Raw genomic sequence first — 55,860 nt, 5'->3', positions numbered from 1 at the left:
CCCTGAGCTGGCGTGTTTCCTGTCCCGCTTGGGAAACTCCACCGGTTCCAACGCGTCGTGGGCGGACGCGGCGGCACGGCTGGCCCGGCGCCCGGTGCGGCTCGAAGGGGACGCCACCCTCGTCGCGGCCGCGCGGCGGGCCCTGGACGGCACGTGCCACGTGGTCACCGAGGCGACCTCCGACGACGAGCTGACGGTGTTCTTCGAGACGGTGTCCTCAACGGCCTCGCTCGCGAGCACCGAGGAGCGGTGCAGGCTCGACAGACGTCCGCTGCTGCGCGTGCGCGCCGACGCGAAGACCGTCGTGCTCGGCCCGTACACCGATCCCGCCATCACTCCGTGCCTGGAGTGCGGCTGCCACGGCGAGGCCGAGCTGTCCGGCGAACCGCCGGAGCACGCCCGTGACCTCGTGGTGGGTCTGGCCTCGCACCACATCACCGCCTTGATCGCGCGGGCAACGACCACGCACCTGCCGATCGACGCGAGCGCGGTCGAGTTGGCGACGCTGGCCACGACCTACTTCCCGGCGACCACCCGCCCCGGTTGCCCCCGGTGCTCGGCGGTCCAGGGGCCGGTCGCCCCCCAGGCCCCCGCCGGAGCCGTGTACGAGGCCGCGGTGGCACTTCCGGTGCGCGAGTTCCTCAACCCGAAGGACCACCAGGCGCACTACTACACCTCGAACATCCGGCTCCAGACGCAGTTCAAGGACTGGCCGAGCCGCCCGCACACGGCGCTGCCCTCCCCCGACCTCGATCTGCTGCGCGGCGAGGCCTCCGGTGACAGCGCGCCGCTCACCCTCGACCGGCTCAGCCTGGTGCTGAAGATCGCCTTCGGCCTCAAGGACTCCGAGACCACGCCGGAGCGCGTGAAGCGGTGGACGGCGGCCGGCGGGAACATCGGCTGCACCACGGCGTACGTGGTGCTGCGCGACGCGAGCCTGCTGCCGCCGGGCGTCTACGCCTACGCCGACAAGGACCACACGCTGGTGGCGCTGTCCACCGCCGTCCCCGAAGGCAACTCCGCCTGCGAGATCGTCGTCACCGGCGACCTCAAGAAGATCATGCGCAAGTACGGCACGTTCGGCTTCCGGCTGACCTTCCTCGACGCCGGGTGCGCCCTGTCCAGTGCCAGGGAGGTCGCGCGGCACCTGGGCCTGGACTTCGCGCCGCGCTCGGACTGGGACGACGACGCGCTGGCCCGGGTGCTCGACGTGGCGCCCACGGAGGAACCTGTCGTCGCCGTCGCGACTCTGGGAGGCACGGCATGAGAACCGACATGGCAGCACTGACGCCCCTGCTCGACGGGCTCACCTCACGGACGAGCAGCTCCGACGGCCGCGCGGCCGACCGGTCGACGCTGCCCTTCCCCGGCGCCGTCCCCGTCGACCCCGACCCGGCCGCGGAGGACCTGCTCCCCGTCCACGACCTGCACGACACGCTCCAGCGCAGGCGCTCGTCACTGGTCTACGGGGACCAACCGGTGCGCACCGAGGTCATCCTCGCGAAGCTGCGCGAGGTGCTCGTGCGCGACCGCGACGAGTGGGGCCTCGACGAGGCAGCGGGCGCGCTGGAGGCGTTCGTGTTCGCCCTCCGCAGCGAAGGCCTCGCGCCCGGCGTCTACCACGTGACCGCCGACGGCTGCTCCCACGTCGCCGGGCTCGACGAGGTCGGACCGGTGGAGAACCTGGGCATCCAGCGCGAGTTCTCCACCGCGGCCGGGATCGCCGCCTTCTACGCCAACCTGGACAAGGCCGACAGCTGGGCCGGGTCGCACGGCTACCGCGTCAGCGCGGTCCGCGCGTCGATGGCCACCTACGACCTCAACCTCCGCTGCCAGGCGATGGGGCTGGTCGGCACGCTGTTCGGCGGTTTCATCCCCGCCTCCGTGCGCACCCTGCTCAACGCCGACGGGGTGGCCCGCCACCCGCTGCTGGCCACCACCTACGCCCACCCCCGCTAGAGCAGGAGAACGCCGTGCACGTCTCGATCGTCATGTGGGACCTGAAGAAGTCCGAGGCCACGGTGGAGAGCCTGCGCGAGTACCTGCGCGACTACGCCGTCGACGCCTACTCCACGCTGGACGGCATGCGGCTCAAGGCGTGGTTCTCCAACGCCGAGCGCCAGGTGTGGGGCGCGGTCTACCTGTGGGACAGCGTCGACCAGATGAGCAGCATCTTCCAGGTCAGCCGCGCCATCGAGCTGATCGGCTACCCACCGACCTCCGTCGGGAACTTCGACCTGGAAGCCGTTTCCGAGGGCAAGAGCGTCAACGACACCCTCGCGGGCCTCGGCCTGGCCCTCCAGCACTAGCGCCACGGCGCGCGAACGGCCCGGAAGCGGAAGGCTTCCGGGCCGTCGTTCGTGCGGTGCTACTCGCCGCGTTGCTGGCGGAGCTTGGCGAGGGCCTCCTCCAGGATGGCCTCACCGTCGGAGTCGGAACGCCGCTCCTTCACGTACGCCAGATGCGTCTTGTACGGCTCGTTCCTCGGCGGGGCGGGGGGCTCGTGCGAGTCCCGTCCCGCGGGAAGACCGCAGCGCGGGCAGTCCCACGTCTCCGGCTCCTCCGCCTCCAACGCGAAGGACGGCTTCACCTCGTGCCCGTTGGAGCAGAAGTACGAGACGCGGCGCCGCGGAGCGGACTCCCCGCGCTCGGACTCGCCCATCGGACCCGCCCCGACCCTGGTGCCGCGGATCGCGTTACCACCAGCCATCGATCCTCACACTCCCGACCCCGTTAGCCCCTCGATCCCCGACAGCGGAGATCGACGCCGTCATGCGCCCGTCTTGAGCAGCAGACCGACCCCGACGATGGAGATCAACCACACCGAACCCACGAAGATCGTGATCCGGTCGAGGTTCTTCTCCACCACGCTGGAGCCGGACAGGCTCGACTGCATGCCACCGCCGAACAGGGAGGACAGACCGCCTCCGCGCCCACGGTGCAGCAGCACGAGCAGAATGAGCACCACGCTCGAAGCGATCAACATGATCTGAAGAAAAAGCTGCATCTCACCCTCGCCGTACAGCGGTTGACATCACAGGGTACCGGGTCGCTCGCGGGCTGATGACCGCCCCCGGGCTCAAATCATTGAAGCGAAAGCCCCAATCACCGCTACGGCAGGGGCCCACCGGCGGCGAGGGCGCAGAGCTTGGCGAACTCCTCGCCGTCCAGGCTCGCCCCGCCGACGAGGGCGCCGTCGACGTCCTCGCCCTTCATCAGCTCGCTGATGTTGCCGGACTTGACCGAGCCACCGTAGAGGACCCGGACCGCCGAGGAGATCTCCGGGCCGTACTTCTCGGCCAGCGCGGCCCGCAGCGCGCCGCAGACCTCCTGGGCGTCGGCGGCCGTGGCCACCTTGCCCGTTCCGATGGCCCACACCGGCTCGTAGGCGATCACCACGTCCTTGACCTGCTCGGCCTTGAGCCCCTTGAGGCCCGCGATGAGCTGGTCGGTGCAGTGCTGGACGTGGGTGCCCGCCTCGCGGACCTCCAGCAGCTCGCCGACGCACAGGATGGGCGCCATCCCGTGCTTGAGGGTGGCGCGCACCTTGCGGTTGACCACCTCGTCGGTCTCGGCGTGGTACTCGCGGCGCTCGGAGTGCCCGACCACCACGTAGGAGCAGCCGAGCTTCGCCAGCATCGGCCCGGACACGTCGCCGGTGTAGGCGCCGGAGTCGTGCGGGGAGATGTCCTGGGCGCCGTAGCGCGAGAGCAGCTTGTCGCCGTCGGTCAGCGTCTGCACGCTGCGGATGTCGGTGAACGGCGGCAGGACGACCACGTCGACCTTGTCGAAGTACTTGGCGGGCAACGAGAACGCGATCTTCTGCGTCAGGGCGATGGCCTCGAAGTGGTTGAGGTTCATCTTCCAGTTGCCTGCGATGAGCGGCTTGCGGGCCATCGGGTCAGTCCTCCAGAACCGAGACGCCGGGCAGGTCCTTGCCCTCCAGGTACTCCAGCGACGCACCACCGCCGGTGGAGATGTGCGAGAAGCCGTCCTCGGGCAGCCCGAGCTGGCGCACGGCCGCGGCGCTGTCGCCACCGCCGACCACGCTGAAGGCCTCGGACTTCACCAGTGCCTCGGCCACCGCGCGGGTCCCGCCGGAGAACGCCTCGAACTCGAAGACGCCCATCGGGCCGTTCCAGAAGACGGTGCGCGCGTCGGCCAGCTTGGCGGCGAACAGCTCGCGGCTCTTCGGACCGATGTCCAGGCCCTGGCGCTCGGCCGGAATGGCGTCGGCCGCGACGATCTGGACCTCGGCGTCGGCGGAGAACTCGGTGGTGGTCAGCACGTCGACCGGGAGCACCAGCTCGACACCGCGCTTCTCCGCCTCGGCGAGGAAGCCGCGGACCTGGTCCAGCTGGTCCTCCTGGAGCAGGGACTTGCCGACCTCGTGGCCCTGGGCCTTGAGGAAGGTGTAGGCCATGCCACCGCCGACGAGCAGCCGGTCGACCTTGGTCAGCAGGTTCGCGATGACGCCTAGCTTGTCGGAGACCTTCGCGCCGCCGAGCACCACGACGTAGGGCCGCTCGGTGTCGGTGGTGAGCTTGCGCAGCACCTCGACCTCGGCCAGCACCAGACCACCCGCGTAGTGCGGCAGCCGCTTGGCGACCTCGTAGACCGAGGCTTGCTTGCGGTGCACCACACCGAAACCGTCGGAGACGTAGGCGCCGTCGGGACCGACCAGCGCGGCCAGCTCGTCGGCGAGCGCGCCGCGCTCGGCCTCGTCCTTGCTGGTCTCGCGCGCGTCGAAGCGGATGTTCTCCAGCAGCGCGACCTGACCGTCCGCCAGACCGTCCACAGTGGACTGGGCGGAGTCGGTGACGAGCGCGACCTCGGAGCCGAGCAGCTCGCCGAGCCGCGCCGCGACCGGGGCGAGCGAGAACTTGGGGTCCGGGGAACCCTTGGGGCGCCCCAGGTGCGCGATGACGACGACTCGCGCTCCCGCTTCGGTGAGCGTGGTCAGGGTGGGCAGCGAAGCCCTCACCCGGCCGTCGTCGGTGATCTTCGAACCGTCGAGGGGAACGTTGAGGTCGGCGCGCACGAGCACGCGCCGACCCGCAACACCCTCGGCCAGCAGGTCAGCCAGGGTCTTCAAGATGGATTCCTCAGAGCTTGGAGGCGACGAGGGAGACGAGGTCCACGAGGCGGTTGGAGTAGCCCCACTCGTTGTCGTACCAGCCGACGACCTTGACCTGGTTGCCGATGACCTTGGTCAGCGGCGCGTCGAAGATGCACGACGCCGGGTCGGTGACGATGTCGGTGGAGACGATCGGGTCGGTGTTGAAGCGCAGGATGCCCTTCAGCGCGCCCTCGGCCGCGGCCTTCACCGCGGCGTTGACCTCCTCGACCGAGGTCTCACGGCCGACGGTGACGGTGAGGTCGGTGGCCGAGCCGGTGGGCACGGGCACGCGCAGCGCGTAGCCGTCCAGCTTGCCCTTGAGCTCCGGGAGCACCAGGCCGATCGCCTTGGCCGCACCGGTGCTGGTCGGCACGATGTTCAGCGCGGCGGCGCGGGAGCGGCGCAGGTCCGCGTGCGGCGCGTCCTGGAGGTTCTGGTCCTGGGTGTAGGCGTGGATCGTGGTCATCAGACCCTTCTCGATGGTGAAGGTGTCGTGCAGGACCTTCGCCATCGGAGCCAGGCAGTTGGTGGTGCAGGAGGCGTTGGAGATCACCGTCTGCGAACCGTCGTACTTGTCCTCGTTCGCGCCGAAGACGACCGTGAGGTCCTCGTTCTTCGCGGGCGCGGAGATGATGACCTTCTTGGCGCCACCCTCGTCGACGTGCTTGCGCGCGGTGTCGGCGTTGGTGAAGAAGCCGGTGGACTCGACGACGACGTCGACGCCCAGGTCCTTCCAGGGCAGCTTGCCCGGGTCGCGCTCGGCCAGCGCGCGGATGGTCTTGCCGTCGACCGAGATGCCCTCGTCGGTGACCGCGACCTCGCCGTCGAGACGGCCCAGGATGCTGTCGTACTTGAGCAGGTGGGCCATGGTGGCGACGTCACCGAGGTCGTTGAAGGCCACGATCTCGATGTCCTGGCCGCTGGCCTGGACCGCACGCCAGAAGTTGCGCCCAATACGGCCGAAGCCGTTCACGCCCACGCGAACCGTCACGGTGCCTCTCCTTGGTATGTCGTACCTGAGGTCGTTCACCGTCACCCTAGCGGTGAGCAGAGGCGCTGGTCACAGCGCCCTTGCTCACAACTTGATCGAGTCAGCCGCACCGCGCGCCACCTGCGCGGGCGCGGCTCACCCGTTTCGCGGGGCACAGCGGTCAGGCGTCGAGCATGTCGGCGGTGACGGCGGACTCGGTGTCAGGGATGGAGAGGTCGCGGGCCTTCTTGTCGGCCATCGCCAGCAGACGCCTTATCCGGCCGGCCACCGCGTCCTTGGTCATCTGCGGTTCGGCCAGCTGGCCCAGCTCCTCCAGGGACGCTTGGCGGTGGGCCAGGCGCAGGCGCCCCGCGGCGACCAGGTGCTCCGGGGCGTCGGGGCCGAGGATGTCCAGCGCGCGCTCCACCCTGGCGGCCGCGGCGACCGCCGCGCGCGCGGAGCGGCGGAGGTTGGCGTCGTCGAAGTTGGCCAGCCGGTTCGCGGTCGCGCGCACCTCGCGCCGCATCCGCCGCTCCTCCCACGCCAGCACGCTGGAGTGCGCGCCGAGGCGGGTGAGCAGCGCGCCGATGGAGTCGCCGTCGCGGACCACGACCCGGTCGGCACCGCGAACCTCGCGGGACTTGGCCTGGATGCCCATCCGCCGCGCCGCGCCGACGAGCGCCAGCGCCGCCTCGGGGCCGGGGCAGGTGACCTCCAGCGCGGAGGAGCGGCCGGGCTCGGTCAGCGACCCGTGCGCCAGGAAAGCCCCGCGCCACGCGGCCTCGGCGTCGCAGACCCCGCCGGAGACCACGGGGGCGGGCAGGCCGCGCACCGGTCGCCCTCGCGGGTCGAGCAGGCCGGTCTGCCGCGCGAGCCCGTCGCCGTCGCGGACCACGCGCACCACGTAGCGGGTGCCCTTGCGCAGCCCGCCGGAGGTGATCACGTGCACGTCGGAGTTGTGGCCGAACAGCTCGTGGACCTCCTTGCGCAGCCTGCGCGCGGCCACGCCGGTGTCCAGCTCGGCCTCCACGACCACGCGCCCGGCCACGATGTGCAGGCCGCCCGCGAAGCGCAGCAGCGAGGAGACCTCGGCCCGCCGACAGCAGGTCTTGGTCACCGACAAGCGGCTCAGCTCGTCCTTGACCGCCGCGGTCATCGCCATGGGGTCTCCTCCTCCCGAACGGGGATCTCCGTGCTGCTGGGGAATTCTGGTCTCTGGGTGTCGCTCGCGCCTAATACGTGCCGGAAGCTGTCGGCGAGCGCGTCCGGGTCGTGCCGGTCGGGGGCTCCCGCGCGGGCTATCCGGCTGAGGCGGGCGGTGCCGCCGAGTGAGGACGCCGCGCGGCGCAGACGATCAGGCGTGGGCACCGAGTCGGTATCGGCGATCACCGCGTCCACCCGTAGGCCTGGCGCGTGTTCGGCGAGCACCTGAAGGTGTTGTTCAGGGGAGAAGCCCTCGGTTTCCCCCGGTTGTGGGACGAGGTTGAGCACCACGACGCGGCGCGCGGTGGTGCGCACGAGCGCGTCGTGCAGCTCGGGCACGAGCAGGTGCGGCAGCACGCTGGTGAACCACGAGCCCGGCCCGAGCAGCACCACGTCCGCGTCCAGCACGGCGTCGACCGCCTCCTGGCACGCGCGCGGAGGCCCGGGCCGGGGACCGGCGGAGCGCAGCCGCACACGCTGCACCCGGCCCGGTGTGCTCGCCACCGCGACCTGGCCGCGGATGCGGCGCACGGCGGCGCGGTCCTCGTCCAGACCGACCACGTCGGCCTCGATGTCCATGGGCTCACGGCACATCGGCAGCACGCGTCCGCGCACGCCGAGCAGCCGCGCGACCTCGTCGAGCACGGCGACCGGATCGCCCATGGTCTCCAGCAGCCCGGCGAGCAGCAGGTTGCCGACCGCGTGCCCGGCGAGCGCCCCGGAGCCGCCGAAGCGGTGGTGGAACGCTTCCGTCCACACCGGAGAGTCCCCGGCGAGCGCCACGAGCGCCTTGCGCAGGTCCCCCGGCGGCAGCAGCCCCAGCTCCCGGCGCAGCCGCCCGGAGGAACCGCCGTCGTCGGCGACGGTCACCACGGCGGTCACGTCCTCGGTGATCCGGCGCAGCGCGGCCAGCGTCACCTGGAGGCCGTGGCCGCCGCCGAGCGCGACCACCCTCGGCGGCCGTTCCTGAGTGTCCACAGTGGACTCTCGCGTCACTCGCGCCCCAGGTCCCGGTGCACGACCTTGACCGTCATCCCGTCCTCGGAGGCGAGCCGTCCCGCCAGCTCCTCGGACATCGCGACGCTGCGGTGCTTGCCGCCGGTGCAGCCGACGGCCAGCGTCAGGTAGCGCTTGCCCTCGCGGTGGTAGCCCGCGCCGATCAGCCGCAGCAGTTCCTGGTAGCGGTCCAGGAAGTCCTCGGCGCCCTCCTGGCTCAGCACGTAGTTGCGCACCTCGGAGTCCAGACCGGTGTTGTCGCGCAGCTCCGGGATCCAGAACGGGTTCGGCAGGAAGCGCACGTCGATCACCAGGTCGGCGTCCATCGGCAGGCCGTACTTGTAGCCGAAGGAGAGCACGGTGACCCTGGTGCGGGCGCTGGACTCGCTGCCGAAGGCGTCCTCGATCTTGCCGCGCAGCTGGTGCACGGACAGGCCGGTGGTGTCCAGCACCAGGTCGGCCTCGTCGCGCAACGGCATCAGCATCCTGCGCTCGGCGGCGATGCCGTCGGAGAGCCTGCCGTCGCCCTGGAGCGGGTGCCCCCTGCGGACCGACTCGAAGCGGCGGATCAGCACCGCGTCGGTGGCTTCGAGGAAGAGCACCTTCGGCTTGTAGCCGCGCGCGTCCAGGTCCTTGATCACCGAGGCCAGGTCGTCGGTGAACGCGCGGCTTCGCACGTCCATCACGACCGCGACCTTGGTGATCACGCCGCGCGCCTGGGCGCCCAGCTCGACCATGGTGGAGACCAGCTCGGGCGGCAGGTTGTCCACCACGAACCAGCCGAGGTCCTCAAGGCACTTGGCCGCGGTGCTGCGGCCCGCCCCGGACAGGCCGCTGACCACCGCGACCTCGACGCCGGACTTCTCGTCGTTCACTTTAAGTGTCCTCCCCGTTGCCCGCGCCCAGCGCGGCGAGTACTGCCTCTGCGGTGCGCCGTCCCACTCCGGGCACCTCGGTGATCTGGTCGACGGTCGCGGCCTTGAGCCGCTTGAGCGAGCCGAAGTGCTTGAGCAGCGCGGCCTTGCGCGCGTCGCCGAGCCCGCTGACCCCGTCCAGCAGCGAGGCGGTCATCCGCTTCGACCGCTTCTGCCGGTGGTAGGAGATGGCGAAGCGGTGAGCCTCGTCGCGGACGCGCTGCAACAGGTAGAGCGCCTCGCTGGTTCGGGGCAGGATCACCGGATCGGGATCGCCCGGCACCCACACCTCTTCGAGGCGCTTGGCCAGCCCGACCACGGCCACGTCGGTGATGCCCAGCTCCGCGAGCACGTCGGCGGCGGCGTTGGCCTGCGGTCCCGCACCGTCCACGACCAGCAGGTTCGGCGGGTACGCGAAGCGCTTGGGCCGCCCGGTCTCCGGATCGATCCCGGGAAGCTCGGGAGTTCCAGCGGATGCCGTTTCTGTGCTGACGCTCGACCCCGCAAGCGGGTCTTCGTCCTTGTAACGGGCAAATCTGCGCCGAACGACCTCGGCGATGGAAGCGACGTCGCCTTCGGTCGCGGCCTCGCGGATGGCGAAGCGCCGGTACTCCGACTTGCGCGCGAGCCCGTCCTCGAAGACCACGAGCGAGGCCACCACGTCACTGCCCTGCACGTGGCTGATGTCGATGCACTCCACGCGCAACAGCGCGGTGTCCAGGTCCAGCGCTTCCTGGAGTTCCTGGAGCGCCGCCGAGCGCGCGGTCAGGTCTCCTGCGCGACGCAGCTTGTGCTGGGTGAACGCCTCGGCGGCGTTGCGCGCCACCGTCTCCGCGAGCGCGCGCTTGTCACCGCGCTGCGGCACACGGAGATCCACCCTGGAACCGCGCAGCTTCGACAGCCAGGCCGCGACCGCGTCGGCGTTCTCCGGCAGCTCGGGCACCAGAACCTCGCGCGGCACCGGGCTCCCGCCCGCGTCGGCCTGCGCGGCGAGATCGGCCTGCTCACCGTAGAACTGCGTGATGAACTGCGAGACCAGCCCGGCGGTGTCGACCTCTTCGACCTTGTCGATCACCCAGCCGCGCTGACCGCGCACGCGCCCGCCGCGCACGTGGAAGACCTGCACGGCGGCGGCCAGCTCGTCCTCGGCGAAGGCCACCACGTCGGCGTCCGTGCCGTCGCCGAACACCACGGCCTGCTTCTCCATGGCCCTGCGCAGCGCGGCCACGTCGTCGCGCAGCCGGGCGGCGCGTTCGAACTCCAGCTCGTCGGAGGCGGCCTGCATGTCCTTCTCCAGCTTGCGCACCATGGCGTCGGTGCGGCCGGAGAGGAAGTCGCAGAAGTCCTCGACGATGTCGCGGTGCTCCTGCTCGGTGACGCGCTCGACGCACGGCGCGGAGCACTTGTCGATGTAGCCGAGCAGGCAGGGGCGCCCCATCTGCGAGTGCCGCTTGAAGACGCCGTTGGAGCAGGTGCGCGCGGGGAAGACGCGCAGCAGCAGGTCCACCGTCTCGCGGATCGCCCACGCGTGCGCGTAGGGGCCGAAGTAGCGGACGCCGCGCTTGCGGGGACCCCGGTAGACGTGCAGCCGGGGGAAGTCCTCGTGCAGCGTCACCGCGAGCACCGGGTAGGACTTGTCGTCGCGGTAGCGGACGTTGAAGCGCGGGTCGAACTCCTTGATCCAGGAGTACTCCAGCTGCAACGCCTCGACCTCGGTGCCGACGACGGTCCACTCCACCGACGTCGCGGTGGTGACCATCTGCCGCGTGCGCGCGTGCAGCGTCGCCAGGTCGGCGAAATAAGAGGAGAGGCGGCTGCGCAGGCTCTTCGCCTTGCCGACGTAGATGACGCGCCCGGTGGAGTCGCGGAACTTGTACACCCCTGGCGCCTCGGGAATCGTTCCCGGGGCGGGGCGGTAAGTCGACGGGTCGGCCACGTCATAAGCCTACGGACAGGTCTGACATCACCCGAGAACGACCCGGTCACCGGCCGCGCGGACGGGCACGGAGGTCAGTCCCCTGGTCGCGGGTCCCTTGCGCAGATCGCCCGTTTCGGCGTCGAAGGTGCTGCCGTGCGTGGGGCAGTCGACGATCCCCTTGGCGGGCGCGCTGATGATCGAGCCGGTGTGCGGGCAGCGCGGGTCGAAGGCGCGCACCTCCCCCGACTTGGTCCGCACGACCAGCAACCGCCCGCCGCCCGGCACGTCGACGAGCTTGCCGCCGCCCTGCGGGATGTCCGCGAGCCCGACGAGCGGGTCACCGGGTTTGGCCGTTCCCGTCCCCGCCGCGGGCTTCGCCGGGGTGCCGCAGCCCGCCACCGCCACTCCCGCCAGTCCACACAGGACGGTGCTCTTGATCGCCGATCGTCTCGTCAGGCCCACTCCCCCAACCTAGCTCCCACGCGGCGGCCGAGTCGCGGATGCTCTCCGGCCTGCTCGCGCCCGGGATGGGGATCACGGTCGGGGACAGCGAGAGCAACCAGGCCAGGCACACGCGCTGCGGGCTCACGCCGAGGTCCCTGGCGACGCGGTGGAACTCGGTGTCCCCGGCCAGTTCCGACGGGCCGTCGAGGGAGCTGCGCGAGATGCCGCCGAGCGGGCTCCACGGGAGGAACGCGATCCCCAGCTCCGCGCAGAGCCTCAGTTCCGGCTCCGACGTGCGAACTCGCGGCGAGAACTCGTTCTGCACGGAAACCACTGTGGGACCGAGCAGTTCGCGGGCGCGAAGGATCTGAGCCGTGTCCACATTGGACAGACCGATGGCACGGATCTTGCCTTCGGCGTGCAGCTCGGCCAGCGCGCCCAAGGAGTCCTCGAAGGGCACGGCGGGGTCCGGCTTGTGCAGTTGGTAGAGGTCGATCACGTCAACGCGGAGGCGGCGCAGCGATCCTTCGCACGCGCGTTTGAGGTGCTCCGGCGAGGCGTCGACCGTCCACGAGCCGTCGCCGGGCCTGCCGCGCCCGCCCTTGGTCGCGATCAGCACGCCCTTGAGGCCCGCGAGCAGCTCTTCGTTGTGCCCGACCTCGTCAGGGTGCCAGTGGTAGGAGTCGGCCGTGTCGATCAACGTCACGCCCGCGTCCAGTGCGGCGTGGATGGTCGCGAGAGCGCGCTCGCGATCCGGTCTGCCCTCGATCGACAACGGCATGGCGCCGAGGCCGATCGCGCTGACCTCGACCTCGCCGAGCTTGCGGGTTCTCACGCGCCGATCACCTCCGGCAGCCAGTTCTTGGTGTGGGAGAAGGAGAATCCGAGTTCGGTCGCGCGGGCGTTGTCCATGCCGTAGTAGTGGCCGAACGCGTACGGCGACACGTCCTCGCCCACTACGAACAGCGGTTCTCCAGGGATGTGCGCGCACAGGTCGTACACGGTCAGCTCGCCGTGCGAGCACGCGTTGACCGGCCCCGTGAAGTCGGCGAAGGCGGCCCAGCCCAGGAACTCCGCGATCTCCCGGTGGTGGATGAACGAGGACGGGTGGTTCTCCTGGTGGACCACGACGGGGCGACCCTCGCGCACCCGGTCGAGGTAGTGCGCGAGCCTGCCGGTGAAGTCGTCCCCGCCCAGGACATGGCCCGAGCGGACGGAGACGAAGTCGAACGGCGCCCTGGCCGCGAAGACGGCTTCGGCCTGGCGTTTTCCCTCGCCGTAACCCTCCGGCGCGGCCACGTGCGGGTCGACCGCCGTCTCAGGCAGCGGCGCCTTCGCCCGGAGGTGCTCGTAGACCTCGATCGTGGAGGTCATCACGTAGCGCCCGGTGCGGTTCGTGAACGCGTCCACAGCCGCTTCCGCGTCGGCCGGGGTGTAGCAGACCTGGTCGACCACCACGTCGAACGTCCGCGATCCCAGAACTCCCGCGAGGTCGGCGCGGTCGGTGACGAGGTGCTCGACACCTGGTGGCGGAGCGACGGAGCCGCGGTTGACGACGGTGACCCCGACGCCCGCGTCCCGCAGGTTGAGCACCAGTTCACGGCCGAAGTAACGGCTGCCCCCGATGACGCACACGGTCTTCATGCCGACCAGCCTCGCGCCGTAGAGTGCTTAGCAGAAGTGATGTCTTGCTTAACAAGCTGTTAGGAATACTGATGATCGACGTCCAGCGGCTGCGGGTGCTGACCGAGGTCGCGCGGCACGGCAGCTTCAGCAAGGCCGCCGCCGCGCTGCTGCTCACGCCGTCCGCCGTGTCGCAGCAGATCGCCGCGCTCGAACGGACCGTGGGCACCGAGGTGGTGCTGCGCGGGGCTCGCGGCGTCACGCTCACCGACGCGGGGCGGCTGCTCGTGGAGGCGGGCGAGACGATCTCGGCGGAGCTGCGGCACACCGAGGCCGCCTTGACCCGCTTGGCCAGCGGCGTCGACACGATCACCGTCGCCACGTTCAGCACCGGCGGTCGGCACCTGCTGCCCCGCGCGCTGGCGCGCCTGGCCGCCGAGCACCCGAACGTCGAGATCACCGTGGTGGAGCGGGAACCCGAGGACAGCATTCCCCTCGTGCGGTCCGGCTCGGCCGACCTGGCGCTGGTCTACGAGTTCGACAAGCCCCTGCCGTTGGAGAAAGTGACGCTCCTGCCCGTGATGAGCGACCCGATGTCGTTGGTGCTGCGCCGTGATCACCCGCTGGCCAAGCGGAAGTCTTTGTCGCTCAACGATGTCGCCGACGATCGCTGGGTCTTCGGGTGCTCGAAGACCTCGGCGTTCCTGCACGGCTACGCGGCGGACAGCGGGTTCTCGCTTCGCGTCTCGGCCAGCACCACGGACTACTTCTTCGCACAGGCGCTCGTCGAAGCCGGAGTCGGGATCGCGCTGATTCCCCTTGTGGCGCTTCGCGAATCGGCCGATCTGGTCGCGATCCCCGTGGAGCGACCCCGGCCGACGCGCAGGATCGGCGTCGTGGTCGCGCCCCGGGCTCGGCGGCGGGCTCCGGTGGTCACGCTCGTCAACGCGCTGCGTTCAGCGACATGAGTTCAGTCACGTGAATCGTTGACGGCAATAGGAAAGGCGTGCACGGTCGAGGGACCGCCCCGGATTGGGAGGCAACGCCGATGTTCCGCTTCACATCCGTGATCACCGCGACCCTGCTGCTGACCGCTCTGCCCGCGCAGGCCGAGCAGGCGTCCGTCGGCACCCCCGCCGAGCTCGTCGCCGCGCTGGCCGCCGCCAAGCCCGGCACCACGATCGAGCTGCGCCCCGGCGTCTACGACGGCGCGTTCTTCGCGACCGCCTCCGGGACCGCGAGCGCGCCCATCACGCTCACCGGGCCGCGCTCCGCCGTCCTCAAGAACACCAAGAAGGCGTGTGACCCGAACGTGCCACCGCCGCGCAAGGCCCAGGGCGTGAGCTACTGCGGCTACGGGCTGCACCTCAACCTCGTGAAGCACTGGGTGCTCAAGGGTTTCAGCGTCGCCGACGCCGCGAAGGGCATCGTGCTCGACGGCTCCGACAACAACGTCATCGACGATGTGGAGGTCAGTCGGATCGGTGACGAGGGCGTGCACTTCCGGGCGAACTCCAACGACAACGTGCTGCGGAACTCGTACGTGCACCACGTCGGCACCGCGCAGCCCGCGTACGGCGAGGGCGTGTACTTCGGCTCCGCGAAGGGCGCGAACTGGGGCAAGTACGGCGACAAGCCCGGCGACCAGAACGTGCCGGACACCAGCGACCGCAACCAGGCGCTGGACAACCGCCTCGGCCCGAACGTCGCCGCCGAGCACGTCGACGTCAAGGAGGGCACCACCGGCGGCAAGGTGCTGCGCAACTCCTTCGACGGCGTCGGCATGACCGGCGAGAACTCCTCGGAGAGCTGGGTCAACGCCAAGGGCAACGACTACGAGATCTCCGACAACAAGGGCGTTCGCAGCTTCGAGCACGGCTTCAAGGTGATCCAGCGGCTCGATGGCTGGGGTTGCGGCAACGTGTTCCGCCGCAACGTGGCCGACGTGCGGGCCGCCGGCTACGGATTCCAGTTCCCGCACAACAAGAAGTGCGCTTCGAAGCCCAACCTGGTGTACCGCGACAACACCGTCACCAACGCCGCCAAGGGTTTCTCCGACGTACCACCGGTCGGCTGACCACCGGGTTGCACAGTCTTCAAGACCCCCAAACCCCCGTCCCAGCGGTCGCCAACCACCCCGAACCCCGGGTTCACCACCGTTGACGACCGCCACAGCCGGGGTTCGGTGGTCTTGAAGACACCCCAACCCCCGTGCACCCCACCTCGGCGCGCGGTGGGGTGCACGGCATGGGTTTACCCGGGTCAGAGGCCTCGGCGGGCCAGTTCGGTGAGCAGTGCGCGGTTGCCGGAGCACTCGCGCTTCAGCTCCTCGACGTAGCGGTGGAACTTCGCGCGCCCGTCGTCGGCGGCCTTCTCCCACGCCATGCCGAGGCTCTCCAGCAGCTCGACCACGTCGGCGGGGTGCTCCGGCCCGCCGACCGCGATCCGCCTGCGCACGAGGCGGCGGTAGACCGGCAGCACCTGCTCGGGGTGCTGCATCACGCGCTCCGCCGCCAGCGCCGCCCACACCTGGTCGGAGCACCCGCGCTCGGCGGCGACAGCCCACGCGGTGTCGATCTCGGAGTCCCACAACAGGATCTGCACGAGCACGGAGTTGCGGCCGGGGTCCTCGCCCTGCGCGCGCAGCCACCGCCGGGCCCACTCGCGCTGCGCGGGCCAGCGGTCGGCCCGGTCGGCGACGGTGCGCACCCTCAGGTAGGTGTCCAGGCCGGGCCAGTCCCGGAAAGCGTTGCGCGCCAACTGCAACGCGCGCGTGGTCTTGCCCAGCCGCAGGCACGCGTCCACCGCCATGTCGACGAGCCGGACCTCCGCGCGGCTGCCCTGCGTCGCGACGAGCCCGCGCTCCACCCACGCCAGCGCCTCGGCCGTGCGCCCGGCGTCCTCCAGCACGGTGGCGATCCGCAGGTACTGCCACGGGGTGGACAGATCCGTCGCCAGCCACTGCACCTCGACGTCGACGTCGCCGGTGAAGCGGGCCAGCTCCTCCATCAGCCGCAGCACCGCCCAGCGCCTGCGGTCGTAGCGCGGCGTCCTGCCGAAGGGCACCGTCGGCAGCTCGCGGCAGGCTCGGCGCGCGGTCCTGCGGTAGGAGGTGATTCCCTCGTGCCCCAACGCGTCCGCGTACTCGCTGAGCGCGACCTCCGGGCCGTCCGGGTAGTTCAACTGGAAGCGGACCAGCCAGCTGGCGAGGCGCTGCGGATCGGGCCTGCTCCTGCGGCACGCCGTCGCGTGCCCGGCCAGCGCCTGCTGCATCAGCTCCGGCAGCTCGCCCGCGTTGCCGGTGACCTGCTGCGCCGCCGAGCACAGCACCTCGATGACCTGTTCCGCGTAGTCCACGGCGTGGTCGGCGCGGCCCGCCTCCGCCTGGTCCCTGAGCCCGCGCACCACTTCGCGCAGGCGCACCCAGTGCTCGGCCTCGCGCTCCCCGTCGAACGGGGGCAGCTCGCCACGCAGGCCCCGCAGAGCCGCCACGCCGTAAGGCTCATCGCCCCCCATGCCGCCCACCTGCTGAATCAAACCGCACGCCACCCGCATCGCGCCCGACTTGACTCCGAACGCACCAGAGCGAACATCCGAACGGCGGCACCCCGCGAGGTGCCGCCGCCCGGACGGTGATCAAGCGGTGATCAGCCGGTGACCCGGCCTCAGCCAACGGCTCCGGCGGGCACCGTGCGCGTGGTGCCCGACAGGGTCCAGATCGTGTGCGCGATCGCGTTGGTGTGCCGCTCCAGCGACTGCGCGTTGATGTTGCTCGTGGTGTCGCAGGACTGGTGGTAGCACCTGTCGAAGGCGACGCCCGCCTGGCCGCCCCACTTCTGCACCTGCGCCGCCGTCTTGCGGACCTCGGCACCGCTGAACGTGCCACCCGTGGGGATGCCAGCGTCCGCGAAGGCCGCGTGGTCGGAGCGCCCGCCGACCTTGACCGTCTCGGTCGGCACGTTGATCGACTTGAAGTAGGACTCCAGCGACGCCTGGAACTTCGCCGATCCCGAGGGCTGGCCCTGCGAGTCGTAGACGAAGTACGCCGGGTTCGGCGAGCCCGTCATGTCGAAGTTCAGATAGCCCTTGATCTTGGACTTCTCGGTCGCGGGCAACGTCCTCACGTAGTTGGTCGAGCCGACGAGCCCCAGTTCCTCAGCGCCCCACCATCCGAAGCGCAGGTGCTGCTTGGGCTTGAGCTGCTGCTTGGAGACCGTCAGCGCGACCTCCAGCAGCCCGGCCGAGCCGGAACCGTTGTCGTTGATGCCCGGCCCGGAGCCGACGCTGTCCAGGTGGCCGCCGGCCATCAGCACGTTGTTCTCGTCGCCGCCCGGCCAGTCGGCGATCAGGTTGTAGCCCTTGGTGCCCCAGTTGGTGAACTCCAGGACCTTGGTCTGGTAGCCGGCCGCGTCCAGCTTCGCCTTGACGTGGTCGACCGACGCCTTGAACCCGGGCCGTCCGTGCGCCCGGTTGCCGCCGTTGGCGGTCGCGATCCGCTGGAACTGGTTCAGGTGCTCCTGCACCGCCGAGACCGGGATGGTCGGCGCCGCCGCCACCTCCACTGTCGCGGCACCGCTCGGCGTGGTGAGCACGCCGAGGACCAGGGTCGAGGCAAGGGCGACCGAACCGACTGTCGCTCGGATCTTCACTGTGTGACCTCCCAGCAGGGTGGACGCCACTCAAGCAAGTGACGCAGAGATCACGGGCAGTGTCTGGGACGGTTCGGGCACCGCGGTAGGGACTTTCGAGGGGTGCCTTTCACATCTCGCCGAGGACCGTAGAACCCGTCCTCCGAACGGAGTCTGGCTCAGGCGGAGGACTCGCGGTGCGTCGTCGCGAAGTTGATCCGCATGCCGCACGCGAGCCTGCCGTCCAGCACCAGTGACCGTGCGGCGTCCAGGAACTCCCGCCGCAGCTCCGCGAGCTGGTCCTCGTCCAGCACAGTGACGTCGTAGAAGACGGACATGTTGGTCTCCCAGACCTTCTCGGGCGTCCCGCCCTGGTCGAGCACGATCGAATCCCAGGACACCGGCGCGAACCCCGCCGGTGTCAGGACCTCGTCCAGCCCCTCCCGCGTGCGGATCGCGCGATTGCCCAGCCTCGGCATCACCCGCTCCGCGGCACGCGCCGCTTCGAAGTACGGGCGGGCGAGCTTCAGGAACAGCTCCATCCCTTCCCCGTCAACGGCTCCGCCACCGAGGGCCACGGCCAGCACCCCGCCCGGAACGAGCACCCGCGCCGCCTCCGCGACGACCTGCTCGACATCCGTCATCAGCATGAGCGCCATGTGCGAGACCACGGCGTCGAACGCGGAGTCCTCGAACGGCAGTTCCTGCGCGCGCCCCACGCGCACGTCCGCCTTCACCAGCGCGGGCCGCTGACGAGCCAGCGCCAGCTCCGCCCCGGAGAGGTCGATTCCCGCCAGGGTCGTGGCTCCGCGCCCGGCAAACACCTCCAGCAGCGCACCGTCGGCACACCCCAGATCGAGGACTCGCTCCGGCGTTCCCACCCGATCGGCGAACTCCTCGTAGCTCGTGCGGCCCTTAGCGGTCGGGCTCGCCGCGACTCCCACTGACTGCAAGCCAGGATTGTTGTCGTGGAAGGCTTTGAGAAATTCTTCGGCGGTCTGCGGCACCGCTGAAGCTTACAAGCGCCCGCCCACGTGGAAGGACGGCGTGAAAGTGGTTGACCGTTGGCAGGAGCGGGCTGAGCGGCTGGTTCGCTTGCTCGTCGAGAAGGGCAAGGTGTCGTCCGCGGCGTGGCAGGCGGCTGTGCGGGCGATCCCGCGCCACGAATTCGTCCCGGTGTTCCACGAACGGCGCGGCGGCGCTTGGGAAGTGGTGGACGAGACGCACGAACGCTGGCTGGAGCTGGTGTACTCCAACACCGCGCTCGTCACGCTGCTGGACGAGGTGCCGATCTCCTCCTCCAGCGAGCCTGGCCTGATGACCCGCATGTTGGAGGCGCTCGACGTGCGCGACGGTGATCGTGTGCTGGAGATCGGCACTGGCACGGGCTACAACGCCGCACTGCTGGCGCATCGGCTGGGCGATGCCAACGTGTTCTCCGTCGACGTGGAGTCCGGACTGGTCGAAGCCGCAGGCCGGCGGTTGGCAGCGCTGGGCTACAACCCGGTGCTGGCCGAGCACGACGGCACCGACGGACTGCCCGAGCACGCGCCCTACGACCGGATCATCGCCACGTGCGCGGTCTCGGAGGTCCCGTGGGCGTGGGTCGAGCAGATCCGCGAGGGCGGACTGATCCTCGCGGACGTCAAACTCGGCCTCTTCGCGGGGAATCTGGCCCTTCTGCGCCGCGCGGGCGATCGAGCCGAAGGGCGGTTCGTGCCGGGGTGGGCCGACTTCATGGACCTGCGCCACCCCGGAAAGACCGAGCCCGCGAAGCATCCGGAGCGCGACCACGCCCGAGCCCGTGTGCGCACGACCGAGCTGCTGACCGAAAGACCTTGGGAGCAGACGCCGCTGTGGTTCCTCGCGCACACCCGGTTCCCGCCAGGTCTGCGCTTCGGCTACGCCATGGACGCCGCGACCGGCGGGCCAGGAGCAGTGTTCCTGTCCACTGTGGATGGATCGTGGTGCGAGATCTCGACGACGGTGGACGGCGGTGTCCGCGAGGTGCGCGAAGCGGGGCCGGTCGCACTGTGGCGAATCGTCGAAGAAGTCACGGACCTTTGGCATGCCAAGGGAAATCCGGACTGGGAGCGCTTCGGGCTCACGGTCACCGAGCATTCCTGGTGGGCGTGGTTGGACGCGCCTGAGAACAAGCTCCTATGAGCGGTGCACAACGGTCAGCGCAACGCCGTCGTCGCGGATGCGGCGTTGCTCGACGGCGGGGAGCCGGTCGTCGACCAGGACGAGGTCGAAGTCCGTCAACGGCGCCAACGTGTACAGGCCCTGGCGCGTGAACTTCGTGTGATCGACAAGCAGCACTCGGCGGGAAGCCGCGGCGAGCAGTGCGCGCTTGACCTGCACGGTCTCCTGCGACTGGTGGTAGCAGCGGCCGTGCGAGATCGCCGTGGTGGACATGAACAGCGTGTCCGCGCGGACCTTGCCGACGCCCTCCGCCGTGTACAGGCCGAGGAACGCGTCGTAGGCGGGGAAGTACTCGCCGCCGAGCGCGATGAGGTTGATGCCGGGCCGACGGGTGAGCAGCTCGATCACCGGCTGGAAGTACGTGATGACGGTGAGCGGGGCACGCTCGGCGAGCAGCTGCGCGAGGTGCAGGCACGTCGTGCTCTCGTCGAGCATGACGGAGCTGCTGGGCGGGATCAGCTCGACCGCGGCGCGCGCGAGCATGCGCTTGGTGTCGGCCATGGCGGCCATGCGCTGGCTGACATCGCCGTGGAACACCGTCGAGGGCGTGGCGGTCGCGCCTCCGCGCACCTTGCGCAACCAGCCCTGCGCTTGGAGCGCGTCGAAGTCGCGGTGCACGGTCATCACGCTGACGCCGAACTCCTCGGCGAGGTCCTGGATGCGCAGGAAACCCTCGGCGGCGACCCGCTCCCGGATGACGCGGCGCCGCTCCGACTGCGAGTCCTCGGCACCCATGGGCCTGAACATAACACCGGCGTATCGCGGCGTCCCGGTCGTTTCGCTGCCAGGCGGCGCCATCGACGGCCGCCTTCGTGTGAACGTAACGCCGACATCACACGGCTTCGGCGGATCTGCCTGGCCGGAGCAGGAGCTCTTCACGCGGCACCCGGGCGGTCCTCGCGTGGTGTTGGGCTCGCGTGTTGCGCCGGGCCCGGCGGCTGCCGTCTTCTCCTCCGCATGGCAGTGACGGGTGCAGTGGAGCGCGCGGGCATTCCCCGCCCCCTCGCGTGGGGCTTCCTCGGTGTGCTGATCTTCATGATCGGTGACGGCGTCGAGGCGGGGTACCTCTCGCCCTACCTGGTGGAGCGGGGCCTGTCGACGCCGCAGGTGGCGTTGCTGTTCACCGTCTACGGCGTCACCGCGGGCATCGCGGCCTGGCTCTCCGGCGCGCTGTCGGACCTGTGGGGGCCGCGCCGGGTGATGGCGCTGGGCCTGCTCGTCTGGGTGGTGTTCCAGGTGCTGTTCCTGGCGATCGCGGTGCCGACGATGAACTTCTCGTTGCTGCTGCTGGGATACGGGCTGCGCGGGTTCGGGTATCCGTTGTTCGCCTTCGGGTTCCTGGTGTGGGTCGCGGCGGCGACCCCGCGCGAGCGGCTGGGCACGGCGGTCGGCTGGTTCTGGTTCGCCTTCACCGGCGGCCTTCCCACGCTGGGCTCCCTGGTGGCCAGCGGGCTGATCCCGGTCATCGGGCCGCTCGCGACGATGTGGGTGGCGCTGGTGCTGATCGTCGTGGGCGGGCTGATCGCACTGCTGCTGGTGCGCGAGCGCAGCGGCTACGCGCGGCTGGCCCCGGAGGGGGAACGCCCGTTGGTGACGTTGCTGGGCAGCGTGAGCATCCTGTGGCGCAACCCCAGGATCGGTGTCGGCTGCCTGGTGCGGGTGGTGAACACCGCGCCGCAGTTCGGTTTCCTGGTGTTCCTGCCGCTGTTCTTCACCGAGACGATCGGCTTCGGCCTCGGCGAGTGGCTGCGGCTGCTGACGGTCATGTTCGCCACGAACATCGTGTTCAACCTGATCTTCGGGATCGTCGGCGACCGGCTGGGCTGGCGCCGCACCGTGGCGTGGTGCGGTGGGGTCGGCTCGGCGGTGACGATCCTGTTGCTGTACCACGTCCCGGTCGCGGCGGGTCCGCAGTACTGGCTGGCGCTGCTGGTCGCGGCGGCCTACGGCGCGACGCTCGCGGGCTACGTGCCGCTGTCGGCGCTGATGCCCTCACTGGCGCCCGAGCACAAGGGGCAGGCGATGGCCGCGCTGAACCTCGGCGCGGGCGCCAGTGCGATGGCAGGTCCGGCCATCGCGGGTCTGTTCCTCGTCCCGTTCGGCGTGCAGGGCGTGATGCTGATCTTCGCGGCCCTGTACCTGGTCAGCGCCGCGCTGACGCTGTTCCTGAAGCTGCCGGACGAGGCGTGATCACTTCTCCCCGTCGGCCGGTTCCGTCGAGCCCGAGGAGATCCGGGGAGAGCCCGTGCTCAGCTCGGGGGTGCCGGTGCCGAGCGGGCCAGGGACCTCCTTGCGCGCGACGGCCTCGGCCTCCTGGACGGCCTTGGCGACGTGCGGGTCGGGCGCGGTGTCGAACCAGCCCGCGGTCTCGTCGTCGTCGGACTCGGGCTTGCTGACGGTGTCGTCAGCGGGCGGCTGGTAGCGGAAGACGCCGTCATCGCCCTTGTCGCCGAACATCTTCGCGAAGCCCTGCAACGCGTCGCCGAACTGGCTGGGCACCATCCACACGGTGTTGGAGTCGCCCTGCGCCATCTGCGGCAGCGTCTGGAGGTACTGGTAGGCCAGCAGTTCCGGCGTCGGCTTGCCCGCCTTCACCGCGGCGAAGACCTTCTCGATCGCCTTGGCCTGCCCCTGCGCCTGGAGGTAACGCGCGGCGCGCTCGCCCTGGGCGCGCAGGATGCGGCTCTGCCGCTCACCCTCCGCGCTGAGGATGGCGGCCTGCTTCTGGCCCTCCGCCGAGAGGATCGACGCCTGCTTCTGGCCCTCAGCGGTCTTGATCGAGGCTTCCCGCTGGCCCTCGGCGGTGAGGATCATGGCGCGCTTCTCGCGGTCGGCGCGCATCTGCTTCTCCATCGAGTCCTGGATCGATGGGGGAGGGTCGATGGCTTTCAGCTCGACGCGGGAAACGCGGATGCCCCAGCGGCCGGTGGCCTCGTCGAGCACGCCGCGCAGCTGGCCGTTGATGGAGTCGCGCGAGGTCAGCGTCTCTTCGAGGCTCATCCCGCCGACCACGTTGCGCAGCGTCGTCGTGGTCAGCTGCTCCACGCCGATGATGTAGTTGGAGATCTCGTAGACCGCCGCGCGGGGGTCGGTGACCTGGAAGTAGACGACGGTGTCGATGGAGACCGTCAGGTTGTCCTGGGTGATCACCGGCTGCGGCGGGAAGGACACGACCTGCTCGCGGAGGTCGATCCGCGCGCGCACCTTGTCCAGGAACGGCAGCAGGAAGTTGAGTCCCGGCGCGGCGACCGCGCGGAAGCGGCCGAGACGTTCGATGACCGCGGCCTGCGCCTGCGGGATGACCAGCACGGCCTTGGCGACGGTGACCAGCACCAGCAACACCAGTACCGCCACCACGACGAGGGTGACGACTCCTGCATCCACCTAGATCTCCTCCGACCAGACGATCGCTGTAGCTCCGGAAATGCTCATCACCGTGACGGTGCTGCCCGCTTCGAGGACCTGGGTCTCGTCGTAGCTGCGCGCGGACCACACCTCGCCGCCGAGCTTCACCTGACCGCCGCTGCTGTCCACAGTGGACAGCACGACGGCCTTGGCTCCGACGAGCGCCTCGGTGTGCATCTTCATGCTGTCGCCCGCGATCAGCCGCCGTTTGATGGCGGGCCGGGCGAGCGCGATCAGGGCGACCGAGGCGATGCCGAACACGATCGCGTCGACGAGCAGGGCGGCCCCCAGCGCGGAGGAACCCGCGGCGGCGAGGGCGGCAAGGCCGATCATCAGCAGGACGAAGTCCCCGGAGAGCACCTCGGCTGCGATCAGCAGCACGCCGGCGATCAGCCACACAAGAGCGGCCATGCCCTCATCGTGGCAGAACAGCGGCTCCCGTGTCCCGCGCAACACCCCACGTGACCCACGCGTGATCTTCGAACTCCGCCAACGCCCCGTTCGGTGCGCTCAACGCACCAAACGACCCGTTCAGCTCCTTCAACGCACCAAACGACCCGTTCAGGGCTCCCAACGCGCTGAACGGGTCGTTCAGGTCCTTTCGAACGCGCTGAACGGGTCGTTCGGGTACTTCAGGAGGGCACGGTGACGAAGTCGATGAGCTGCTCCACCGCGCCGAGCAGCGGCGACTCCAGATCGCGAAAGCCCTTCACGGACGCGAGCACCCTGCGCCAGCCGTCGGCGGGTTCGCCCCAGCCGAGGCGCGCGCAGACGCCCTCCTTCCACGGCGTGCCCTTGGGGATCACCGGCCACTCCGGGATGCCGAGCACCGAGGGCTTCACGGCCTGCCAGACGTCGACGTACGGATGCCCGGTGACCAGCACGTTCGGGTCGGTGACCGCCGCGACGAGCCGGGATTCCTTGCTGCCCGCCACGAGGTGGTCCACCAGCACTCCGAGCCGCCGGTTCGGCGCGGGACCGAACTCCGCGACGAGGCCGGCCAGCTCGTCGACGCCGTGCAGCGGCTCCACCACGATGCCCTCGACGCGCAGGTCGTGGCCCCACACGCGCTCGACCAGCTCGGCGTCGTGGATGCCTTCGACCCAGATGCGGCTGGCCGCGGCGGTGCGGGCGCGCCGGCCCTCCACGCGCACGGAGCCGGAGGCGCTGACGCGCGGGGCGGCCGGAGCCGCGACGGGGCGCACGAGCGTGACGGGCTGGCCGTCGATCAGAAACGCCGCCGGGGTCATCGGGAACAGCCGCCGTCGACCGGCCGCGTCCTCCAGCAGCACCGAGCCGGCCTCGACGCGCACGACCGCGCCGCAGAACCCGCTGTCGGGGTCCTCGGCGACGACGCCGACGTCGGCGGCCACCTCGGGAACCTCGCGCCGCTTGCGCGGTGTGGACAGAATGTCCTTGCCGTAGTTGAAGGAACGCACAGCCAGAACCTACCCGTATCCTTGGGCACCGTGTCTGTTCCCAGCGCTTCCCTGGCCGTGTGGGCCTCCGCGTGGCTGCACGGCGCGGCCGCGGCTGACGACGTGCTCGACGCGCTGTCCGCGTGGGGCGAGCTCCAGGAGTTCGTCGCGGCCGACCAGGAGACGGCCGACCGCACGGGCCTGCCCATCGACGGCGAGCGCGCCGCAGGACCCGCGCTGTGGCTGGGCGCGTTGCGCAAGCTCGGCGCGGACAACGCGGCCCTCGTGCTCCCGATCCCCGGCGACGTCCGAGGGCTCGGCGGCCCCGGCCCGGTCACGCGCCCGGCGCTGGAGCGCGGCGAGGCGGCCGTGTTCGCCTCAGCGGCCCTCGCGGCGGTCCCCGATGACGTCGCCGACGGAGTCCTGCGCTGGACGGTGTTCTCGCTGACCGGCTCCCCCGTCGCGGACCACACGCCGATCGGCGAGGCGGAGCACGGGATGACCGTCGCCGTGCGCGAAGCCGCCGCGACGCTGGTGTCGTTGGACGTCGCACGGCACCGGCCGAACGTCCGCGCGGAGATCGCGGAGTTCATCTCCACGCGTCCCAGGCTGGCGTGGCCGACGGGGATGCCGCCGCGCTCGCTGCGCGTGCTGGAGCGCTCCGTCGAGGTCGAGGCGATCCTGCGCGCCGCAGAGGGAGATGGTGGCGCGGTGTCGGCCTCAGCGGCACGTGCGCGTGCGGATGCGTTGCGGCCCCTGGGCGACGCAGTGCGTTCAGCCCGCTGCGGCGCGATCGCGGAGGCCGTGCGGCAACTCAGCGGCCAGTACCGCAGGAGCTGACCGGGTGCCGCGCACATCGGTCTTCTACCCGTTCGAGGTCACCGACGCGCGCGCCGTGCTGCCGTTCGCAGAGCTGGTGCGGCGGGGGCCACTGGAGCGCCTGTGGCTCGGCCAGTCGACTTCGGTGGAGACGCACCACGTGTTGGCCTATCTCGCGGGCGCGGGCATGACGGTGCCCATGGGGACCGCGGTGACGTTGCTGCCACTGCGCAATCCTTATGAGGCCGCGCTGGAGGCACGGTCACTCGCCGCGCTCACAGAGCACCCGTTCGTCGCTGGGTTCGGGTCGTCCTGGGAACTGTTCGTGACGAGCGTGGAGGGCAAGCCGTACGCGAGCCCGCGCCGCGCCATGCACGAGTACCTGTCCTGCGTCCGCACGCTGATCGACGGTGAAGTCGCCGAGGTGCAGGGCGAGTACGTCAACCTGCGCAGCGTGCTCGGGCCGATGGCGCACCCCGGTGTCGAGGTCGGCGCCGGTGTGCTCAGACCGGCGATGGCGCGAACGGCAGGCGCCGTGGCCGACGTGGCGATCACGACGCTGACCCCGCCCGCGTACGTGCGCGACGTCCTCGTGCCCGCGCTGCGCACCGGTGCTGAAGGCCGCGAGCGCGTGCCCCGGGTCGTCACGCTCGTGCACGCAGCGACGGAACAACCAGGCCGCGATCCGTTGCACCTGGCCAAGACGGGCGCCATCCGGCACATGGGACTGCCGCACTACGGCGCGATGCTGCGCAGTGCCGGGCTGGAGTTCGACGTCGCGGACCAGGACGGCTGCGCGGCGGCGCTGATCGAGGCGGGCCTGTTCCTCACGGGTTCCCCGGAGCACATCGCCGCAGAGTTGCACCGCTACCGCGAAGCCGGAGCGGACGAGGTCGTGCTCAACCCCTGCGGCGTGCTCGTGGCGGAGGGCCAGGACGCCGCGCTACGCGATTTGGAGCTGATCAGCGCGGCACTGTGAGCACTTCTGCTCAGGTCGCTTCAAGGCCCGGTGAAAACGCGCACTCCCCTCACGTCTCCGTGCCACGATCCGGGAACCACCTGATCATGAAAGGTCGTGAGATGGACATCTCCCCTGCTGACCCGTTCGACATCGACGTCCGCGTCGTCACCCCGACCGAGGACGCCCCGGTGAGCGCGTTCTCGACCATGTTCACCTGGGCTCCGTGCCCGCTGCTCAGCAAGGTGGTCTGCCCGAACGGCAACGGCTGACCGGACGGGCTCCGCCGGGCGTCACGCACCGGCGGAGCCCAACTCGGCCGCGACGGCCACGGCCAGCTCGACCGGACCCCTGCCGCCGACTCCGGCGAGCCCGATCGGCGATCGGAGCCTGGCCAGGTCCGCGCGCCCCGCTCCGGCCTCGCGCAACCGCCGCACGCGGTCGCGGTGCGTCGCGGCCGACCCCATGGCCCCGACGTAGGCGCTTCCCGCACTGAACGCGGCCATGATCGCGGGGACGTCCACGGCGGGCTCGTGGCTGAGCACCGCGACCGCGCAGCGCCGGTCCAGCTCGACGCCGCTCATCCGGGGCACGACCTCCGCGCCGAGCACCTGCGCGGCGAAGACCGGCCGGTGCTCGACGACGACGGGCCGCCACCCCAGCTCGGAAGCCAAGCGCACCAACGGGTTCGTGACCGCCGTCGACGAGACGACGACCAGCCGCGGGCGGGGCAGGAACGAGGCGACGAATGCCGAACCCACCAACGAGGCGCCCTCGGCACGAGTGGACCACGACACACCGCGCTCCCCAGTCTCAAGATCAACGCGAAGCACCACCGGTCGATCCGACGCCACCTCCGCCGCGGCGGTGAGCAGCTCCGGGTAGACGGGCTCGACGAGCACCCGCAAACGGCCTCCGCACGTCAGTCCGACGCCGAACGGGGACGGAGGGCCGTACTCGCGCAGTTCCGAGCGCCCGGTGGCGAGCACGCGTTCGGCGACCGCCACCACGTCGGCGTCCACGCAACCACCGCTGATCCAGCCGCGCACGGTGCCGTCCTGCCACACCACCATCGCCGTGCCGATCGGGAGCGGGGCGCTGCCGGTCTTGTCGACGAGAGTGGCGATCGCCGCCGGTTGTCCTTGGCGTGCGAGCAGTTCCGGGAAGGCCGACCTCACAGCAGCCGCTTCGGCGTGATCGGTAGCTCGCGAACGCGCTTGCCCGTCGCGTTGAACACCGCGTTGCCGATCGCCGCCGCGACACCGATCGCGCAGACCTCGCCGAGTCCCTTGGCGCCCAACGCGTTGGAGTTGCGGTCGGCCTTGTTCACGAAGTGCACGTCGATGTCGCCGACGTCGGCGTTGACCGGCACGTGGTAGTCGGTGAACGCCGGAGCGAGCGCGCGCCCGGAGACCGGGTCCTGCCGCATCTCCTCCATCAGCGCGGCGCCCATCGCGTAGATGATGCCGCCCTGCGCCTGATTGCGAGCGGTCTTGGCGTTGAGCACGACACCGCAGTCGAAGACACCCACGTGGCGCACCACGCGGACGCGCGGAAGGTCGCGGTCGATGCGCACCTCGGTGAAGTGCACGCCGAAGGTCGCTGTCTCGTACGGAGACTCCTCGGGCGCGTACTTCCCGTTGCCGCGCAAGGGGTTGACGTTGTTGCGGGACAGCAGCACCGCGTAGGTCTCACCGCGCCGGGGCTCGGACTTGGCGAACAGCCGACCGTTGCGGACGCTCACGGCGTCCTCCGCGAGCCCGTGCAGCGGCGAGCGCTGATCTCCCACCGCGAGGCGGATCGCGGCGCGGCGCGCGTCGAGCGCTGCCAGGTGCACCGCTGTTCCGGTGCTGCCGGAGGTGAGGGAGCCGAAGGTCGGAGCGCCTTGCGGCAGGTCGGAGTCACCGGACTGAATGGTGACCGTGCCAGGAGAAACACCCAGTCCGCCGGCGGCGATCTGCACCATCGTGGTGAGCGTGCCGCCGCCGATCTCCTGCGTCGCGACGCGGACGACGGCGCGTCCGTCCGATCTGATGTCCACAAAGGATTCGGCGGCGCGGTGGTGCTCGACGCGCCGCGCGGTCGCCATGCCGTAGCCGACCAGGTCGTTGCCCTCGCGCCGGGTTCCGGGACGCCGATCCCTCCTGTGCCAACCGAAGCGCTCCGCGCCGATGCGGTAGCACTCCAGGAGGTTCTTGTCGCTCCACGGTTTCCCGCTGTCCGGGTGCACGTCGGCGTGGTTGCGGCGACGCAGCTCGACGGGGTCCATTCCCAGCGAGTGCGCCAGCTCGTCCAGTGCGCACTCCACCGCGAAGCTGCCCGAGTTGTCGCCGGGGGTGCGCATCGGGGTCGATGAGCCGAAGTTGATGCGCGCCAAGCGCACGCGGGTGCGCAGGTTCGGCACCGCGTAGGTCATGGTCGAGGAGTGCGTGGTGCCCTCCGGCCGCTCGCTCAGGAACGACGTGGAGTTGGTGCTGTCGTGGGTGATCACCCGGAGCCTGCCGTCGCGTTCGGCGCCGAGCACGACGCGCTGCACGGTGGGCGGCATGTGCCCGGTGGTGGTGAACATCTGCTTCCTGGTGATCACCGCCTGAACGGGCCTGCCCACCCGGCGGGCCGCGAGCGCGACGAGCAGGGTGTGGCCCCACACGTGCGACTTCGCACCGAACGCGCCGCCGATCAGCGGGCACAGCAACCGGACCTGGTTCTCCGGCAGGCCGAATGACGCCGCGACCGAGCTGCGGTGCAACGTGACGGCCTGGCTGGAGTCGTGGACGGTGAGCTTGTCCCCCTCCCAGCTCGCCGTGGTGACCGAGGGTTCGATCGGCGCGTGGCTGACCATCGCCGTGCGGTACTCGGTGTCCACGCGCACCGGGGACCCGGCCAGAGCGGCGTCGGGATCTCCGCGCAGGCTCTCCTGCGGGAAGTTCACGTAGCCGCCGCGCGCCGCGACGTAGGCCGACGGCAACGCTCTGTCCAAAGTGGACACCGGGTTGACGCGCTCGTACTCCGCCTTGACCAGCGAGGCGGCGTGGGCGGCCTGCTGCCGGGTGGCGGCCACCACGATCGCGATGTGCTGTCCGGCGTGGTGGATGCGGTCGTCGGAGAACGGCATCCTCGGCTCGGCGAAGTACGGGACTGTGGGTACGCGGTGCCACACCGGCCGGTCCAGGTGGCTCAGCACCGCGAGCACGCCAGGGGCCGCCTTGGCCGCCGCCACGTCGAGCGAACGCAGTCGCCCCGCCGAAACACCACTGCCGACGAGCACCGCGTACACCATGCCGGGCAGCAGCGTGTCCGCCGTGTACCGCGCCGCGCCGGTCACCTTGTCGCGCGCCTCGACCCTCGTCAGTGCGGCGCCGATCCCCTGCTCGCTCACGCGTTCCTCAACTCCGTCAACGCCCGCCGGACCACGCGGCGGACGAGCTCGACCTTGTACTCGTTGCCAGGACGGGGTTTCGCACCCTCCGTCGCGGCGTCACCGGCCTTCGCGATGGACGCCTCGGTGAACGGCCCGCCGACCAGTTCCCGCTCCGCCGCACCGCACCGCCACGGCTTGGGCGCCACGCCGCCGAGCACGATCCGCGCGGAGCGGACGACTCCGCCGCTCACCTCGACCGCGACCCCGGCCGACACCAGCGCGAACGCGAAGGACGTCCGGTCGCGGAACTTGAGGTAGTGCGACGGCGGCGCCGGGGGCAGCTCGATCGCGACGACCACCTCGTCCCGGCGCAGCACCGTCTCCCGCTGCGGAGCGTCTCCTGGAAGCACGTGGAACTCCTCGACCGGAATCCGTCGCACTCCGGACGGTCCCTCCACGCGCACGACGGCGTTGAGCGCCACCAGGGCCACCGCGCAGTCCGACGGGTGCACGGCGACGCAGGACGGGCTCGCCCCGAAGAGCGCGGTCTGCGCGCCGTCCCCGGTCAACGCGGCGCAACCGGAGCCGGGTGCGCGCTTGTTGCAGTCGAACTCCGGCAGCCTGAAGTACGCGCACCTGGTGCGCTGCAACAGGTTCCCACCAAAGCTCGCCCGGTTGCGGATCTGCGGCGACGCCCCGGAGCGCAGCGCCAGCACGAGCGCGGGGTAGGCCCGTCGCAACCGGCTGTCGTCAACGGCGTTGCGGCACAGGGCTCCGATGTGGACACCGCCGTCCTGCTGCCACGCGAGGCGGTCGAGGCCGAGGCCGTTGACGTCGACGAGCTGGTTCGGCGCGCGGACCCCGTCCCTCAGCAGCGTCACCAGATCGGTGCCCCCGGCGATCACCTCGGCGTCGGGGTTCGCGCCGAGCACCCGCACCGCCTCGGCGACCGAACCGGGCTTGGCGTAGTGGAAGGGTCGCATCAGCGCTCTCCCCTCGCCGCGTCGATCACAGCGTCAACGATGTTCGAATAGGCGGCGCAACGGCACAGGTTGCCGCTCATCAGCTCGGAGATCTCGGCCCGCGACGGCCTGGGGTTCTCCCGCAGCAGGCCGACCGCGGAAGTGACCTGACCGGAGGTGCAGAACCCGCACTGGAAACCGTCGCGCTCGGCGAACGCCCGTTGCACGGGATGCATTTCCCCCTTGACGACCAAACCTTCGACAGTGGTGATCTCCCTGCCGTCGTGCAGCACGGCGAGGCTGATGCAGGACAGGACGCGCGTGCCGTCGAGCAGCACGGTGCACGCCCCGCACGCGCCCTGGTCGCACCCCTTCTTGGGACCGGTGAGGCCCCACTGGTCGCGCAGCGTGTCCAGCAGGCTCGCACGCGGGTCCACCTGTGCGGACCGGCGGGCGCCGTTGACGGTCAGCGCCACCGGAAGCGCCTCCTGCGCGTCCGGGACCGGCGGTGCGGCGAGCGCGGAAACGGAACCGGAGAGCGCTGTCGCCGCGACCCCGGCCCCGACGGCGCCCGCCGCTCCGGCGAGCACGGTGCGCCGGTTCGGGCCGGACGCTTCCGCCCCTCCGGCAAACGTGAGAGCATTTTCCTGCATTTCTTCACGCCCATCTCACAATGGTGGACATTGATACGGCGAACACCTCGATCTCACCGCCGAAGAATGGACTTGTCCAAGACAGGAAACGAATCGAGCGATACGCGATCGCTATCATCCGAGGTATGGAACTGCGTACGCTGCGGTACTTCGTCGTTGTCGCCGAGGAACTCCACTTCGGCAGGGCCGCCCAGCGGCTGCGACTGTCCCAGCCCGCGCTGAGCCACGCGGTCAAGGCGCTGGAGCGGGGTCTCGGGGTCGCGCTGCTGACCAGGGACTCGCGCCGGGTCGAGCTGACCGAGGCCGGGCGCGAGGTGCTGGGGCGCGCGCGCACCGTGCTGGCAGCGGCCGAGGAGGTCGGCAGAGCGGCGCGGGAGCACCGCGAGGGGTTGCGCGGTCGCGTCCGAGTCGGCTTCCTGTGCAACGACGCGGGTTTCCCCGCGATCGCCGCGCTGCTGCGCCGTTTCCGCGCCGAGGAGCCGGGGATCACCGTGGAGTTCCAGCGCTTCGACTTCCACGAGCAGCCAGAGTTCGTGCTCGACGGCCGCGCCGACGTCGGCCTGCTCTGCCTGCCGGTTCCACCGCACGGGCTGCACGTCGTCCCGGTGGCAGATGAGGGGCGGCGCGCCGTGCTCGCCGCCGACCACCCGTTGGCGCACAAGGACTTCCTCACCTTCGAGGATCTCGCCGACGTGCCCGCGCCGAGCTTCCGCGCCGAGGTTCCCCGGATCTGGCAGGACTTCTGGCGCGTCGACCCGCGCCCCGACGGCCGCAGCCCCGCGCACGGCCCGGTCGCGGACAACCCCGAGACGCTGCTCGCCCACGTCGCGCAGGGCAGCTGCGTCGCCTTCGTCGCCGAGAACTCCTCAGCGCACTACGGCCGCGACGACCTCGTCACCCGCGAGGTGCGCGGGCTCACGCCGAGGACGCTCGCGCTGTGCTGGGCGCGGGACAACGCCAACCCCGCGTTGTCCGCGTTCACCGACCTGCTGCGCCAGAAGGAGATTCACGATTCGGCGAGCCCCGATTAGTCCACTGTGGACCACCGGGTGAAAAAAAGTTCCCACCACGCCCTGACGAGCCACAACGCGCGGTGGAGATCGTCCGGGATTCAACGTCTTCGAAACGTCGCGGGCGCGCCGCCGGGAAGCTCTGCACAGTGGGTGCCGTATTCGCCCCACCGTGAAAGGCAGAGCTCAATGGACCAGTTCGACCTGGACGTCAACGTCACCTCCCCCGCCGAGTTCGGCGACTCGGAGACCCTCGCGAAGACCGCGATCTTCCAGTGCCCCACCTGGCCCTGCTGACCCACCTCCCACGCACGCGGTCACTTCGGCCGAGACGCTAGGAAAGGCTCCACAGCATGAACCCCGACCTGGACCAGTTCGACCTGGACGTCCGCGTGGCCACCCCGCGCGAGCTCGCGGCCGAGCCGCAGGACCTCACCACGCTGCGCACGTGCATCACGTGCAGGAACTGCGGCATTACCACGTCCGCGCCGGTCAACTGAGGTGACGGGCGGGACCCGGGCGCGGTCCGGGTCCCGCCTTCCGCTCAGCAGGAAGCATGGTCCCAGGCTTCGGAAAGAGGATTGCACCACCACGCCTGTGGGGGAGAACGTCGCTGTCCCCCACAGGAATGAGGTGCTCGATGAATCCGGACCAGACAGCGCTGGACCAGTTCGACCTCGACATCCGCGTGAGCGGAACCGGCGAGCGCGTCGACGTCGAGGGCGCCTCGCTCTCGGTCTTCGCGTGCAGTCTCCGCTGCACCATCGTCGGCTGCTGACCCTGCCCGGGCAACAGAAAGGCGCGAGGACGTGACCCCCGACCAGAACGTGCGCGTCGCCAGCCCACACGGCATCCGCTGAGCACCACGACGGGACCGGGTGCCGCACGGCACCCGGTCCCACTCGACCCCGATTTCGTCGTTGTGGAAACACATCGCGTCGCGCGATCACTCTCCTGCACGATGAGTCCCACAGGACACGCCCAGCCACTGAGGAGTGATGCGGTGCACCCGGCCCTGGCTGAGCGCGCGCGGGACACGGCGAAGCTGATCCTGACGCGGCTGGCCGACCCCGTCGTCGTCGAGGAAGCCGTCGCGGCCTCCGAACGGCGGGCCACGCTCCCCTACGGCTGGGGCGGCCCGGGACTCTTCGTCGGGCACGCGGGCAGCGCGCTGGCCTTCCAGGCCGCCCACCGGGCGTTCCCGCACGAGGCGGCGCACTGGCGCGGCCTGGCCCACCAGCACCTGGCCACCGCCGCCAAGGCCAGCTTCGACAGCCCGCTCACCCACGCGGGCGTCTCCTCCGGCACCGCCGGGCTCGCCTTCGCCTTCGCGGACTCCCTGCGCGAGGAGCCGCGCTACGGCGGCACCCTCGACAAGCTCAACGCCCAGCTGGCCGACCAGGTGCTGGACGCGCCGAGCTGGCGGGGCCGGGACGGTGTGCGTGACAGGGACTACGACGCGATCTCCGGAGCGGCCGGAACGCTCGCCCACCTCAGCGCCGTGCGCGATCCCGATCCGCTCGTGCGGCGGGCGATCGGCTCGCTGCTCGACGACCTGAGCTGGCTGTGCCAGGGCAACTGGGTCATCCACCCACGCGACTACCCGCTGCCGGAGTACGCCGACAACTACCCGCACGGCTACGTCAACCTCGGCCTGGCGCACGGCATCCCGGGTCCCATGGCGGCGCTGTCGTTCGCACACCGGGCCGGGCACCGCCGGGACGGCGTCGTCGAGGCGATCCGGCACACCGCCGACTACCTCGCCGAGCAGAGCTGCCGCTGGCCCGTCGGCATCCCTTTGAGTGAATCCGGGACCGAAGTTCGCGATCGTGCCAAGCCCGGCAGACTCGCGTGGTGCTACGGCGCCCCCGGGGTGGCGTGCGCCCTGCTGAACGCCTCGATCACGTTGGACGACAACGATATCCGCCACGTTGCGGTGGAGGGCTTCTCGGCGGCGCTCGACGGCTTCGACGGGCTGCCGGAGGCCACGCTGTGCCACGGCGTCGCGGGCGTTCTGGTCATCAGCACGATTTTCGCGAGTCACAATCGGAGGGGTCCGAGCGACGTGGAGATGCTCACCGAGCACCTGCTTTCCCACTGCGACAAGGACTTTCCCCTTGGAGTGCGGGAGAACGGCCTGGACGACCCCGGTCTGCTCACCGGCTCAGCGGGGGTCGCTCTCGCACTGCTGACCGCGACCGGGGACATCGACCGGCACTGGCAACGCGCACTGCTGTTCACCTAGAAGGCTTGGGAGGCAAGGACATGGCAGGACCGCAACCGCTCTACCGCGCGGCGGGATTCTTCATGGTGCGCACGCCGACCCTGCCCGCGTCCGAATTCCTGTCGATCACCGGCGTCGCTCCGGACGACGCGCGGCGGCGGTTGCGCGAGCTGGCCGAACGGCCACTGGTGCGCCAGGCACTGCACGTCGCGAGCCCCAGCCTCACCTCGGGGCTGGCCCACCTCGGGGCCCACTCCCTCGGGACTCAGTCTCTCGGGACTCAGTCGAAGAAGTCGGCGCGGGCGTACTCCTCGCTGCTGCGCTACCTCACCAGGATGTCCACCCGGCCGACGCCGTACGGGCTGTTCTCCGGCATCGGCGTCGGCAGGTTCGCCGAGCGCACCACGCTCGCGCTCGCCACCGACCCGGTGCTGCGGACCCGCACGCGCGCGGACCTCGGCTGGCTGTTGACCGTGATCAAGCGGCTGGACGAGGACGAGGCCCTCCCCGACGACACCCGCGTCGCGGCGAACCCCGTGCTGTACCAGGTCGGCGGGCGCGCGGTGCTGCCCTACGCCGATGTGCACGGGCAGTCCGACAACCGCAACATCGGCTTCCGGCTGACCACGCCCGTCACGATCGCGCTGCGCATGGCGGCCACGCCCGGCACCACGATCGGCGACATCGTGCACCGCATCCGCGACGAAGTGCCAGGAGCCACCGAGGACAAGGCGCGCACCCTGGTCGGGCAGCTGTGGGGCATGCACGTGCTGACCAGCGACCTGCGCCCGGCGATGACGGTGGCACTTCCGGAGCAGGAACTGCTCAAGCGCCTCGACAACGGCGAGGTGCGCGAGGGCCTCGAACGGACCCGGGCGCTCGCGTCGGCGGTGGACGAGCACCCCGGCCGCGCCGATGTGTCCACTGTGGACGAACTCGTTCGGCACCAGCGGGCGATGGCCCCCGAGCACACCAAGGACACCTTCCAGCTCGACACCGCGCTGGCCGTCACCGGCGCCGAGCTGTCGGAGCGGGTGGCGGCCGACGCGGCGGAGGCCGCCGAACTGCTGATGCGCGTCGGCAGCTCAGCGCGCCGCCAGCCGCACGTCGTCGAGTACCACGCGGCTTTCCTGGAGCGGTACGGCATCGGCGCGGAGATCCCGGTGCTGGACCTGCTCAGCCCGGAGCACGGCCTCGACGCGCCCGCGACCTACACCATGCCGGTGCGCGCCACCCCGCTGCCGCGCGTGGCGACCGAACCCGACGGCTCCCGCGACCGCGTCCTGATGCCGGTGCTCGCCGAGGCGTTGCGGCGCGGGCAGGACGAGATCGAGCTGACCGACGAGCTGCTGGAGCGGCTGACCACGTGGCGGCCCACCGAGGAGAAGGCCCGGCCGCGCCCGTCGCTCGACCTCTACGCGCAGATCGCCGCCACCTCCCGCGAGGCGATCGACTCGGGCGACTACCGGCTGGTGGTGTCCCCCGGAACGATGTCCGACGGCGGGCGCACGTTCGGCCGGTTCTTCGACCTGGTCGAGGAGACCGATCTGGCCGAGCTGCGCGAGTTCGCCCGCGCGGAGGAGGCGCTCTGCCCCGACCTGGTCTTCGCCGACATCAGCTACGCCTCCGCGCGGGGCCGCAACGGGAACGTGGCCGTGCACCCGCAGGTGCGCCGCCACGAGATCTGCGTGAACACCGCGCCCTCGGTGCCCGAGGACCACCGGATTCCCCTGTCCGACATCGTCGTCGGCGCGACCGTCGACCGCTTCTACCTGCGTTCGCGGCGGCTGGACAAGGAACTGCGGGTCACCCAGGGGCACATGCTCAACCCGATGACCGCGCCCAACGTGTGCCGCTTCCTCCTGGAGCTGTCGGAGGACGGGTTCGCACCACTGGCCGCCTTCAACTGGGGCGCGGCGGCCCACTCCCCGCACCTGCCCCGCCTGCGGCGCGGGCGGATCGTCCTCTCCCCCGCGCTCTGGCGACTGCCCGCACACCAGTTCCCCGAGGACGGCGCGGAGTTCGCCGAGGCGCTGACCCGGTGGCGCGAGCAGTGGCGGGTGCCGAGGCACGTCTTCCTCGCGGTGTTCGACAACCGGCTCGCCCTCGACCTGGAGCACCCGCTGTGCGTTGCCGAGCTGCACGCCGAACTGGCACGGGCCGCGCGCGCGAAGGAGGAGCAGCCGGTCGTGCTGCACGAGCTGCTGCCCGACTTCTCCGAGTCGTGGCTGTCCGATGTGGACGGTCGAGGCTACTTCTCCGAGATCGTCGTGCCGATGCTCGCCAGCACCGAGGAGGCCGTGCGACGCAAGCCCGTCACGCTGGCCCCGCTCGCGCACGAGCCGGAGTCCCGGCGGCGCCTGCCCGGGGACGAGTGGATCTACCTGAAGCTCTACTCCGCGCTGTCCCAGCACGACGACATCGTGAGCGGACCGCTTTCGGAGTTCGCCACGGCGCTGCGCACGGAGGGCGTGGTCGACCGGTGGTTCTTCATCCGCTACAGCGACCCCTACCCGCACCTCCGGTTCCGGCTGCACGTACCCGATCCGGCCGCGGTCCCCGGCGTGCTCGCACGCGTGCTGGCCTGGGGCGGGCAGGTCGTGGAGGCCGGGCTGGCCAACGACATCGCGCTGTCGAGCTACGACGTCGAGCTGGAGCGCTACGGCGGCCCCGACGCCTACGACGCGGTGGAGGCCACCTTCGAGGCCAACAGCGCGGTCTGCGCGGCGCTGGTGCGGTACCTGAAGGCCAACCCCGGGCTCTCCCCCGACGTGGTGTGCACGCTGGCCCAGCACTCGCTCTACCGCGACTGGGGCACCACTCCGTCCACTGTGGACAAGGTCTCCGACGCGATGCGCACGCGGTTCAAGGAAGTCCGGACGCTGCTGTGCGACCTGCTCGAACCGTGGGACGCCCACCCCGACCCGCAGGCGCGCGAGCACCTGGACGCGCTGACCGCGATCCTCGCCGGGCAACGGGACAGCGTCCGCGCGGCGGGGGAACGGGTCCGCGAGGTGGCCGCGAGCGGTCGCCTGGTCGGCACGGAGGGCCGGGTGCTCGGCAGCCTCGCGCACATGCAGGCCAACCGGTTGCTGGGCATCGACAACGCGCGGGAGAACGAGTGCTACCAGCTGTGGGCGCTCGCGCTGCGGCTGATCAAGGGACGGCCGTCGTGAAGGAGCGCGGCAACTGGTCGCGCGCGCTGCGGCTGCTGTGGGAGGTCAGCCCCTGGCACGTCGGCAGCGTGATCGCCGTGGCCACGCTCACCTCCCTGGTGCCCGCCGCCACCGTGCAGCTGACCACCCTCGCCGTGCAGGGCATCGCCGACGCCGTGGCCAGCAGGGGCGCTCCGGCGGCGGTGGACGGCGCGTTCACCGCGGTGGTGGCGCTGTGCGGGCTGATGGTGCTCACGCACGTGCTCTCCACCTGCCGGGCCTACCTGGAAACCCTGCTCCAGCTGCGGATGTCCAACACCGTCAACGAGCGGATCATGGCCAAGGCGACGCGGCTGCGGCTGGAGAACTTCGAGGACTCCACCACCTACGACCGCCTCCAGCGCGCCAGCCGCGAGGCCGCCTACCGGCCGTACCAGATCTTCGCGCACCTGATCACCACCGTCTCCAGCGCGGTGTCGCTGATCGCCGTCAGCGTGGTCCTGCTGTCCTGGAACGTCGGCGTCGCGGTGGCGATCCTGCTGGCACCACTGCCCTCCATGGCCAGCAGGGTGTTCTACAGCCGCGTCGGGTGGAAGATCGAGAACGAGCGTTCCGCCGACCGCCGCCGCGCCACCTACCTGCAGTACCTGGTGACCAACGACCGCTCCTTCAAGGAAACGCACCTCTTCGGGCTCGGACCGCTGTTCCTCGGCCGCTACCGAGACCTGATCTCGCGCTTCTACCGGGTGGACCGCGACCTGGAGCGCAAGCAGGCACTGGTGTCCGGAGCGCTGGGGCTGCTCAGCGTCTGCGCTGCGGTGGGCGCGGTGCTCTACGCGCTGAACGTGACCATGGCCTCCGGGCAGGTCGGGCAATTCGCCGGATACCTGGCCGCGATCACGCTCGTGCAGTCCACCGTGCAGGCGCTGTTCGGCGGGATGGCCATGCTCTACGAGCACAACCTGTTCCTGGGCAACCTCTTCGGCTTCCTCGACATCGAGGAGGGCGGCCCGGTCAGCGGCACCCGGCCGTTCCCACCGGTGCTCAGGACGGGCATCGAGTTCCGCGACGTCAGCTTCACCTACCCCGGCACCGGCACTCCGGTGCTCTCCGGACTCGACCTCGTGCTGCCCGCCGGGAAGTGCGTCGCGCTCGTCGGGCAGAACGGCGCGGGCAAGACCACCCTGGTGAAGCTGCTGGCCCGCTTCTACGAGCCGACCGGCGGGCAGATCCTGATCGACGGCGTCGCACTGGCCGAGTACGACCTGGACGACCTGCGCGCCAACATCGGCGTGATCTTCCAGGACTTCGTGCAGTACGAGGCCAGTGCGCGGGAGAACATCGGCTTCGGACGCGCCTGCGCACTGGAGGACACCGCGGCGATCAGGGGCGCCGCGGGGCGCGCCGACGCACTGTCCTTCGTGGAGTGCCTGCCGAAGGGGCTGGACACCCAGCTCGGCCGGTGGTTCGCCGGGGGCAGCCAGCTCTCCGGCGGCCAGTGGCAGAAGGTCGCGCTGTCCAGGGCCTTCCTGAGGGACGCGCCGATCATGGTGCTGGACGAGCCGACCGCGGCGATCGACGCCGCCGCCGAGGCCGAGATCTTCACACGGATGACCGAGATCGCCGGGCGCGCGACGACCCTGCTGATCGCCCACCGCTTCTCCACCGTCCGCACCGCCGACCACATCGTCGTCATCGACAACGGCCGCGTCCTCGAAGAGGGCGCGCACAGCGACCTGATGGCGGCCGATGGCGTCTACGCCAAGCTCTTCCGCCTCCAGGCCGCCGGCTACACCTGAGCGCTACCGCGTGTCCACGCAGACCTTGTCCCTGCTCCACACAGAGCCCTTGGGAAAGGAGCACACCTGGAAGTACGCGCCCTGCAAGTCCACGTAGCTGCCGCGGAAGTCGCCCTTCGGCGTCGGGGTGATGGGTCCGTTGTGGTGACCGGTCTCGGCCAGGAGATAGACCGCGACGTCACGAGTCTTCGACACCTTGTTGGTGATCGTGCCATCGAAGGATCCGTTGTAGCGCTGCACGCCGTACATCACCCTGCCCACGTTGTACGTCCACTCGACGTGCACCTTCGCGAGCAGCTTGCCCTTGCCGTCCTTCAGGTCGAAGTCGCGCTTCGACTTGCCGGCCCAGGCCGGCGTGGCCATCAGGCCGACCGCCGTCACCGCCGCAAGCGCACCGACCGCAGCACGTCTGATCCCTTGCTTCACGAACCACTCCTTTCCGCTGAATCGTTCAACGGCAGTATCGAGAGGAGTCCAGTCAGGCTGCTGGCACGCGGCCCTCAAGGAAACGCGTGCACCGGACGAGCGACTACGGGCGAACTACGGTTTCGCGAGACGCCCCTGTTGATCGCACACGCCCTAGCGCGTGCTCTTGCAGATTCTCTTGTGCGGAGCGGACTTGTCGCGCATGCACGCTTCGAAGTACGCACCGAAGAGGCGGTAGTACGAACCGCTGAAGGAGCCGTTCTTCGGCTTCAAGAAGCCGTAGTTGCCACCCTTGCTGGCTCTGAACTCCACGGTGACGTTGTGGGTATTCGGCACCTTGTTGACGATCGTGCCCTCGTAATCACCGTCGTAGCGGGGGACGCCACCTTCATCTGTGTAGACGTAGTTGTACGTCCACTTGACCTTCACCGTGGCGTAGAGCTTGCCGCTGGCGTTCCTGAGTTCGAGCGTCTGCTTCGACTCATCCGCCGAGGCCGGGGTCGCCACCAGGCCAACCGCCACCACCGCCGCGAGCACGCTGGCCACGGCACGTCTGATCCCTTGCTTCACGAACCACTCCTCTCCGCCGCATCGTTCAACGGCAGTATTGAGAGGAGTCCGGTCACACAACTGACACGCGAAACGCGTGCGCCAAGCGAACAACTACGGGCGAACTACGGTTTCGCGGGACCTGAGCCCTACCGCGTGTCACTGCACACCGCGTCCCAGCCGGTGCCCTTCGGGCTGGAGCACACCCAGAAGTACGCGCCCTGCAGGTCCACGTACTCACCGCTGAAGGAGCCCTTCTTCGTCAGGGTGATGCGTCCGAACTCACCGGTCTCGGCCTCGAGGTTGATCCAGACGTCATGGCTCTTCGGCAGCGTGTTGACGACCGTGCCTTTGAAGGATCCGTTGTAGCGCTGGACGCCGTGCAGCACCCTGCCCTTGTTGTAGGTCCACTCGACGTGCACCTTCGCGTGCACCTTCCTGGTGACGACGCTCTTCACCTCGAAGTCGCGCACCGACTTGCCCGCCCACGCCGGGGTCGCCATCAGGCCGACCGCCATCACCGCCGCGAGCACACTCGCCGCAGCACGTCTCATGACTCGCTTCACGAACCACTCCTCTCCGCCGAATCGATCAACGGCAGTATCGAGAGGAGTCCGGTCAAACAACTGACACGCGACGCCCAGCGAAACGCGAGCACCGGGCGAACAACTACGGGCGAACTACGGTTTCGCGGGACGGCGCTGGGGCTCGCAGCACAGCGGCGCGCACGGAGCGCCGTTCACGGTGCAACCGCCGTGCGGCAGCGCGGACAGCTTGCGCGGCGCAACGCCTTCGACGTGCTCGCGCACGAGTTCCACCACCAGCTCGGCGAAGCGCGGGTCCGGCCCAGCGGTCCCGGCGCGCGCCCACGACATGCCGAGCTTCTCCGCGTGTTCGCGCGCCTCGGTGTCCAGGTCCCAGATGACTTCGAGGTGGTCGCTGACGAAGCCGATCGGGCAGGCCACCACGGCGCTGACGTTCTCCGCGTTGAGCGCGTCGAGGTGGTCGACGATGTCCGGCTCCAGCCACGGCACCTGCGGCGGACCGGAACGCGACTGCCACACCACGTCGTGCTGCGGCATGCCCGCGGCCAGCGACACCAGGCGCGAGGCCTCGGCGATCTGCCGCGAGTAGCGGTGCCCGCCCTCCTCCGGCGGCCCGGACGCACGGTCCGCGCTCGTCGGCACGGAGTGCGCGGTGAAGACGAGCCGCGCGGTGGCGCGCTGAGCCTCCGGCAGCTGCTCGCGCGCGGCGAGGACGGCGTCCGTGCACGCGTCGACGAACAGCGGGTGGTCGTAGAAGTGGCGCAGCTTCACCAGTTCCGGCGCGGACTCCCCGACAGCGGCACGGGCGCGCTCGATGTCCTCGTCGTACTGGCGGCAGGCGGAGTAACCGCCGTAGGCACTGGTGGCGAACACGAGCGCGCGCTTCACGCCGTCCTCGGCCATCTTCGCGACGGTGTCCTCCACCATCGGGTGCCAGTTGCGGTTGCCGAAGTAGACCGGCAGATCGAGGCCCCGGCGCTCCAGCTCGGCGCGCAGGGCGTCGATGATCTCCAGGTTCAGCCGGTTGATCGGCGAGACGCCGCCGAAGTGCTGGTAGTGCTCCTCGACCGCGTCGAGGCGCTCCGGTGGGACTCCACGGCCCCGCACCACGTTCTCCAGGAACGGGCGGACCTCCTCCGGCCCTTCCGGTCCGCCGAAGGACAGCACCAGCACCGCGTCGAAGCCACTCACACCAACCATCCTGCCTCTCCGCGAAGCCCTCCGCTCGCGCGGGGTGCCCAACGCCGACCGCCCCCGACCGGGAGGCTGGGGGCGGCGGCGAACAGCTGGTGCGGGGTCAGTCCTTCGGCGTCGGCTCGAACGGGTCGACGCGGTCACCGATGGCCGAGAATCCGCCGTCGGCCCAGACCATCGTGCCGGTGGTGACCGGCATCCAGTCGGAGAGCATCACGCAGCAGGTCTTCGCGGCACCCGTGCGGTCGGCCGGGTTCCAGCCGAGCGGGGAGCGCGCGTTCCACTGGCTCTCCATCTCGCTGAAGTTCGGGATGGAGCGCGCGGCCGTGGTGCGCAGCGGGCCCGCCGAGACCAGGTTCACCCGGATCCCGTGCAGCCTGCCCATCTCGCGGGCGAGGTAGCGGTTGATCGACTCCAGCGCCGCCTTGGCCGCGCCCATCCAGTTGTAGTTCTGCCACGCGTAGCGCGCGTCGAAGTCGAGGCCGACGATCGAGGCGCCCTCGCCCATCAGCGGCAGGCACGCCTTGGTCAGCGACGCGAAGGAGTACGCCGAGACGTGCATCGCGGTGGCGACGTCCTCCCACGGCGTGTCCAGGTAGTCGCCGAGCATGCAGGACTGCGGCGCGAAACCGATGGAGTGCAGCACCCCGTCGAGCCCGTCCACGTGCTCGCCGACGCGCGCGGCGAGGCTGTCCAGGTGCTCCTGGTTGGTCACGTCCAGTTCGAGCACGACCGGCGGCTCCGGCAGGCGCTTGGCGATGCGCTCCACCAGGCTCATCCGGCCGAAGCCGGTCAGCACGACCGTGGCGCCCTGCTGCTGCGCGATCTTCGCGACGTCGAACGCGATCGAGGACTCCGTGATCACGCCCGTGATCAGCAGTCGTTTACCGGCAAGCAGACCCGACACCTAGCACCCTCCGAAGTGGACAGTCAGAACGAGGAAGAACTTAGTGGCCCATGCCCATGCCGCCGTCGACCGGGAGCACCGCGCCGGTGACGTAGGAGGCTGCGTCCGAGCCGAGGAACACCGCGGCGGCCGCGATCTCCTCGGGCTGGCCCGCGCGCCCGGCGGGCACCCGCGCCATCTCGGCGTCGAGCTTGTCCTTGAGGTGCGCGGTCATGTCGGTCTCGATGAAGCCGGGCGCGATCACGTTCGCGGTGATGTTGCGCGAGCCCAGTTCCCTGGCGACCGAGCGCGCCATGCCGACCAGACCGGCCTTGCTGGCCGCGTAGTTGACCTGGCCGGGGCCACCGGAGAGGCCGACCACCGAGGAGATGAAGATCATCCGCCCCCAGCGCTTGCGCAGCATGCCCATGGACGCGCGCTTGGCCACCCGGTAGGCGGCGGTCAGGTTGGCGTCGATGACGCGGGTGAACTGCTCCTCGGACATCCGCAGCAGCAGCGTGTCGTCGGTGATGCCCGCGTTGGAGACGAGGATCTCGACGGGACCGTGCTGCCGCTCGATCTCGGAGAACGCCTCGTCCACCTGGGCCGCGTCGGTGACGTCGCAGCGGACCCCGAACAGCCCGTCCGGCGCGCCCGAGCCGCGGTGGGTCACCGCGACCTTGTCACCCTGCTCGGCGAAGGCCCTGGCGATCGCCAGTCCGATCCCACGGTTGCCACCAGTGACCAGTACGGACCGAGACACAGAGCACTCCCTCAACAGCCGTGGCGCGAACGCCGGTCAGGCTATCTGGTCAGCGACAAACCCGAATACCCCGCCCCGGCGGCCACGCGCCGCCCTCACACGCGACAGTCAATTTCGCCGCCGATAATCGATTATCCGGGGGACTGGCACGCTGCTGGCCGGGCCGCGTCCGGGATCGGGCTGCGACCACGAGCAGTGGCGCGGCGTCGGCGTCGGCGGCATCCCCCGGCACCCCGGCGGGCTGGCTCCAGGTCAGCTGGCTGCGGACGCAGAGACGCGAGGCCAGGGATCCTGACCCGTTCCGCCAGCTCGTCGGTCAGCCCGGCGACGGCCGCTTGCTCGGACCGCCCCCAGCGCCAAGGGCCCCTGCTCACGCCGCACGTGAGCCTGCCGTCATGAGCTATCGCAGGAGCTTCGTCGAGAAGCACAGCGATGCCATCACCGTGCTGGAAAGAGGTTGGGGCGAACGCCACCCGCTCGCGGTCGACTACCCGAACATGCCCCTGCCCTACGTGTTCTTCTACTCGACGCCTCCGCCGACTACGCCACCAGCGCGCCTCAGCTCTCCGTCTGACAGCCGTCCGTCAGGCCCGCCGCCGTGAGGGTCAGGTGCGCCGCGAGGGCGAGGCTCGCGGCGTCCGCGTCGCGGGCCAGCGCCGCTTCCTCAAGGCCGCGGTGCTCCGCCACCAGGTCCCGCGATGGGTTGCGGTTCAGCGACCAGCGCCTGGCCAACTCGCTCGCCACCCACATGCGGTCGAAGCCGTCCAGCAGCACCGCGTTGCCGCAGCCCTCCAGCAGCGCCCGGTGGAAGTCCCTGTGCGCCACCGACCAGGCTTCGCTGAAGTACTCGCCCTCCTCCGGCACGTGCATCGGCGTCTTCGACAGCCTGTGGTGCGCCGCCCGCACCCGCGCCTCCCAGTCGAGGTCGCCGCGCTCGATCGCCATCCGCAGCACCACCGGCTCCACCGTCCTGCGGGCTTCGGCGATCTCCTGCCACCGCTGGTCGGAGAACGCCGGAACCGCGAACCCCCGGTTCGGCAGGCGGTCCGCCATGCCCTCGCCCACTGCCCGCACCAGCGCCTCGCGCACCACCACCAGGCTCACCCCGTGGCGCGTCGCCAGCTCCTGCGGCTTCAACGCCTGCCCAGGAACGAACTCGCCGCGCATGACCGCGTCCCGGAGCTCGGTGTACACCTGCTCCGTCAGCATCCGCTTCGGCGAACTGTCCCCCCGCTGAGCCATCTCGCGACTCTAAGCGAGCACCCGTCGCCGCCCACGCCGTCGTGCCGAGGTTGAGGTGTCTTCAAGACCACCAAACCCCTCCGTTGATCATCGTCAACCACTCCGACATCACCAGGCATGAGCACATCAGCGCATCGGTCTCCAGGACCGCGAGCGCGACCTCTCGAACGTCACTCCAGCCGACTCGCCGCTCCTGGAACACGCGCGGCAATCACGGCGGAAACATCGATGCAGAGCGTCATCGCATTTCGACGATCATCGCCGTAGCCACAACCTTGGGGCCTTCCATCACGGGCAACTCGCCCCCCACCTTCAGATACGCAGCCGCAAGCTCTCGCACGAGGAAGTCAACCGCGTACAGCCCGTCCCCCATCTCCTGAAGCAGAATGCTCAGGTGCACCGCATCGGCCGATGGCTGCACCCCGCGCTCGACGAACGTCGTCGTCGCCGCGTAGACACTCGCAGTGGGAGGACCGGACTCACGGCCCCCCTCCTCGGCCGACTTCCACCGGACAACCGCCATCGCGACAGGCTCCGAAATCCCTCTCATCGATCACCTCGTGCAGCATTGAGCCATTTCTTCAGGACACGACGAGCGCGATGCCTGACCCGCTGACTCGCCCACCTGGACCTCACGATCGCCACAAACAGTTCTCGCTCTTCATGGCGACAGCCACTCTAATTGTCGCCAACGGATCGACCACGAGAACAAGCGATGCGCTTGACGTTGCCCCGCCGGGTCGTACTGGTAGGTGCGGTCGGTGACCGTGCGGAGACAGCGGGGATGCCGCACGATCTCCCGGTGGACACCGAGGCGGTCATCACGGAGCTGTACGGCTTGGAGCCGGGCGAGTTCACGGCGGCGCGCAACGCGAGGGTCGCGGAGGCGAAACGAGACGGAGACGGCGAAGCGGCGAAGGCGATTTCGTTGCTGCGCAAGCCTTCTACGGCGGCGTGGTTGGTGAACCGGCTCGTCCGCGAGCACTCCGGCGAGATCGACGGACTCCTGGAGCTCGGGGTGGACCTGCGGGCCGCGCACACCACGCTCGACGGGGCGAAGCTGCGCGAGCTGGGGCAGCGACGGCACAGGGCGGTGCGCGAGCTGATCCGCTTGGCGGCCGGGTCGCGCTCGCTCAGCGTGGCGGTGGAACGGGAGTTGGAGCAGACGCTGACGACCGCGCTGAGTGACCCGGACGCGGCGGCGGTGTTGGAGGCGGGGCGGCTGACGACGACGTTGCGGCTTGACGACCGCGCGAGCTGGCCGGAGGTCACCGCGGCCCTGCCGGTGAAGCGCGCCAAGGAAAAGCCCAAGATCGACAGGAAGAAGCTGGCTGAGGCGGAGGCGGAGTTCCGGGCCGCGGAGACCGAGCGGGCACAGGCGCGGCAAGAGCTGGACGCGGCGCGGGAACGCTTGGCAGCAGCGGAGAAACTCCTCGACCAGGCACGCGACAAGGTGGAGCGCCTGAAGCCGCGCGCGTCGTGACCGGTGCCAGTCACGACGCGCGCGGTTTCAGCAGTTCCGTGTCAGCAGGTGCGTCCCATGTAGGACGGCTCGCGCAGGACGTTGGGCCGCTTGGCGATGTAGAACTCCTCGTTGGGCGCGACGCACTTCTGGACGGTCAACGCCATCCCGGCCCAGATGTCAGCGGACACCAGCACGCTCTTGCCGTCGTGCGAACAGTGGCGGTACCAGCTCTCGTCGTCGTTGAGGTCAGAAGTGCCCTTGTCCTTCCAGAACGCCCCTCCGGCACAGGGCACGGGAGCGGCGGCGTTGGCGGCGGGCACCGCGACCAGACCGGTCGCCAGAGCGGCGCCGACGAGGACCGGGAGTGTGCGCGAGCGCAATGACATGCAGTTCTCCTAGCGGCGGGAAATGATCATGAATCATGGCCGGACGCCAGGAGCATCACGCAAACGTTTTCACCACGCGTGAAGCCGGTGATGCTTCACTGGACGGGTGATCACTCCGGAGCACCTGGCCCACCAGTTGACAGAACTCGGCGTGGCCGAGGGTGGTGTGCTGGTCGTCCACTCCTCGTTCCGAGCGCTCCGGCCCGTCGAGGGCGGTCCGCTCGGCGTGATCTCCGCACTGCGCACGGCGCTCGGCGAGTCCGGAACGCTCGTCATGCCGTCGATGAGCGGCAGCGACGTCCGCGCGCCGTACGACGCGCGGACGACCTCGACCAGGCACATGGGCGTCGTCGCCGAGACGTTCTGGCGGTTGCCGGAGGTGCTCCGCGGCGACCACCCGACGTCGACCTTCGCCGCGGTCGGGCCGCACGCGGAGCGGATCGTCGCGCCGCAGCCGCTCTCGCCACCGCACGGCCTCGACAGCCCGGTGGGCAGGGCGTACGAGCTGGGCGGCTCAGTGCTGCTCCTCGGTGTCGGCCACGACGCGAACACCACGATGCACCTCGCCGAGGACGTCGCCGGAGTCCCCTACCGCTCCGAGGACAGGGCTCTCGTGCGCGACGGCACCGGCGTTCGCGAGGTGGCGATCTTCGAGCCCAACCACTGCTGCCAGGGTTTCGCCGTGGCCGATGACTGGCTGCGCGAGCAGGGAGCTCTGCGTGAAGGCCGCGTCGGCAACGCCGAGTCCCGTCTGTTCGCCGCCCAGGACCTCGTGCGGGTCGTCGTCCCTCGGCTTTCCGCCGATCCGACGCGACTGTTGTGCGCGGAGGGCTCCGGGTGCGAGGACTGCGCGGAGGCCTGGCTCTCCGTCCTAAGCGACTGTTAAGTCTGGCTCGGTCGTCTTGCCGAGCCCCGGTCTCCGCCCTGACTGTGATCGCAGTCATGAGGAGGCCAGATGTCAGTTGACTCCCGCCCGTCGGCGCAGCCGGGCGAGCCGCAGCACAACGAACGCCGCGTCGTCGCCAACGTGATGAAGGGGTCGATCGGCAACCTGGTCGAGTGGTACGACTGGTACGCCTACACGGCGTTCGCCATCTACTTCTCGGGCGCGTTCTTCCCCAAGGGCAACACCACCGCTGAGCTGCTGAACACCGCCGCCGTCTTCGCGGTCGGCTTCCTGATGCGCCCGCTCGGCGGGTGGATGCTGGGACGCTACGCCGACCGCTACGGCAGGCGCGCCGCGCTGACGCTGTCCGTCACGCTGATGGCCGCCGGGTCGCTGATGATCGCGCTGACCCCGTCCTACGCCACGATCGGCGTGTTCGCCCCGATCCTGCTGGTCGCGGCCCGCCTGCTGCAGGGCCTGTCCGTCGGCGGCGAGTACGCCACGTCGGCCACCTACCTCTCCGAGGTCGCCTCACCCGGCAAGCGCGGGTTCTACTCCAGCTTCCAGTACGTGACGCTGACCGCCGGTCAGCTGCTCGCGCTCGGCGTGCAGATCGTGCTGCAGCAGGTGTTGACCGAGCAGCAGATGTCCTCGTGGGGCTGGCGGATCGCCTTCGTCATCGGCGCGACCGGCGCCATCGTCGTGATGTGGTTGCGGCGCAGCATGGAGGAGTCCGAGAGCTTCACCAAGGTGGCGGAGGCGGAGGAGGAGGGCGAGCCCAGCTCGCGCGGCACCCTGCGCGCGTTGTTGGCCCACCCCAAGGAGGTCGCCCTCGTCATCGGCCTCACCCTCGGCGGCACCGTGGCGTTCTACACCTACACCACCTACCTCCAGAAGTTCATGATCAACACCGGTGGCATCTCCAAGCCCGACGCCGCGTGGATCAACTTCTTCGCCCTGCTGGTGTTCGTGGTCCTGCAGCCGCTGGCCGGTCGCCTGTCCGACCGCGTCGGCCGCCGTCCGCTGCTGCTGTTCTTCGGCGTGTGCGGCACCCTGTTCACCGTGCCGCTGATGACCGTGCTCGGCGGCACCAGCTCCCCCGTCGCCGCGTTCTTCCTGATGCTCGGCGGCCTGGTGATCGTCACCGGCTACACCTCGATCAACGCCATCGTGAAGGCGGAGCTGTTCCCCACCAACATCCGCGCGCTCGGCGTCGGCCTGCCCTACGCGCTGACGGTGGCGATCTTCGGCGGCACCGCCGAGCTGATCGCGTTCTGGCTCAAGGACATCGGGTACGAGTCTGCGTACTTCTACTACGTCTCGGCCTGCGTCCTCGTGTCGCTGATCGTCTACAGCACCATGCGGGAGACGTCGAAGGACTCCCCGCTCGAGAAGTAGCGATCCGCTGACCGCCCCGGCACCCCCGGTGAGCCGGGGCGGTCAGCGCCCTGCCAGCTCCGCTTCGAAGCACTCCTCGCGCTCCGGCGGGCAGGTCGCGCGCAGCCGCGTGATCACCTCGTCCGCCTTGCTCTTCGGGAAGCCGGAGGGGACCGTGCCCCGGGACAGCAGGACGTTCACCAGGACGCGCAGCCCGGTGTCGCTCAGGCTCCACGCCCCCTCGGTCGCGGCCTCCACCAGGTCCGGATCGGCGAGGTGGTGGGCGACGTCCTCCGCGTGCACCCAGGACAGCTCACCGGAGCGCAGGCACTGCGCCACGACGTCCCGGTCCGGGTGGTGCAGCAGGGCCAGCAGCCAGAACACGGCCATGCCCTCGTCGTCACCGTCGAACGCGGCGGTGAACTCGTCGTTGTCCGGCAGGATCGACGGCACCGGCCGCCGCGCCAGCAACGACTTCACGTCGACCACGGCCGGAACGGTGATCGGCTCTCGGCTCCAGATCTCGGCGGTCCACTCCCCCGTGAGCACCACGGTGTCCGCCGCGCGCCTTCTTCCGAACCATGCCAACGGAACCACTGTCCTCTCGCATCACCGCGCTGGACGGCGAGCGTAGGGCGACAGCGTCGGGACCGGTCCCGCTCGTGTGGCGGCGGAGACGTCGGGGCACCCTGTGGGCATGCGGCTTCTGATGATCTCCGACACGCACGTGCCCCAACGAGGACGAGTGGTGCCCGAGCAGGTGTGGCGGGAGGTCGACGAGGCCGATCTGGTGATCCACGCGGGCGACTGGGTGGAGGAGTCCGTGCTCGACGCCCTGACCGCCCGCGCGAAAGTCCTCGTCGGAGTGCACGGCAACAACGACGACGCGGGCATCCGGACGCGACTGCCCGAGGTCGCGCACGTCGAGATCGGAGCGCTGCGGATCGGCGTGGTGCACGAGACCGGCGCCGCGAAGGGACGCGAGCAACGCTGCGACGCGCACTTCCCCGGCGTGGACGTGCTGGTGTTCGGCCACAGCCACATTCCTTGGGACACAACCACTCCCGGCGGGATCAGGCTGCTCAATCCCGGCTCTCCGACCGACCGCCGAAAGCAGCCCGCGTGCACGTATCTGACCGCGACGATCGACGAACGCGGCTTGGTCGACGTGGAGCTGCACGAGGTCGGTTAGTCCGGCTTGTCCCCCAGCTGCAACTGCAACGTCGTCACCAGGCGCTGACGGGGGTCCGCCAGGTCGATCCCCGTCAGTTCCACCGCCCGCCGCACCCGGTACCGCAGCGTGTTGGGGTGGATGTGCATCTCCGCCGCCGCGCCCGCCACGTCGCCGAACGCGTCGAGGTAGGCGCGCAAGCTCTCCGTGAACCGGCTCCCGTGCTCGGCGTCGTGCGCGGCCAGCACGGTCAGCCGAGGATCGCGGATACCGGGGTGCTCGGCCATCACGTCGATCAGCTCGCTGTAGAGCACCTCCGAACGCAAGTCCTCCAGCGTCGCCACCTCGACCTCCGGATGACGCACAGCAGCGGCCAGCACGCGCTCGGCGACCCGGCGGGACTCTGCGATCTGTTGCGGCCCAAAGGAAACAGCACCGATCGCCGCCTGCACCTGCCCCCTGCGCCGCGCGGCGGTGACGATCTCCCCGGTCAGCGCGAGCACGGTGTCGCGAGCCCCGGACTCGGGCAGCTCCGGCAGCAGCACGTACACCCGCCCACTGCTCGAGGCCACCAGGGCGGCACGCCGATAAGCCGCCGCGTGCACGGAGATCAGGCTCGTCAGCTCGGTCAGCCGCAGCTCCCGCTCGGCACCGCGCGCCGCGAAGATCACCACGGTCGACGGCCGCCGAAGATCAGCACCGACCTGCTCGCCGACCGTCGCCGGATCCACCCGCCCGTCCAGCAAGCCCCGCAACAGGTTCGCGCGCAACCGGACCTCGGCGGAGGACTCGTTGCGCTGGCGGATCAGGTGCAGCGCCGCCACCCGGGCCGCGCCGACGAGCGCCTGCTCCGCACCCGGCGAGAACTCGCGGCCCGCGTGCTGCACCCAGATCGTGCCCAGGTACTGCGAGCCCGCGTGGATGCCCACCGCCAACCGACGCCGAATCCCGAGATCAGCCCGCTCGTCCAAGTGCACGACGTCCTCGCCGGAGCGCAGCCGCTGGTACACACCCCAGCCGCGCAACATCGACAGGTAGGACTCCGGCCCCTCACGGCCGAGGATCGACAGCCGGCGCAGCTCGTCCACCGCGTCGTCCGCGTCGTCGGAGCGCGAGTACGCCAGCACGCGATAGGCCGGATCCTCGATGCTCACGATCCCGCCGGTCAGCTCCGCGATCGTCTGCGCCAGCCCGAACAGGTCGCCGAGCACCTGCCCCTCGCCGGCCGACGCCGCCACCCGCGCGCTGCTGACGACCGCACGCAGCAACGCTTCCAGCTGCTCCCACCGCACGCCGGGCCGCACGCCGAACAACGCCACTCCAGCCTCGCGCGCCGCGTCCTGGAGCGCTTCGGCCGCCGTGTCCCGCTCATCGACCTTGACCGCGACGGCGACGGCACCGTGCCTGGCCGCCGACCGCACGAGGGGCAACGCCGCCCGCCCGCGCGCGCCGATCAGCAGCACCAGGTCGCCAGGCTGCACGCCGGGCTCGTCGTCCGGATCGAGGATCACCACGTCCAGCACCTCGGCGTCGCGCGGCACCACCAAGGGCTCGACCAGCTCGTCGCCGAGGGTCAGCAGCAGCTGCCGGACACCAGCCCCGCGCGGCGCACCCACTTCGTCCGACACACCTACCCCCTTTGTCCGATCGCACAAAGCCCAGGCGAGAACTCTAGCCAAACCGCCACAGAACGGCGGCCCGGCGGAACCTAACGTGCGGGTCAGCAGGACAAGCTCAGCGAGGAGACTTCATGGACGCCGTGACCCAGGTTCCGCTTCCGGTCAACGAGCCGGTGCTCGACTACGCCCCGGGCAAGCCCGAGCGGGCCGAGCTGGAGCGGGAACTGGTCGCGCTGGCCAAGGAGCCGCACGAGCTGACCATGACCATCGGCGGCGAGCAGCGGATGGGCGGGGGCGCGCGCGTCGACGTCGTGCAGCCGCACAACCACCGCTCCGTGCTCGGCAGCACCGCCAACGCCACGACCGCCGACACCACCGCCGCGATCGCCGCCGCCCGCGAGGCCGCTCCCGCGTGGCGGGCGCTGTCCTTCGACGACCGCGCCGCGATCCTGCTGCGCGCGGCGGACCTGCTCGCCGGGCCGTGGCGGCAGAAGCTCAACGCCGCCACCATGCTCGGCCAGTCCAAGACCGCGGTGCAGGCCGAGATCGACGCGGCCTGCGAGCTGATCGACTTCTGGCGCTTCAACGTGCACTTCGGCCGCCAGCTGCTGGCCGAGCAGCCGAAGAGCTCCCCCGGCGTGTGGAACCGCACCGACCACCGCCCCCTCGAGGGCTTCGTCTACGCGATCACGCCGTTCAACTTCACCGCCATCGCGGCCAACCTGCCGACCGCGCCCGCGCTCATGGGCAACGTCGTGCTGTGGAAGCCCTCCCCGACGCAGGCCCTGTCCGCGCACCTGACCATGCGCCTGCTCGAAGAGGCCGGCATGCCGCCCGGTGTGATCAACCTGGTCACCGGCGACGGGCTCGCGGTCTCCGAGGTCGCGCTGGCCGACCGCGACCTGGCTGGCATCCACTTCACCGGCTCCACCGCGACCTTCCAGCACCTGTGGGGCAGCGTCGGCGCGAACATCCGCAACTACCGCGCCTACCCGCGCCTGGTCGGCGAGACCGGCGGCAAGGACTTCATCCTCGCCCACCCCTCCGCCGACCCGGACGTGCTGCGCACCGCCATGGTCCGCGGCGCCTTCGAGTACCAGGGCCAGAAGTGCTCCGCCGCCTCGCGCGCCTACGTGCCGCGCTCGCTGTGGAAGGTCATCCGCGACGACTTCCTCGCCGAGGTCGAGTCGCTGACCGTGGGCGATGTCACCGACCTGTCGAACTTCATGGGCGCGGTGATCGACCGCCGTTCCTTCGACAAGCTCTCCGGAGTGCTCGGCCGCGCGCGCTCGGACTCCTCGCTGGAGGTCGTCGCCGGCGGCACCGCCGACGACTCGCAGGGCTTCTTCGTGCGGCCGACCGTGCTGCTCGGCGAGAACCCCGAGCACGAGGTCTTCACGACCGAGTACTTCGGCCCGATCCTCGCCGTGCACGTGTTCGAGGACGGCGACTTCGACAAGGTCCTCCGCCAGATGGAGAGCGCGGCCCCGTACGGCCTCACCGGGTCGATCATGGCCCGCGACCGCTACGCCGTCGCGAAGGCGACCGAGGAGCTGCGCTTCGCGGCGGGCAACTTCTACGTCAACGACAAGCCCACCGGCGCCGTCGTCGGCCAGCAGCCCTTCGGCGGCGGTCGCGCGTCCGGCACCAACGACAAGGCGGGCTCGGTGCACAACCTGCTCCGCTGGGTCAGCCCGCGTTCGATCAAGGAAACCTTCGTCGCCCCCACCGTTTCCCGCCACCCGCACCAGGGATAGGAGTCACCGTGCTGCGCTCCTCGCTGCTGTTCGCATCGCGTTCCCCGGCCGCTCGCACCCTGGTGGAGACGACCCCGCTGACGAAGCCGGTCGTCGACCGTTTCGTGGCGGGCTCGGCGGTGGACGACGCCATCAGGATCACCCGCGAGCTCGTCCACTCGGGCCGCTACGTCACCCTCGACCACCTCGGCGAGGACACCGTGCGGACCACCGACGCCGACGCCACGGTCGAGGCGTACCTGCGGCTGCTCGGCCTGCTCCAGGAGACCGGGCTCTCCGAGCGCGCCGAGGTGTCGGTGAAGCTGTCCGCCGTCGGGCAGTCCTTGCCGAAGAATGGTCACCGCATCGCGTTGGAGAACGCGCACAAGATCTGTTCGGCGGCCGGGGTCGTCGGCACGACGGTCACCCTCGACATGGAGGACCACACCACCACCGACTCCACTTTGGACATCCTCGCCGAGCTGCGGCTGGACTTCCCGTGGGTCGGGGCGGTGCTCCAGGCCTACCTGAAGCGGACCGAGGGCGACTGCCGCGACCTGGCGACCGCGGGTTCGCGGGTGCGGCTGTGCAAGGGCGCGTACAAGGAGCCGGAGTCGGTCGCCTACCAGGACAAGCACGAGGTCGACCTGTCCTACGTGCGTTGCCTGAAGGCGCTGATGAACGGCAGCGGCTACCCGATGGTGGCCTCGCACGACCCGCGGCTGATCGAGATCGCCGGCGACGTGGCCGCGAAGGCGGGGCGCAAGCCGGGCGAGTTCGAGTACCAGATGCTCTACGGCATCCGTCCGACCGAGCAGCTGCGCCTGTCCGGCGAGGGCCACCGCATGCGCGTCTACGTCCCGTACGGCGACGAGTGGTACGGCTACTTCATGCGGCGGTTGGCCGAGCGCCCGGCGAACATCGCGTTCTTCCTGCGCTCCCTGCTGACGCGAGGGTGAGCGGGATCTGACCGGAGCGGCCCGCCCAACCCGGGGCGGGCCTTTCTCCGGACGCATAGTTTCATTTGACACTGAAGTCATCATCTTCACGAAGTTCTGAGATCCGGCTCAGAGTGCGGCGGGCACGCTCCGATACCCTGTCAGGCCTTCGCTCGCCCTCAGGGAGGATCGCGTTCGTGACCAGCGATTTCGCCGCCGCTCCAGCGGTGGGCCAGGTTCAGGTGGCCGAGCGCGCGGACGCTGCGCGCAACCGCAGGAAGATCTTGGACGCGGCCGGGCTGATCCTGGAGAGCCGGGGAGCCGCGGGGCTGTCCATGGACGAGGTCGCGCAGGTGGCCCGGGTCGGTGTGGGCACGGTGTACCGGCGATTCGGTGATCTTTCCGGTTTGGCGCACGCGTTGCTGGCCGACCAGGAGCAGCGGTTCCAGGAGTCGTTGCTGTCCGGCCCCGCGCCGCTGGGTCCCGGTGCCCCGCCGAAGGACCGGATCGCCGCGCTGCTGTCGGCGTTGGTCGACCGCCTGGAGGAGAACGCCGAGCTGTTGCTGGTCGCTGAGACCTCGGCCCCGTACGCCCGGTTCACCTGCTCCGCCTACGAGGCGCACCACGCGCACCTGGTGAGGTTGATCAACGAGGTGTCGTCGGCCAGCTCCGGCGTGGTGGACGCGGAGTTCCTGGCGGACGCGCTGCTCGCGCCGTTGGCCACGAACCTGTACCTGCACCAGCGGAAGGTCCGGGGGTTGAGCGCGGAGCGCATCCGGCACGGCCTCGCCGCGCTGCTCGCCCCGCTCTGATCGTCGAGTTCTAGACCCGGAAATGCCTGAAGGGGCCCCAGAAATCTGGGGCCCCTTCAGGGAAAAATTGTTCGGCGGCGT

At 70.3% G+C, this 55,860-nt stretch carries 58 protein-coding genes (1 of these 58 only partly in view); 24 read left to right on the top strand and 34 right to left on the bottom strand.

What is annotated here, in order from left to right:
* The 3 genes in view from ABD798_RS35940 to ABD798_RS35930 are tightly spaced (at most 14 nt apart) and all read left to right on the top strand, a layout consistent with a single transcriptional unit that may run on beyond the window.
* Positions 1-1,267 carry the 3' portion of a nitroreductase family protein gene (locus tag ABD798_RS35940; RefSeq protein ID WP_344885712.1) on the top strand. The gene continues 338 nt to the left of window position 1, outside the view, so only the last 1,267 of its 1,605 coding nucleotides appear in the window; its start codon lies off the left edge, out of view; the stop codon is at positions 1,265-1,267.
* A complete protein-coding gene (locus ABD798_RS35935; RefSeq protein ID WP_344885709.1) occupies positions 1,264-1,959 on the top strand; it encodes a nitroreductase family protein in 696 nt (231 codons plus the stop codon). Before ABD798_RS35940 ends, ABD798_RS35935 begins: the two co-directional genes overlap by 4 nt.
* A gap of 14 nt (positions 1,960-1,973) precedes the next feature.
* Complete coding sequence (locus tag ABD798_RS35930) at positions 1,974-2,309, top strand: hypothetical protein (protein WP_344885706.1); 336 nt, start codon at positions 1,974-1,976, stop codon at positions 2,307-2,309.
* 59 nt (positions 2,310-2,368) lie between these two features.
* On the opposite strand, the gene ABD798_RS35925 is transcribed toward ABD798_RS35930, so the two are convergent.
* From ABD798_RS35925 to ABD798_RS35870, 12 genes are all read right to left on the bottom strand, one after another.
* A complete protein-coding gene (locus tag ABD798_RS35925) occupies positions 2,369-2,710 on the bottom strand; it encodes an RNA polymerase-binding protein RbpA (RefSeq protein WP_086820370.1) in 342 nt (113 codons plus the stop codon).
* 60 nt (positions 2,711-2,770) lie between these two features.
* On the bottom strand, positions 2,771-3,007 hold the full coding sequence (gene secG / locus ABD798_RS35920) for a preprotein translocase subunit SecG (RefSeq protein WP_344885701.1): 237 nt from the start codon (positions 3,005-3,007) through the stop codon (positions 2,771-2,773).
* 104 nt (positions 3,008-3,111) lie between these two features.
* Positions 3,112-3,897, bottom strand: a complete 786-nt coding sequence (gene tpiA, locus ABD798_RS35915; RefSeq protein WP_344885698.1) for a triose-phosphate isomerase — start codon at positions 3,895-3,897, stop codon at positions 3,112-3,114.
* A gap of 4 nt (positions 3,898-3,901) precedes the next feature.
* Complete coding sequence (locus tag ABD798_RS35910) at positions 3,902-5,095, bottom strand: phosphoglycerate kinase (protein ID WP_344885695.1); 1,194 nt, start codon at positions 5,093-5,095, stop codon at positions 3,902-3,904.
* A 10-nt stretch (positions 5,096-5,105) separates the two neighbouring features.
* On the bottom strand, positions 5,106-6,110 hold the full coding sequence (gene gap / locus ABD798_RS35905) for a type I glyceraldehyde-3-phosphate dehydrogenase (protein WP_344885692.1): 1,005 nt from the start codon (positions 6,108-6,110) through the stop codon (positions 5,106-5,108).
* Positions 6,111-6,270: 160 nt separating this feature from the next.
* Positions 6,271-7,251 carry a DNA-binding protein WhiA gene (gene whiA, locus ABD798_RS35900; RefSeq protein ID WP_344885689.1) on the bottom strand — a complete coding sequence of 327 codons (981 nt, stop codon included), beginning with the start codon at positions 7,249-7,251 and terminating at the stop codon, positions 6,271-6,273.
* A complete protein-coding gene (locus ABD798_RS35895) occupies positions 7,242-8,270 on the bottom strand; it encodes a gluconeogenesis factor YvcK family protein (protein WP_344885686.1) in 1,029 nt (342 codons plus the stop codon). The genes whiA and ABD798_RS35895 overlap by 10 nt, the downstream gene beginning before the upstream one ends.
* A gap of 14 nt (positions 8,271-8,284) precedes the next feature.
* Entirely contained in the window at positions 8,285-9,163 is an 879-nt protein-coding gene (gene rapZ, locus ABD798_RS35890; RefSeq protein WP_344885683.1) for an RNase adapter RapZ, read from the bottom strand.
* Position 9,164: 1 nt separating this feature from the next.
* The gene (gene uvrC, locus ABD798_RS35885) at positions 9,165-11,138 is read right to left on the bottom strand and encodes an excinuclease ABC subunit UvrC (protein WP_344885680.1); all 1,974 of its coding nucleotides are present in this window, start codon (positions 11,136-11,138) and stop codon (positions 9,165-9,167) included.
* Positions 11,139-11,165: 27 nt separating this feature from the next.
* Positions 11,166-11,519 (bottom strand): Rieske (2Fe-2S) protein, encoded by a 354-nt coding sequence (locus ABD798_RS35880; RefSeq protein ID WP_344885677.1) that lies wholly within the window; start codon positions 11,517-11,519, stop codon positions 11,166-11,168.
* A complete protein-coding gene (locus tag ABD798_RS35875; protein ID WP_344885674.1) occupies positions 11,458-12,399 on the bottom strand; it encodes an aldo/keto reductase in 942 nt (313 codons plus the stop codon). The genes ABD798_RS35880 and ABD798_RS35875 overlap by 62 nt, the downstream gene beginning before the upstream one ends.
* On the bottom strand, positions 12,396-13,208 hold the full coding sequence (locus ABD798_RS35870; RefSeq protein WP_344885671.1) for an NAD-dependent epimerase/dehydratase family protein: 813 nt from the start codon (positions 13,206-13,208) through the stop codon (positions 12,396-12,398). The genes ABD798_RS35875 and ABD798_RS35870 overlap by 4 nt, the downstream gene beginning before the upstream one ends.
* A 71-nt stretch (positions 13,209-13,279) precedes the next feature.
* On the opposite strand from ABD798_RS35870, the gene ABD798_RS35865 reads away from it, so the two are divergent.
* Positions 13,280-14,155, top strand: coding sequence for a LysR family transcriptional regulator (locus ABD798_RS35865; RefSeq protein ID WP_344885668.1), 876 nt, complete (start codon positions 13,280-13,282; stop codon positions 14,153-14,155).
* A gap of 80 nt (positions 14,156-14,235) precedes the next feature.
* Complete coding sequence (locus tag ABD798_RS35860) at positions 14,236-15,264, top strand: right-handed parallel beta-helix repeat-containing protein (protein ID WP_344885665.1); 1,029 nt, start codon at positions 14,236-14,238, stop codon at positions 15,262-15,264.
* A 185-nt stretch (positions 15,265-15,449) separates the two neighbouring features.
* On the opposite strand, the gene ABD798_RS35855 is transcribed toward ABD798_RS35860, so the two are convergent.
* The 3 genes from ABD798_RS35855 to ABD798_RS35845 form a co-directional block, all read right to left on the bottom strand.
* Positions 15,450-16,703 carry a DUF6880 family protein gene (locus ABD798_RS35855; RefSeq protein WP_344885662.1) on the bottom strand — a complete coding sequence of 418 codons (1,254 nt, stop codon included), beginning with the start codon at positions 16,701-16,703 and terminating at the stop codon, positions 15,450-15,452.
* 149 nt (positions 16,704-16,852) lie between these two features.
* Positions 16,853-17,836, bottom strand: a complete 984-nt coding sequence (locus ABD798_RS35850; protein ID WP_344885659.1) for a M28 family metallopeptidase — start codon at positions 17,834-17,836, stop codon at positions 16,853-16,855.
* 158 nt (positions 17,837-17,994) lie between these two features.
* Complete coding sequence (locus ABD798_RS35845; protein WP_344886004.1) at positions 17,995-18,759, bottom strand: class I SAM-dependent methyltransferase; 765 nt, start codon at positions 18,757-18,759, stop codon at positions 17,995-17,997.
* 103 nt (positions 18,760-18,862) lie between these two features.
* On the opposite strand from ABD798_RS35845, the gene ABD798_RS35840 reads away from it, so the two are divergent.
* Positions 18,863-19,981 (top strand): methyltransferase domain-containing protein, encoded by a 1,119-nt coding sequence (locus tag ABD798_RS35840; RefSeq protein ID WP_344885654.1) that lies wholly within the window; start codon positions 18,863-18,865, stop codon positions 19,979-19,981.
* Here the strand turns inward: ABD798_RS35840 and ABD798_RS35835 are convergent.
* Positions 19,976-20,755 carry a DeoR/GlpR family DNA-binding transcription regulator gene (locus ABD798_RS35835; protein WP_344885651.1) on the bottom strand — a complete coding sequence of 260 codons (780 nt, stop codon included), beginning with the start codon at positions 20,753-20,755 and terminating at the stop codon, positions 19,976-19,978. The genes ABD798_RS35840 and ABD798_RS35835 overlap by 6 nt on opposite strands.
* Before the next feature lie 222 nt (positions 20,756-20,977).
* Here ABD798_RS35835 and ABD798_RS35830 point away from each other — a divergent pair, with 222 nt between their 5' ends.
* Entirely contained in the window at positions 20,978-22,210 is a 1,233-nt protein-coding gene (locus ABD798_RS35830; protein ID WP_344885648.1) for an MFS transporter, read from the top strand.
* Here the strand turns inward: ABD798_RS35830 and ABD798_RS35825 are convergent, their stop codons facing one another.
* The 3 genes from ABD798_RS35825 to ABD798_RS35815 form a co-directional block, all read right to left on the bottom strand.
* Entirely contained in the window at positions 22,211-23,404 is a 1,194-nt protein-coding gene (locus ABD798_RS35825; protein ID WP_344885646.1) for an SPFH domain-containing protein, read from the bottom strand.
* The gene (locus ABD798_RS35820) at positions 23,405-23,836 is read right to left on the bottom strand and encodes an NfeD family protein (protein WP_344885643.1); all 432 of its coding nucleotides are present in this window, start codon (positions 23,834-23,836) and stop codon (positions 23,405-23,407) included.
* Between the two features lie 221 nt (positions 23,837-24,057).
* Positions 24,058-24,864: a DUF3097 domain-containing protein gene (locus ABD798_RS35815; protein WP_344885639.1), complete on the bottom strand. Its 807-nt coding sequence runs from the start codon at positions 24,862-24,864 to the stop codon at positions 24,058-24,060.
* Between the two features lie 30 nt (positions 24,865-24,894).
* On the opposite strand from ABD798_RS35815, the gene ABD798_RS35810 reads away from it, so the two are divergent.
* The 3 genes from ABD798_RS35810 to ABD798_RS35800 all read left to right on the top strand — a co-directional run bounded on the left by ABD798_RS35810 (position 24,895) and on the right by ABD798_RS35800 (position 26,892).
* On the top strand, positions 24,895-25,683 hold the full coding sequence (locus ABD798_RS35810) for a hypothetical protein (RefSeq protein ID WP_344885636.1): 789 nt from the start codon (positions 24,895-24,897) through the stop codon (positions 25,681-25,683).
* 4 nt (positions 25,684-25,687) lie between these two features.
* A complete protein-coding gene (locus ABD798_RS35805) occupies positions 25,688-26,641 on the top strand; it encodes an LLM class flavin-dependent oxidoreductase (RefSeq protein WP_344885633.1) in 954 nt (317 codons plus the stop codon).
* 101 nt (positions 26,642-26,742) lie between these two features.
* Positions 26,743-26,892, top strand: coding sequence for a hypothetical protein (locus ABD798_RS35800; RefSeq protein ID WP_344885630.1), 150 nt, complete (start codon positions 26,743-26,745; stop codon positions 26,890-26,892).
* Positions 26,893-26,913: 21 nt separating this feature from the next.
* Here the strand turns inward: ABD798_RS35800 and ABD798_RS35795 are convergent, their stop codons facing one another.
* Genes ABD798_RS35795 through ABD798_RS35780 form a run of 4 tightly spaced genes read right to left on the bottom strand, consistent with a single transcriptional unit; the run spans position 26,914 to position 31,596 of the window.
* Positions 26,914-27,798 carry an XdhC family protein gene (locus ABD798_RS35795; protein ID WP_344885627.1) on the bottom strand — a complete coding sequence of 295 codons (885 nt, stop codon included), beginning with the start codon at positions 27,796-27,798 and terminating at the stop codon, positions 26,914-26,916.
* On the bottom strand, positions 27,795-29,999 hold the full coding sequence (locus ABD798_RS35790; protein WP_344885624.1) for a xanthine dehydrogenase family protein molybdopterin-binding subunit: 2,205 nt from the start codon (positions 29,997-29,999) through the stop codon (positions 27,795-27,797). The genes ABD798_RS35795 and ABD798_RS35790 overlap by 4 nt, the downstream gene beginning before the upstream one ends.
* A complete protein-coding gene (locus ABD798_RS35785; protein WP_344885621.1) occupies positions 29,996-30,964 on the bottom strand; it encodes an FAD binding domain-containing protein in 969 nt (322 codons plus the stop codon). The genes ABD798_RS35790 and ABD798_RS35785 overlap by 4 nt, the downstream gene beginning before the upstream one ends.
* Positions 30,964-31,596, bottom strand: coding sequence for a (2Fe-2S)-binding protein (locus ABD798_RS35780; RefSeq protein WP_344885617.1), 633 nt, complete (start codon positions 31,594-31,596; stop codon positions 30,964-30,966). The genes ABD798_RS35785 and ABD798_RS35780 overlap by 1 nt, the downstream gene beginning before the upstream one ends.
* Before the next feature lie 125 nt (positions 31,597-31,721).
* Between ABD798_RS35780 and ABD798_RS35775 the strand changes: the two genes are divergently transcribed.
* The 7 genes from ABD798_RS35775 (at position 31,722) to ABD798_RS35745 (ending at position 39,784) form a co-directional block, all read left to right on the top strand.
* Complete coding sequence (locus ABD798_RS35775) at positions 31,722-32,627, top strand: LysR family transcriptional regulator (RefSeq protein WP_344885614.1); 906 nt, start codon at positions 31,722-31,724, stop codon at positions 32,625-32,627.
* A gap of 168 nt (positions 32,628-32,795) precedes the next feature.
* Positions 32,796-32,903, top strand: a complete 108-nt coding sequence (locus tag ABD798_RS35770; protein ID WP_344885611.1) for an FDLD family class I lanthipeptide — start codon at positions 32,796-32,798, stop codon at positions 32,901-32,903.
* Positions 32,904-32,959: 56 nt separating this feature from the next.
* Complete coding sequence (locus tag ABD798_RS35765; protein WP_344885609.1) at positions 32,960-33,106, top strand: FDLD family class I lanthipeptide; 147 nt, start codon at positions 32,960-32,962, stop codon at positions 33,104-33,106.
* Positions 33,107-33,246: 140 nt separating this feature from the next.
* The gene (locus ABD798_RS35760) at positions 33,247-33,384 is read left to right on the top strand and encodes an FDLD family class I lanthipeptide (RefSeq protein WP_344885606.1); all 138 of its coding nucleotides are present in this window, start codon (positions 33,247-33,249) and stop codon (positions 33,382-33,384) included.
* Positions 33,385-33,609: 225 nt separating this feature from the next.
* Entirely contained in the window at positions 33,610-34,851 is a 1,242-nt protein-coding gene (locus ABD798_RS35755; RefSeq protein WP_344885602.1) for a lanthionine synthetase C family protein, read from the top strand.
* A gap of 20 nt (positions 34,852-34,871) precedes the next feature.
* On the top strand, positions 34,872-38,006 hold the full coding sequence (locus tag ABD798_RS35750) for a lantibiotic dehydratase (protein ID WP_344885599.1): 3,135 nt from the start codon (positions 34,872-34,874) through the stop codon (positions 38,004-38,006).
* On the top strand, positions 38,003-39,784 hold the full coding sequence (locus tag ABD798_RS35745; protein WP_344885595.1) for an ABC transporter ATP-binding protein: 1,782 nt from the start codon (positions 38,003-38,005) through the stop codon (positions 39,782-39,784). Before ABD798_RS35750 ends, ABD798_RS35745 begins: the two co-directional genes overlap by 4 nt.
* Positions 39,785-39,787: 3 nt before the next feature.
* Here ABD798_RS35745 and ABD798_RS35740 read toward each other — a convergent pair whose 3' ends face one another.
* From ABD798_RS35740 to ABD798_RS35705, 8 genes are all read right to left on the bottom strand, one after another.
* A complete protein-coding gene (locus ABD798_RS35740; RefSeq protein ID WP_344885590.1) occupies positions 39,788-40,210 on the bottom strand; it encodes a hypothetical protein in 423 nt (140 codons plus the stop codon).
* A gap of 153 nt (positions 40,211-40,363) precedes the next feature.
* Positions 40,364-40,780, bottom strand: a complete 417-nt coding sequence (locus tag ABD798_RS35735; protein WP_344885587.1) for a hypothetical protein — start codon at positions 40,778-40,780, stop codon at positions 40,364-40,366.
* A 128-nt stretch (positions 40,781-40,908) separates the two neighbouring features.
* Positions 40,909-41,325: a hypothetical protein gene (locus tag ABD798_RS35730; protein ID WP_344885584.1), complete on the bottom strand. Its 417-nt coding sequence runs from the start codon at positions 41,323-41,325 to the stop codon at positions 40,909-40,911.
* A gap of 114 nt (positions 41,326-41,439) precedes the next feature.
* On the bottom strand, positions 41,440-42,504 hold the full coding sequence (locus ABD798_RS35725) for a ferrochelatase (RefSeq protein ID WP_344885581.1): 1,065 nt from the start codon (positions 42,502-42,504) through the stop codon (positions 41,440-41,442).
* Between the two features lie 97 nt (positions 42,505-42,601).
* A complete protein-coding gene (gene fabI, locus ABD798_RS35720) occupies positions 42,602-43,405 on the bottom strand; it encodes an enoyl-ACP reductase FabI (protein WP_344885578.1) in 804 nt (267 codons plus the stop codon).
* Positions 43,406-43,445: 40 nt separating this feature from the next.
* Complete coding sequence (fabG, locus tag ABD798_RS35715; RefSeq protein WP_344885575.1) at positions 43,446-44,147, bottom strand: 3-oxoacyl-ACP reductase FabG; 702 nt, start codon at positions 44,145-44,147, stop codon at positions 43,446-43,448.
* A 558-nt stretch (positions 44,148-44,705) separates the two neighbouring features.
* Entirely contained in the window at positions 44,706-45,356 is a 651-nt protein-coding gene (locus ABD798_RS35710; RefSeq protein ID WP_344886001.1) for a GntR family transcriptional regulator, read from the bottom strand.
* Positions 45,357-45,627: 271 nt separating this feature from the next.
* Complete coding sequence (locus ABD798_RS35705; RefSeq protein WP_344885572.1) at positions 45,628-45,912, bottom strand: hypothetical protein; 285 nt, start codon at positions 45,910-45,912, stop codon at positions 45,628-45,630.
* A gap of 261 nt (positions 45,913-46,173) precedes the next feature.
* Between ABD798_RS35705 and ABD798_RS35700 the strand changes: the two genes are divergently transcribed.
* Complete coding sequence (locus tag ABD798_RS35700; protein ID WP_344885569.1) at positions 46,174-46,872, top strand: hypothetical protein; 699 nt, start codon at positions 46,174-46,176, stop codon at positions 46,870-46,872.
* A gap of 41 nt (positions 46,873-46,913) precedes the next feature.
* Here the strand turns inward: ABD798_RS35700 and ABD798_RS35695 are convergent, their stop codons facing one another.
* Entirely contained in the window at positions 46,914-47,240 is a 327-nt protein-coding gene (locus ABD798_RS35695; RefSeq protein WP_344885566.1) for a hypothetical protein, read from the bottom strand.
* Between the two features lie 106 nt (positions 47,241-47,346).
* Between ABD798_RS35695 and ABD798_RS35690 the strand changes: the two genes are divergently transcribed.
* Together ABD798_RS35690 and ABD798_RS35685 are read left to right on the top strand one after the other, a co-directional pair.
* Positions 47,347-48,126 (top strand): AAC(3) family N-acetyltransferase, encoded by a 780-nt coding sequence (locus tag ABD798_RS35690; RefSeq protein WP_344885562.1) that lies wholly within the window; start codon positions 47,347-47,349, stop codon positions 48,124-48,126.
* Positions 48,127-48,195: 69 nt separating this feature from the next.
* On the top strand, positions 48,196-49,524 hold the full coding sequence (locus tag ABD798_RS35685; RefSeq protein ID WP_344885558.1) for an MFS transporter: 1,329 nt from the start codon (positions 48,196-48,198) through the stop codon (positions 49,522-49,524).
* 42 nt (positions 49,525-49,566) lie between these two features.
* On the opposite strand, the gene ABD798_RS35680 is transcribed toward ABD798_RS35685, so the two are convergent.
* Positions 49,567-50,091, bottom strand: a complete 525-nt coding sequence (locus ABD798_RS35680) for a hypothetical protein (RefSeq protein WP_344885555.1) — start codon at positions 50,089-50,091, stop codon at positions 49,567-49,569.
* 109 nt (positions 50,092-50,200) lie between these two features.
* Here ABD798_RS35680 and ABD798_RS35675 point away from each other — a divergent pair, with 109 nt between their 5' ends.
* A complete protein-coding gene (locus ABD798_RS35675) occupies positions 50,201-50,695 on the top strand; it encodes a metallophosphoesterase family protein (protein ID WP_344885551.1) in 495 nt (164 codons plus the stop codon).
* On the opposite strand, the gene ABD798_RS35670 is transcribed toward ABD798_RS35675, so the two are convergent.
* A complete protein-coding gene (locus ABD798_RS35670; protein WP_344885548.1) occupies positions 50,692-52,302 on the bottom strand; it encodes a PucR family transcriptional regulator in 1,611 nt (536 codons plus the stop codon). The genes ABD798_RS35675 and ABD798_RS35670 overlap by 4 nt on opposite strands.
* 122 nt (positions 52,303-52,424) lie before the next feature.
* On the opposite strand from ABD798_RS35670, the gene pruA reads away from it, so the two are divergent.
* The 3 genes from pruA (at position 52,425) to ABD798_RS35655 (ending at position 55,779) form a co-directional block, all read left to right on the top strand.
* Positions 52,425-54,050 carry an L-glutamate gamma-semialdehyde dehydrogenase gene (gene pruA, locus ABD798_RS35665; protein ID WP_344885545.1) on the top strand — a complete coding sequence of 542 codons (1,626 nt, stop codon included), beginning with the start codon at positions 52,425-52,427 and terminating at the stop codon, positions 54,048-54,050.
* Positions 54,051-54,058: 8 nt separating this feature from the next.
* Positions 54,059-54,988, top strand: a complete 930-nt coding sequence (locus ABD798_RS35660; RefSeq protein ID WP_344885541.1) for a proline dehydrogenase family protein — start codon at positions 54,059-54,061, stop codon at positions 54,986-54,988.
* Between the two features lie 176 nt (positions 54,989-55,164).
* Entirely contained in the window at positions 55,165-55,779 is a 615-nt protein-coding gene (locus tag ABD798_RS35655; protein ID WP_344885536.1) for a TetR/AcrR family transcriptional regulator, read from the top strand.
* Positions 55,780-55,860: the final 81 nt, after the last annotated feature.

Source organism: Allokutzneria multivorans, assembly GCF_039537405.1.
GTDB lineage: Bacteria > Actinomycetota > Actinomycetes > Mycobacteriales > Pseudonocardiaceae > Allokutzneria > Allokutzneria multivorans.
This window is presented reverse-complemented; position numbering and strand designations above follow the sequence as displayed.

Excerpts from the sequence above, each read along its gene's own strand:
- secG (WP_344885701.1), bottom strand. The coding sequence starts at position 3,007 with ATGCAGCTTTTTCTTCAGATCATGTTGATCGCTTCGAGCGTGGTGCTC.
- tpiA (WP_344885698.1), bottom strand. The coding sequence starts at position 3,897 with ATGGCCCGCAAGCCGCTCATCGCAGGCAACTGGAAGATGAACCTCAAC.
- ABD798_RS35785 (WP_344885621.1), bottom strand. The coding sequence starts at position 30,964 with ATGCGACCCTTCCACTACGCCAAGCCCGGTTCGGTCGCCGAGGCGGTG.
- ABD798_RS35685 (WP_344885558.1), top strand. The coding sequence starts at position 48,196 with ATGTCAGTTGACTCCCGCCCGTCGGCGCAGCCGGGCGAGCCGCAGCAC.
- ABD798_RS35760 (WP_344885606.1), top strand. The coding sequence starts at position 33,247 with ATGAATCCGGACCAGACAGCGCTGGACCAGTTCGACCTCGACATCCGC.
- ABD798_RS35750 (WP_344885599.1), top strand. The coding sequence starts at position 34,872 with ATGGCAGGACCGCAACCGCTCTACCGCGCGGCGGGATTCTTCATGGTG.
- ABD798_RS35705 (WP_344885572.1), bottom strand. The coding sequence starts at position 45,912 with ATGGCGGTTGTCCGGTGGAAGTCGGCCGAGGAGGGGGGCCGTGAGTCC.
- ABD798_RS35775 (WP_344885614.1), top strand. The coding sequence starts at position 31,722 with ATGGAACTGCGTACGCTGCGGTACTTCGTCGTTGTCGCCGAGGAACTC.
- ABD798_RS35780 (WP_344885617.1), bottom strand. The coding sequence starts at position 31,596 with ATGCAGGAAAATGCTCTCACGTTTGCCGGAGGGGCGGAAGCGTCCGGC.
- ABD798_RS35770 (WP_344885611.1), top strand. The coding sequence starts at position 32,796 with ATGGACCAGTTCGACCTGGACGTCAACGTCACCTCCCCCGCCGAGTTC.
- pruA (WP_344885545.1), top strand. The coding sequence starts at position 52,425 with ATGGACGCCGTGACCCAGGTTCCGCTTCCGGTCAACGAGCCGGTGCTC.
- ABD798_RS35710 (WP_344886001.1), bottom strand. The coding sequence starts at position 45,356 with ATGCTGACGGAGCAGGTGTACACCGAGCTCCGGGACGCGGTCATGCGC.
- ABD798_RS35765 (WP_344885609.1), top strand. The coding sequence starts at position 32,960 with ATGAACCCCGACCTGGACCAGTTCGACCTGGACGTCCGCGTGGCCACC.
- ABD798_RS35725 (WP_344885581.1), bottom strand. The coding sequence starts at position 42,504 with ATGGTTGGTGTGAGTGGCTTCGACGCGGTGCTGGTGCTGTCCTTCGGC.
- ABD798_RS35860 (WP_344885665.1), top strand. The coding sequence starts at position 14,236 with ATGTTCCGCTTCACATCCGTGATCACCGCGACCCTGCTGCTGACCGCT.
- ABD798_RS35700 (WP_344885569.1), top strand. The coding sequence starts at position 46,174 with ATGCCGCACGATCTCCCGGTGGACACCGAGGCGGTCATCACGGAGCTG.
- ABD798_RS35865 (WP_344885668.1), top strand. The coding sequence starts at position 13,280 with ATGATCGACGTCCAGCGGCTGCGGGTGCTGACCGAGGTCGCGCGGCAC.
- ABD798_RS35830 (WP_344885648.1), top strand. The coding sequence starts at position 20,978 with ATGGCAGTGACGGGTGCAGTGGAGCGCGCGGGCATTCCCCGCCCCCTC.
- ABD798_RS35820 (WP_344885643.1), bottom strand. The coding sequence starts at position 23,836 with ATGGCCGCTCTTGTGTGGCTGATCGCCGGCGTGCTGCTGATCGCAGCC.
- ABD798_RS35870 (WP_344885671.1), bottom strand. The coding sequence starts at position 13,208 with ATGAAGACCGTGTGCGTCATCGGGGGCAGCCGTTACTTCGGCCGTGAA.
- ABD798_RS35925 (WP_086820370.1), bottom strand. The coding sequence starts at position 2,710 with ATGGCTGGTGGTAACGCGATCCGCGGCACCAGGGTCGGGGCGGGTCCG.
- ABD798_RS35695 (WP_344885566.1), bottom strand. The coding sequence starts at position 47,240 with ATGTCATTGCGCTCGCGCACACTCCCGGTCCTCGTCGGCGCCGCTCTG.
- whiA (WP_344885689.1), bottom strand. The coding sequence starts at position 7,251 with ATGGCGATGACCGCGGCGGTCAAGGACGAGCTGAGCCGCTTGTCGGTG.
- ABD798_RS35675 (WP_344885551.1), top strand. The coding sequence starts at position 50,201 with ATGCGGCTTCTGATGATCTCCGACACGCACGTGCCCCAACGAGGACGA.
- ABD798_RS35855 (WP_344885662.1), bottom strand. The coding sequence starts at position 16,703 with ATGGGGGGCGATGAGCCTTACGGCGTGGCGGCTCTGCGGGGCCTGCGT.
- ABD798_RS35800 (WP_344885630.1), top strand. The coding sequence starts at position 26,743 with ATGGACATCTCCCCTGCTGACCCGTTCGACATCGACGTCCGCGTCGTC.
- ABD798_RS35835 (WP_344885651.1), bottom strand. The coding sequence starts at position 20,755 with ATGGGTGCCGAGGACTCGCAGTCGGAGCGGCGCCGCGTCATCCGGGAG.
- ABD798_RS35935 (WP_344885709.1), top strand. The coding sequence starts at position 1,264 with ATGAGAACCGACATGGCAGCACTGACGCCCCTGCTCGACGGGCTCACC.